The following is a 57,671-nucleotide window of genomic DNA, read 5'->3' on the forward strand; positions in this document are numbered from 1 at the left end:
CTATCCATATTCCCTTTGGAATGCGAACGGTAAGCATGCCCGAATGACATACTGATGTGAGGGCCCTTTTTTAGGGAGTTTTGCAAAAGGATTTCTTCCATTAATAATTCACAAAGAGATTCTACCTCTCGCTTGCTTCTGTCAATCAGAAGAACGGCAAACTCATCGCCTCCCACTCTCGCTACAACAGCGATTTCCGAAAAAATCCGTTTTAATAGATTTGCCGCCGCTTTAATCAATTCATCTCCTTTCTTATGTCCATACGTATCATTCATAAATTTCAGTTCATCTAAATCACACAATATCATGGCAACCGGAGTGTCAAAATCCAGATTGGATTTTGCAGCTATATTATCGAAAAACTGTCGATTATGAATGTTCGTTAAAGGGTCATGGGACATTTGATACTCAATATCCTGTATGAATTTCACTCTTTCATCGATATTGCGAATGATTCCTTGAACGGCTACCAATTGCTCTTCTTCATATATAGGTGTAGCATATTCCTCGAACCACAAAAAATCACCCTCGTTAGTTCTCCAGCGTTGAATGACCGGCTTAGTATAATCTATCCCACCATATATCTTTTCATTTAGGAGTTCAAAATCATCAGGATGAATCCTTTCGAAAGGGGAGGAAGGGTCATTGCATGCTTCTTCCAAGACGCCTTGACCTAAAAGTGTATTGATGGATGGACTTAGATACGTGAACTTTGAACTTGGATTCGATTCGTAGCAGTAGATAATATCCTTAGAACTTTCCACTATATTAAACACTTTTTTTTTGCACTTCTAAGCCTTTTTTAAGATAATCCTTTTCCCTTTTCTTACGAGTGAAGATCGTACGTTTAAATATATCCAATGACCATTTATTGAATTTCATTATACAGCCCCCATTCTTTTGAAGTCGTTTCCTTAAAACCCTATCCTTAGATTTGAGGGCGGACTTACACTCATTACTTTTAACATAATTATCCTTTCTATATTATAATTCCAAAAACATCTAAAAGGAAAAACTTTAAATGTTTTCCTTATCTCCTTAAGAAAAGGGGACGCATAACTGAAAAAAGCCGATCCCAATTGGATCGGCTTTTCATGCTTCAAGACTATTTCGTTATCTCGATTTTACCATTATTCGTTTCCAATTTAACTAGATTTTCACCTTTGCCAATGACAGTATTGCCTTCATACTTACCAAGGATATCCACTCTCCCATTGTCAACATGAACATCGAATGTTGTATTCGTCGGTTCATTCTCCGTTTTGATCATGATTTTACCATTATTACTTTCGAGTTCGATCTCCCTATCCAAGTCTTTCGTGACTAATGTGATTTTACCGTTATTCGATGAACCAACCAGTTTTCCCTCCACATTATTAAGCTCTACTTTTCCATTAGCAGATTTAACTTCAACTTTTTCGGTTATTATATCATTTAATTCTACCCGGCCATTTTGAGATTTCACATTTAGATTTTCACTTTTCAATCCTGTTATTTGCAATTTTCCATTATCGGATTCGGCGACAAAGGATTTATAAGATTCATCAGGTACATACACCTTTAAATGTAAGGATTGAATATGAAAACCAAAGCTAAACGTACGTCGATCCTTTAATTGTACCGAAAGCTTCTTCCCTTCCACATCTGCAGTAAAATCCAACTTGGAAACATCCATCCCTTTTGAAACCAACTCTATCCTGGTCTCCTTATCCTTCGTTGGCACGATCTCTACAGCTGCATTGTCAGCGTCGATCCGAATGTCCGTCACGATTTCCAAAATCGTTTTTTCCTCTGTAGTCGTTTCCTTATTCGTCATTTGGGAAAACGTAAACAGACTTCCTATTACCCCGATCAATAACAATACAAGTGCAATGATCGATAATTTTTTTACATTAATCATTTTTCAAACCGCCTTTCACAAGGGAAGCGTTAAATTTTAAATAGCGAATGAATCCTTTAGTTAAAGCACTCGTAGCGACAAACATTCCCATGGCAATGAAAATGCCAATCCCGCATAGTCCCAATGCGAAGGAAAGATCGAATAATTGAAAGTTACCTAACACAAGGTTAAACAGAGCGCCAAGCGGAGCAAGAATGAACGCTATCGCCGAAACCCACCCTGCAATGACAACTCCGATCAAGGCTATAAATGGTCCCAAAACGATCACTAAATTAAAGAACCCCAAACCAATGACTGCCCAAACTGCCCGCATAACATTACCTGCAGAAGTCGTTTGTTCGACCTGACCAAGATGATAGGTTGCCATCAGTTCCTTGGAAATCTGTTTAGGATTCCCAAGGGATTTGGAGATTTCCTGCTCTGACTTCCCTTCTTCCATTCCAATTTCGAAATACTCTTCGTAATCTTGAAGGATATCTTCCCGTTCATCTAAGGAAAGTCTGGTTAAAGAGGCATTCAATTGTTTTAAAAATTGTTCTTTATTCATTGGTTCACACCTTCCTTGATTAATTGGTTGACCCCATTGGAAAATTCATTCCATTCCATCAGCAGTTCTTGAAGGTATCTCCGTCCTTTTTCGGTTAATGTATAATATTTGCGCGGTGGCCCTTCTGTTGATTCTTGCAAATATGTCGTAAAATACTCTTCCTTCGTCAATCGTCTTAAAAGTGGATATACCGACCCTTCCGATATTTCAATTTGATCCGAAATCTTCTGTACAAGTTCATACCCATAGCGATCCTGCTTATCCAGTAACACCAGAACACACAGTTCCAGGACACCTTTCTTAAATTGTACATTCATAGCACCTTCACTCCTTCCAAAAGTTTTTCAGTATAGTTCAATAAACAGTACTAAACACCGAACAATACATCTTATGTAAATAATTTACCACATGGTACTGTTCATTGCAAGGTACTATAAATATTTTTATGTCTTACACGCATTCCAATAAGGGTAGATTGAAAATTAGCATTATATTCAAAGCTGCAAGAGAATACGATGTATAATAGTAAAATGTGGAAGGAGGAGTTACTTTGGCCAACAAAGCAATAACAAAGAAGCAATTCAATTTTCTTGAACATGAATTTAATTACCTTGAAAAGGAAGGAGTCATCTCCCGGCAAGAGAAAGTGAGGATGTTAAGTTCCTATGATGTAAAAGGCAATTTGAACTTCATCACGATTCTATTATCCATTGGGGCACTTCTTTTAGGTTTAGGCGTATTGACCTTCGTAGCCAGCAACTGGATCTATTTAAGTAAAGCGGTTAAATTCCTGCTTATCATTGCATGCCTAATCGGAGTGAACTTTGCTGGCGTGAAGGTGCAGGCACGCTTTCCCAAAACGTCACGAAGTCTGCATTATGCAGGTATCCTGATCTTTGGTGCAGGGATATTTCTAGTCGAGCAGATGTTTAACATTAGCATCAATTTCAACAATTCCTTTTTATTATGGGCGATTGGAACGGTATTCATTGGATACTATTTGAAGGATGTTTTCATCCTCCTTTTTACATCTTTCCTGCTTTTCATTTATTTGAACGGAAGTATATTCGTTGATGAAACATCTTATCCGCTTGCCATTCTTGTATTTCTACCGGCTTTATACATTCTGTTAAAGAAATTCGATTACCCTAATTATCTGACCTTTTTCATTAACGCTTTAGCCATCAATACAATTGCCTTATTTCTTATGGAATTCGTGCCGAAACTAGGGTTTGAAAATTCGAATACGATTGTCCTTTCCATCTTGTTTGTACTGGGTATCGTGCTTGCCTATATTCCGGTAAGAGCCAAATTACAAAACATCACACACATACAAGGGCATATCTTACATGGTATAACCGCACTCTTCCTTACCTTTGATTTTTCAATCTGGTTTCCTATAGCTTATTTCGTTTTTCTGCTTTATCTGATTCTGAAAGGCAGTTTGACCAGCATCGTGATAATATGTGTACTGATTTTCAGATATTACATCTACTCCTTTGACTTCCTGCCAAAATCGCTTACATTCATCATCGGTGGAATCATGCTCATCGGTTTTGGCTTCTTCTTTGAAAACCAACGAAAAAAAGGAGGGGAACTCAATGAGTAATCCATCATTCCGGCCACTCATCGTATTTTCCATTCCAGTCTTGATTTTGTTAATCTTGGCGTTTCCCCCGGTCTGGACAACAATGACAGGAGATGTAATCAAGATCAAGACAGCCCCGGTCGACCCGACTGATTTGTTTAGAGGAAGCTATGTAGCTTTGAAATACGAAATTGAATCAGTAAAGCCGTCGCAAGTCGATGACTCGATTAAAACCGAGTTCAATACAAGGAATATGGGTGATTATAAAAAGGTATATGTACGTTTAAAACAAAACGCTGATGGACTATACGCTGTTGATTACGTAACGAAAGAAAAGCCCGGCGAAGGCGTGTACCTAAAAGGGGAATTGGAAGTCCCTTATGACCTGCAAAATGCTAAAACCATTCAGATCAGATACGGTCTGGACAATTATTTCGCATCCGAAGAAAAGGCAAAGGAAATGGAGAAGGAAGCATTGGCCAATCCTTCAGTGGCTGTCGTAAAAGTTCGTAATGGCCATGTTGTTTTAACCGATATCATCATTGAATGAATGGCCCCCGGATATGACTAGCAAAAAGAGCATCGGTTTTTCGATGCTCTTTTGTTTTCTGGACTATTATCATGTGAAATTCAGATTGTTACTTAATGACCCGTTTTGCCCCTATATATTTTTCTTTCCAATATTTATCACTCATTTTGACCACCTTGACCCCTTTGGTGGTGGTCCCGACAAATGTGCCATTTCCATAATAGATTCCTACAAAAGAGACCTGCCCTTTCTTACCTGTCGCATAGAAGACCAAATCGCCCGCTTTCAAATCTTTTTGCTTCACGGCCTTTCCGGTTTTATACTGGTCCGCACTCGTTCTTGGAATCTTCATTTCTGTGGCGGCATTTTTATATACATATTGGGTAAGACCGCTAGCATCAAACCCTTTAGGGGTCGTCCCCCCATATTTATATTTGCTTCCCACCTGCTTCTTTGCCAAAGCGGCAACTTCATCACCATAATTGATAGAGGCTGAAGCATTAGCCGGACTGAATATGAATGCCGTCAATAGTGCCCCGACTAAAACTATGGCTGCAAACCATTTTGAAACTGGTAAACGATAACTCATCCTTTTTCCTCCCCAAACTGAAAATGAACCACAATTTTAAATGTATGTTGCATTTCGGTTTTTAGACCAAATCATTTTCGGCGATCATCATCCCTGCAAAAAAAATAACCAGATAACGCCGTTGTCTAGCTAATACGGTGTTATCTGGTATACTCTACTTTTCAGTAGCTGAAAGAATAGTGTCCATTACTTAGGTTCCTCGTATTGTCGGGCATTTTCACTGTCACTTAAACCTTTAGTTGTATGATCGACCACACCGCCGATCCCAAAGAATGTAAGCGCTATGAAGTTAATGATGCCTAAAGCGCCATTCAATGCATCATCAGTAATGGTAAAGCCTATAGGAGTAATGAAATTGTTTATGAACGCGGCAACCATCTGCGCTAATATTAAAAGCCCAGGAAGGAGTACAGTGAATATAAACGTAGGGTTCTTAAGACGCACTTTCCAGTTGATCATTGCTTTTCCCCCTCTCTAACATATTAAGTCCGCTTCATTGAAGATTGTCGCGGACCTGCTATATTTTATGCGGCTTGTCCATTTTACGTTCGGAAATTCCATTAAATAATCTATCACTCTAGTATCCCATAAACATAAAAAAGCCCATCCGAGGATGGACCTTCTCTTAAACTTCAAAGTAGTTTTTAAAAACACTAGAGAGCGCCTTAAAAGCAAGAGAAAATAAAAAGAAAGAACGTCCGATCCGTGATCGAGCGTTCTTAAAACCTGAATATATTAAATGCTAGATTTTTCACACTCCATTTTTTCCTGCAAAAACACTCTGATCCGTTCAGCAGCTTCTGTCAATCTCTCGGCCGGCTGGACCAAGGCCATCCGGACATACCCTTCACCCTGCTTCCCAAAAGCATCGCCTGGAACGACCGTTACCTCTGCTTTTTCAATCAATGCATAGGCAAAATCCCGTGATTTCCAGCCAGCAGGAATTTGGGCCCAAATAAACATCGTAGCTGATGTTTTCGGTACATGCCATCCTCCTTCCGCAAGACCTGAAATCAAGGCATCACGTCGGGACTGGTATTCCTTAACCTGTTCGGATAGCAGCGAAAGATTGGAAGTTAGCGCCATTTCGGCAGCTTTTTGAACGGGATAAAAAACCCCATAATCGATGTGTGATTTCAGCGTTCCCAGGATGTTCAGCGCCTCTCGATTGCCCACTGCATACCCAATGCGGCAGCCGGCCATATTAAAAGTTTTGGAAAGTGAGTTAAATTCAATCCCCACTTCCTTGGCACCAGGAACGGACATAAAACTAATTTGCGGATGATCATCAAAAATCAATTCCGAATAAGCAAAATCGTGAACCACCATGATCTCATTCTTTTTCGCAAACGATATAACGTCCGAAAAGAAAGTCTCATCAGCAAGGGCCGTGACAGGATTTCCAGGATAACTGATGATCATCATTTTCGTCTTTTTCAGTATTTCATCCGGAATTTCGTTGAGCTGCGGCAGGAATCCATTTTCGGCAGTAAGCGGCATCGGATGAATGATTCCGCCGGCAAGTTCTACACTCGCTTCATAAATTGGATATCCCGGATCTGGCACGAGCACATAATCTCCAGGGTTTATCATCGCCGTTGCCAAGTGTGCAAGGCCATCCTGTGACCCCATCAGTTGGAGGACTTCCCTTTCTGCATCCAGCTCCACTCCATAACGCATCCGATAAAAATAACGGACTGCCTCATGGAATTCAGGCGTACCTTTTAACGTATACCCGTAGGAATTGCGATCCTGCGCATACTTCACAAGCGTATCCACCACAAAATCAGGCGGTGGTAGATCCGGACTTCCTACACTCAAATCGATAACATCCAGCCCTCGTTTCATTGCATCCTGCTTGCGGGCCGCCAACTCTGAAAATATCCCTGTTGTGAATCTTCCGACTTTTTCAGATGGAGTCATATTCATTCTGCGATTCCCCTCCATTAATGATTTTCTATCTATCATTATAGCAATCTTTCTCGAGTATTTTAAGAATTCATCAGTATCTGTTCGAGAGCCTCATCAAGATGATCGAATTTAAATGCATACCCCGCCTTTTCCAATCTCTCAGGTATGACCCACCGGCTTTTTAATATCAATTCCGTTTCGGTCCCCATAAAGAAAGCCCCCATTTCAAGCATGGGTGTTGGACAGGGAAGTCCTATCCTAATATTCATGAGCTTTTTCAAATGAGCCATCAATTCACGATTTGTAACTGAATGCGGCAATGAACAGTTGAACACCCCGCTCAGCTCCTGATTCTTTCTTAGAAAAAGGACAATGTTAAATAAATCTTCTATATGTATCCAACTGAATTTCTGATTTCCTGATCCTTGATGGCCTCCCAGTCCGAATTTAACCAAATTCCTATATGGGGTCATCACTCCCCCATCTCCCAATACAATGGCGATCCGTAAAGCGATTTGCCTCGTCTTCGGTAATCGGAAATCGAAAAATGAGCGCTCCCACGCTTTTGCGACATCTACGGAAAAGCCTGAACCGATTACACCATCCTCCTCCGTCATTGGTTTATCCTCAGCATGCCTGTATATCGTTGCCGTACTTGAGTTTATCCATAGTGAAGGGGGATTTTCACATTGTTCAATCGCCTTACCTAGCACTTCAGTCGTATCGGTTCGTGAATCCAATATTTCTTTCTTATTCTTGGCATTGTAGCGGCAATTGACCGTTTTTCCTGCTAGGTTGATTAACATATCCGAATTATCGATCATTTCCCTTATTCCTTCTTTATCTTCCCAGCCAATATGCGGGGATTGTCTGGAGATGATCCTTACCTCATACCCTATATTCCTGAAATGCTTTTCAAAGAATTGACCGACAAAACCAGTCCCGCCAGCTAAAACCACTTTCTTCAGCATATAACCAACCCACTTTCGTTTATTAGTTAATAGTATGAATAATAACGAGCGTCTTCTATGTGAAGTAATTCACATAGATTATACCATGTTATTACATTAAATGGTAGCAACACCTGCCGCTGTGCAATAAATGGTGAACTTGTCCAAGCAAAAGGAAAAATTACACATAAATTAGTAATGTGGAAATTTATAAAACAAAGGGGATGATTTCAGTGTCAAACAAAAAGCTAAGAAGAGCTGTTAATTCTGGAACTGGTAATTCCGGAACTGGCAATAGCAGCCTTAGGTCTGCCTTGAGAAGAGTCTTACAAAATTTATTAAACAATAATAGAGGTACTTCAATTAAGGAACCTACTTCCATCAAGCAACCCACTTCTGTCAAAGAATTTGAAAATTAGAAGGTTGCTTTTTTGAGATTAACATGGAATCCCTTTGGACTTATCTAAAGGGATTCCGTGTTATGTATTTACATGTACCAGCTATATATGTCTAGTGAATAACTGTTATATCTAATAGAGATAAAGGAGAAGTTATGATGTATTTTTTTCGAGACTGGAAACCTAAAAAGGATATAAAGAAATTAACGGATATCACCGTAAAAAATTTTCAGGTTTCTTCCGATAAAGTGAATGAAATTCTGCAAAAGTCACACAAGGTACTTGTGATTTGTAATGATAAAGGTAAAGTAGTGGGATTCATTTGTTATAATCTTTATTTATATAAAGTGGCTCATATTAATTATGTAGTCATTGACAAAAAATATAGAGGAAAGGGAATTCTGCAAGCCCTTTTACCCGAATTAGTAGAATATGTGAGAAATAAAGGAATCCTTGTAGTGTCCGGTTTCGTGAACAAAAATAACCATGAGGCATTGCAAAAGTTTAGAGCCCTTGGTTTTAAACCGATTTTTATTTATCATGATGACATTCTAATTCAATCACTGATTTAAGAAGGGTCTCTTGAAGCTTATAGCGTAAATAAGAAGAAAGATCGATCAAATACATTCTGTTTCACCCTATATTAACTGGAATTTAATTCCTGATACCAATACAAAAAAGCGGGAATATGATTATAGGGATATATGAATTCTCTGTTCCTCCATGCAATGAACAACTAGGGAAGGAAAGCCTGTAAATTCTACACGGATTCATAGGCATTTTTCCTGTAGTCTCTTCAACCTTTCTTACAATCTTACTCCTCTCTCCGATGCTTCTTTTTCATGAAATATTCCATGTATTCAAGGCACTTCTATTAAAAAAACAGTATGCAACGTTTGTCATTCCTAGGCTTGATCGTAGAGTTCCCATTAAAAAGGTCAACCAGTAAACACTAGTGAACCTATCATATTTTTATCTTTTTGAATAAAACTGGAGCGGTACTATATATATTGGAAGGAATCGCAATGATTTATTACCCCAGACATAATATTTTTCTATATTTTCAAAATAAACCCATTACTGTATAGTGATTGTATACCTTCTAAAAGGGGAGATATAATGAAATCGATAGAACTAATCATCTTAAATCTGGAAGAGGTTAGAAGAAGAAACATTAAACTATGGACTTCAATACCTAAAGGCACACTCCATTGGAAACCGGACGACAAGGCAATGAGCTGTTTAGAAATGGTTAGACATGTCCTTGATAGTGAGCATTACTATCATTTATCCATTAAAAGTCAAGGCAGCTTACCAGTTTATGAATCACCATATGAAAAACAGCCACTTAGCTCCGTGGAAGCGGAATTAAATTTTGCTGAACCATACAGGCGTGATTTTTTGGAAACAATCATGTCCTTTAGCGAAGACGACTTATCCACTATTAAAATTGATCGCTCTGATGTAGGGTATATCAGGGATTTAGGAGACATGTTGCTAAGAATCGCTTATCATGAGTCTGTACATACTGGTCAATTATTGGACTATTTAAGAACTGCTGGAGTCCCTAGAATAAGCGTTTGGGATTAATTAAATCATTTTCAAAGGTGTTTCATCATGCTGAAGCACCACACTGTAGGCAACTCGATGAAAATCGTGTTTGTCTGAAGTTTTTTTTGCTTGTACGATTTGGATGTTGATTTCCGCTTCAGGCACTGGCTTTCCATGGGCGGTCGGGGAGCCTCCTCGGCTTAAGCCTGGGGGTCTCCCCTAGACACGCTTTTCCCGCAGGAGTCTCACACCCGGTCCAATTAACTTTGTTATAGCATTTAGTTAGAAACCATACTCGGGAGTTGAAGGTTGGTTTAAGAACATCATTTGATGAAAGATATGTTTTCCGCCTACAAACTGCGGTGACCGGTCTGCATGATTGGGCCTGCAGTTTTTTTTGCTTGTACGATTTGGATGTTGATTTCCGCTTCAGGCACTCGCTTTCCACGGGCGGTCGGCCCTCGGCTTGCGCCTGCGGGGTCTCCCCTAGACACGCTTTTCCCGCAGGAGTCTCACACCCGCTCCAATCAACTTTGTTATAGCATTTAGTTAGAAACCATGCCTAGGAGTTGAAGGTATTGGTTTGAGAACATCATTTGGTGAAAGATATGTTTTCCGCCTACAAACTGCGGGGACCGGTCTGCATGATTGGGCCTGCAGTTTTTTTGCTTGTACGATTTGGATGTTGATTTCCGCTTCAGGCACTGGCTTTCCATGGGCGGTCGGGGAGCCTCCTCGGCTTAAGCCTGCGGGTCCCCTAGACACGCTTTTCCCGCAGGAGTCTCACACCCGCTCCAATTAACCTAGTTTTTAATTTTAGATAGAACCCTTTCGCCTACAGTTATTGTTTTAAATAGAATTATTTAAACTTGTGGTGATGAGGATGCTTGCTAAACATGATTCTAGAGATCAACTTGATGTGTTTACTTTAAATCAACTGTTGCCGCAGATGCAGCTTATAAATCCCCTGATGCTCCACCATAATCAAACAATCCAATTATCTTCAAGAAAATGTTTCATGCAAGAAAATTGTGGAAAAGTAATGATATAGGAGGGCTAAGAAATGTTATCAAAAAAACCGGCGGCCAGAATGGTCAGCGCCTTTATTCTGACCGGTTCTCTTTTAGGGGCAGGTGCATCGTTTTCAACAGAACCTGTTGAGGCTGCATCCACAATGGATTCCGCTTCTGCCATAGCTAAGGATCACGCTCTTACCACCTTACATGAAATCTACAACAAAGCTTTTTCAGGAGAAATGCCTTATACTGCCATGGGTTTGAAAATTAATGAAAACACCCAAAAAGAAGTATATGAGACATTTGGTTCTCCCCCAGAACCAGGTAACACAGATGAAACTTTTGACTATTACCATGCAGAAATGGGGCATCCAGGTTTTGCATTTGCCTATAACGCTGACAAGACCATCTCACAAATCCGATATTTCGGGACAAATGTGGAACGGGACCATAATCTAGGAAGCATCACACCTAAAGTATTAGGAAATCAACTCGGCAGTGCTGACGAAATACGCCATATTTCCAGTACGAATGAAATCAACTACATTTACAAGACAGGGAATTATGAACTGCAATTCATTGTCGGTGAAAATCAAACTGTAGATCATATCAATCTACTCGAAGCTAAATAAAATGTACGATAAAATGGTTGTCGAAGGTTGCAGAGAATGAAAATTATCTCTGCAACCTTTTTTGTTTCAAGCCCCTCCCCTTCTTTCCCTTTCAACTTCAAAGCCGTGTACTGCCAAAATCAGATAATGGAAGCAAAACGGTCATTTCATTTACATAAACCATACTCACCCCAAACGGATTCTTAATATATTTACAATAAAATTAGCTTGTTCAATATTATTTCAATATATGGAGGGTGTCAGTAAAATGATTAATAAGTTCAGGGCTTTCACAGTATCGGTTCTAAGCCTGGCCATCCTTTTTCAGGGTCTTCCGGCCGCGGTTGCAGCAAAAGATGCAGAAGACAATCAGACAAATCCAGGAGGCAGATGGATGAAGGGGGAATATCATGCCCATACCACTCAGTCCGATGATGCCGAGGGATCACAGAGCCTTGAAAGCTTGCTGAATAACGCATTTGATAAGTATGGCATGGATTGGATGGGAATTTCCGATCACTTGAGGATGTCTTCAAGGGATGATGAAGGTAATTTGATTCCAGGAGGGCCGATACCGTTGTCTCAGGGAATCATTCAATATCAAGCCCCAAAAATAAAACAACTGCAAAAAGAGGGCAAATTTAAAAATAAAGTCATCTTTTCAGGCTTCGAATGGGACATGCCCACATACGAGCATGTCGGCATAGGCATTTTGGGAGATCAGCCGGGCTCGCCTAAAAGTCTGAAAGCTGCCAATCAGTTCGAATATCTGTTCACCAACCAGGATGAAAAGATGTTTGATCCTAAGGATGTAGCCATTTGGAAGTCACAGGATCAAAGAGCCAATAAAACATCCGAGGATGCCCGAACGGCATTGGCATGGCTCGAAAAAAATTATAAGAATACAAGTTATGCCATATTGAACCATCCATCAAGAAAGAGGGTGTACAGCATATCTGATTTTCGCGACTTCAACAATATCGCCCCGGATGTCATGTTCGGATTTGAAGGTATGCCAGGTAACCAGTTGGAGCCGGATAGAGGCGGTTTAAATCTGACAACACCGGAAAACCGGACCTATGGCGGTTCCGATTACATGCTTGCTAAGGTAGGAGGTTCATGGGATGCGCTACTTGGGGAAGGTCGTAAGTTCTGGAATTTTTCCAATTCGGACTCCCATTTTGAAATCAGTGAAAACCGCCTATACTCAAGCGGTTACTGGCCAGGAGAATATTCCAAGAATTATACATGGGTAAATGGCTCATCAATAAAATCTGTCCTTGATGGCATGCGATCCGGAAAATCCTTCTCCGTTTTTGGTGATTTGATCGATGCCCTTGAATTCCAAGCTAAAAACGGAAACAATACGGTGGATATGGGCGGGGACCTTAAAGTGAAGAAAGGACAGATGGTCAAGATCACCGTCCGATTTAAGAGCCCCCAAAAGAACAATAACGGGGACCCCGTCAAGGTAGATCACGTGGATTTAATTTCCGGTGAAGTAACCGGGAAAGCAGAGCCTGGAACACCTGCTTATAATAAAGCCACCAATGATACGACAAAAGTGGTTAAACGCTTTACAAGTAAAGACTGGAAAACCGATCGCGATGGTTTTCATGCCATCACTTACAAAGTCAAAGCAAATAAGGATCAATATTTCCGTTTACGCGGCACGAATCTAGGGGAAAATGTCTCTGGAGAAACGATGGACGGTGAACCGCTGATCGATAAAAAGACTGAAATCGAGGATAACGAAACGCGTTTTTCAGAAATAAACAAACGTAACTATAAAGACCTTTGGTTCTATTCAAACCCTATATTCGTCAGCGTAGAGGATAAATAATCATGGTAAAACTAAGTTAAGAATACTGCAATAGTTCTGGACGGCCTCAAAGAGCCCCTCTCCCACTTAGCGGAAGAGGGCTTTTTGACCCCTTAGAATCTTAATGTACACTTCCCTTCCCTTTCGTTTTATTTCACTTCCAAGCATGAAAAACCGTATAATTCACCAAGTTTCATTAACAATAATGATATAAGTTATTTTCATTGACTTTTTTCCTTTTCTTGTATAGTATCACAGAGTATCAATCCCTATCAGATTACTAGGAGGTTTACCCAAATGAAAAAAATGGTTGCACTTTTATTGCTATTGTTAGCTTTCACGGTTGTACTTACCGCTTGTGGTACCGATACAAAAAATGAGGCAAACGATACCGGCAATAAATCTTCTTCACAAGAAAGTCTATATGATAAAGTCAAAAAAGATGGCGTATTAACTGTTGGAACAGAAGGTACATATCCTCCTTTCACATTCCACGATGATTCAGATAAACTTACGGGGTTTGATGTTGAAATTGCTAAAGAAGTGGCAAAACGCCTTGGAGTGAAAGCTGAATTCAAGGAAACACAATGGGACGGCATGTTTGCAGGCTTGGATGCTAAACGTTTTGATATGATCGCAAACCAAGTGGGCATCGATGAAGACCGTCAAAAGAAATATGATTTCTCTGACCCATATATTCAATCAGGGGCCGTATTGCTTGTACACAAAGATAATTCGGATATTAAATCCTTCGATGATTTGAAAGGCAAGACCTCTGCACAATCTTTAACGAGTAACTACAATGATCTAGCCAAATCACATGGTGCTGAAGTTACAGGTATTGAAGGATTTTCACAATCCGTACAGCTTATTGGTTCTAAACGTGTAGACGCGACGATCAATGACAAATTATCTTACCTTGATTATAAAAAGCAACACCCGGATGCACCTATCAAAGTCGCTGATGAGGAAGAAAGCGGAGTCCCAAGCGGTTTAATGTTCAGAAAAGACAGCGGCAAATTAGTGGAAGAAGTAAACAAAGCACTTAAAGCAATGAAAGACGACGGCACGTACGCAAAAATCTCGGATAAATGGTTTGGTGAAGATGTTTCTCCTAAGTAATATTTCCGCCGACCCCGAGCGTATGAACCAGCTTGTTTCCATCGCTCAAACCTCCCTCTATCCGATGATAGAGGGAGCTATTCAATATACGATTCCACTAACACTAATTTCATTTGTTCTCGGCCTTATTCTTGCTGTACTCACAGCATTGGCTAGATTATCTTCCATGAGGATTCTTCAAATAATTGCGCGAGTATATGTGTCAATCATCCGCGGGACACCTTTACTTGTGCAATTATTTATCATTTTCTATGGACTTCCAAATTTAGGTGTAACCATCGATCCTTTCATATCGGCTATTATCGGATTCTCACTAAGTGTTGGAGCATACGCATCGGAAATTATAAGAGCGGCCATTTTATCGATACCAAAAGGGCAATGGGAAGCAGGCTATTCGATCGGGATGTCTTATACCCAAGCGTTAAAGCGCATCATTTTGCCGCAGGCATCACGGGTATCCATTCCCCCATTATCCAATACGTTCATTAGCCTTTTGAAAGATACATCGCTTGCATCACTCATTCTTGTAACGGAATTATTCCGTAAAGCTCAAGAAATCGCTGCAAAAAACTATGAATTTCTACTACTTTACATGGAAGCGGCTGCTTTATATTGGATTTTGTGTACCATTTTATCTTTCATACAAGGAAGTTTAGAAGACAGACTTAATCGTTATGTAGCAAAATAAGAACCGCAGTAGTTAAAGGAGATTTTAAAATGATCAACATTAAGAATCTTCATAAATCGTTTGGTGACCTTGAAGTATTAAAGGGCATCGATTTGGAAGTGGAGCAAGGTAAAGTCATTGTATTGATCGGTCCCTCCGGTTCAGGTAAAACAACCTTTCTTCGGTGTTTGAATCTCCTTGAGGTGCCCACGAACGGGACGATTGAAATCGATGAAACGGTAATGGACTTCAAGAAACCAGTTAGAAAAAATTCGATTACATCTTTTCGCAGTTTGACAGGGATGGTTTTCCAAAGCTATAACCTTTTCCCTCACAAAACAGCATTGGAAAATGTAATGGAAGGCCCCATCATTGTAAAAAACATAGCCAAACATCAAGCGAAAGAAACGGCTGCTGCCCTGCTTACAAAGGTGGGCTTAGGTGAAAAAATCGATTTTTATCCGTTTCAATTGTCCGGCGGTCAGCAGCAACGGGTCGGAATTGCAAGGGCCCTGGCCATGGAGCCTAAGGTCATGCTATTCGATGAACCCACTTCCGCTTTGGATCCCGAACTAGTCGGAGACGTCCTGCAGGTCATGAAAGACCTGGCGAAAGATGAAGGCATGACAATGATCGTGGTAACCCATGAAATGCGTTTCGCCCGCGAAGTCGCCGATGAAGTCATTTTCATGGATGAAGGAAAAATAATGGAGCGGGGAACACCCGAGCAGATTTTCACAAACCCTAAAGAAGCGCGTACACGAAAATTCCTCAATATGATTCAATAAAAAAACGGTGCTATTCAAGCACCGCTCGCAACTACCCCCCATTTTTAGAAATGGGGGGTTTTGCCCATCATTATATCAATGCGATGCTTGGACCTGTTTAGTCTGTGCCCGTGCATGGTATAGCTGAAAAAGAATCAAAGCAAAAACGGAAAGGATGGCACCCGATATAAATGGTAAATCAATCGAAATCGAAAATAACCAACCGCCGATCGGAGGACCCGCAATCCTGCCGAACGAGTCGAAGGAAGATAGCAATCCCGTGACACTGCCATGGCCCGACATGGAACTTTTGGTAAGCAGTGCCGAAATTGCAGGCCGGATGAACCCATTACCCACTCCGAAAATCGTCAGGAAGACCGCCGATGTCCAGAACCCGGAAGAAAACAGGATGAGAATGAAACCAACTGCCGAGACGATGATTCCCATTCGAATGACCGCGCCTTCCCCATATTTCTTTGTCATCCTGCCCACTAATCCACCTTGAACGATCGCACTCCCAAACCCCATGATCATAAAGATATAGCCTAATTGTACAAGACTTATATCAGCCTTTTTGGCTGCAAAATAGGCGAAAGTCGTTTCTAGTCCTGCCATTGAAAGGGTGACGATCATTTGCAAAAAGAACATGGTTTTAAGAGGCCCTCTAAAGGCTTTCCACATGGACTCTTTATTTTTTGACTGTTGGGCCCTCTTCTCTACTGTATGTGATTCCTTCAGTATCGCAATCACTAAGAATAAAGTAATCAAAGAGGATATTCCAGCAATGTAAAACGGCAAGTTCAAACTTGATTTGGAGAATACCCCGCCAATCGCCGGTCCAAAGATGAATCCAAGCCCTGTGGCGGCCCCGATGATTCCCATCCCTTTTCCCCGATCTTCCGGCGTCGTGATGTCAGCCACATACGCCATTGCGGTTGGCATATTTGCCGAAGACAAAATCCCGCCAATGATTCTGGCTACAAATAATACCCATAAGGAATCTGCCGAAGCCTGGATGAAAAACGATAGGGCCAGTCCAGCAATCCCAATAATCATGACAGGCTTACGTCCTATCCGGTCAGATATACGCCCCCATATCGGAGCAAAAAATAATTGCATCAGTGAATAAACAGCCATTAAAAGGCCAAGCTCTGTAGGACTGCCACCAACCTTTTCAGCAAGGAACGGAATGACGGGAATGATGATCCCAAATCCGACCATGACTAAAAACATCACTAAAAAAAGTACGGGTAACACCTTTTTTGTTTCCATTATATTTTTCTCCTTTTATTCTTCCACATTCGCTACGTACATTGGAACGAGTTCCTAAAATCCCATTACTTAGCATAATCTACCTGGCAATACTTTAAACAGTTTATCATACAACCTTTACCAAATCAGTATGAAGCACGACCTTCTTTCGGAAACTCCCTTAAATAAATAAGAACCAGGCATCAATATCCTGAACTCTACAGTCATTTCTCATGTAATGACACTTCGTTAATTTCACTGTGTTTCATGAAATCAATGGCATGAGTTCGTTAAAAATCTTTTCCTCCCCTTATTTTTTCTTAAGGGGTACTCTATACTGTAGGGTATGCTTGATGTTTTGGAGGTAGAAGAATGTCTAATGATCAGTGGATTTTAATTATTGACGATGAAGAAGATTTGGCACGTCTCATGGAGACAGTTTTACATAAAGAAGGTATCCCCAATATTATTACGGCGGGGACAATTGCGGATGGGTGGGCAAAGTTTCAGAAGTTCGATCCATCACTAGTCTTGCTGGATATCATGCTGCCAGATGGTGAAGGCTATGACTTATGCAAGCAAATTCGTGAAGTGTCGAATGTGCCCATTTTATTTTTGTCGGCAAAGGATGAGGAAATTGATAAGCTTTTAGGGTTGGCGATTGGAGGGGATGATTATATTACCAAACCATTCAGTCCGAAAGAAGTTGCCTATCGAGTAAAGGCGCAGCTTAGGCGGGCGGGCTATACAGAGGAAAAAACCTCACCTAAAAAATTGCAAATTGGTCCATTTGAGCTTAGTTCAAATGAAAATGAAGTGAAAAAGGATGGCGAAACCCTTGAGCTCACAGCTAAAGAAATCGGTCTGATGAGCTGTTTTATGCATCATCCGAATCAGATCTTGAGCAAGGAAACTTTGTTTAAAAATGTGTGGGGCGATGATTTCTTTGGCTCTGATAATACATTGATGGTCCATATTCGCCGTTTACGCGAAAAAATCGAAGCAGATCCTTCAAAGCCATCTTTTCTAATAACCGTTAAAGGGCTTGGTTATAAATTACAGACCAAGGGTGAAACAAGATGAAGTGGAAATTGACACAGCGCTTTTTAGGATCCGTTGTGACAATTGTTGTAATCGTAGGAATCGTAAATACAATTTTACTTTTATGCTTACTCTTTGTTCATTTCGACACGGAAGAGGAATCTGCGGAGAACTTTAGCCGATCTTTTTCACAATATGTAGAACTAATAGATGACAAACCAAAGGTAAATGAAGAAGGACTGGATAAACTGCGGAACACGAACGCCTGGATACAATTTTTGAATGATAAGGGTGAACAAGTAGCAGCCTATTACACACCTCAAAAATTGCAAACCGTATATTCTCCTGTTGAAATCGTCCAAATGTATAAGTATAAAGAAATTGATGCAGAGACGACTGTTTTTGCCGGCGAAGCTCATGATTTCAGCTATTTTGTAGGGGTTAAAGATCGAGGAATAGGCCGATATGTACTGTCCTATAATTATGTTCACATTTTAAAGTACTTCAACATCATACTTTTACTGTTTTTAACGGTGGATATTATTATTGCCCTAGTCATTGGACTATTATTTGGTAAAAGATTAACGAAACCACTTAACACTTTAATAGAAGGAATTCAGCAGCTTCGTGAAAGACGTTTTAAAAAGATGAGTATACCAAAAGGCGTCTATGAAGATGTATTTCACAATATGAATGAACTATCGGTAAAGTTAGATCAGTATGAAAAAGAACGTGATCAACTCGACCAAATGCGTGAGGAATGGATTAGCAATGTTTCTCATGATATGAAGACACCACTTGCATCCATCCATGGTTATACAGAATTGATGAAAGACAATGCCACTGAATTAACACCACAAGAATTGTATGAGTTTACATCCATTATTAATAGACAGTCCGTATATATGAAAAATCTGTTGGATGACCTCAATTTAACGATGCGTTTACGCAACCAACGACTTCCTTTGCAATTTGAAGATGTTGATATCGTTGGGTTTATAAGAGAAATGACAATAGAGCTCTTAAATGATTCACAATTTGGTGATCGACAGGTCGAATTTGAGGCAAATGTGGATAAAGCAATACATAAAGTTGATAAAAATTTACTGAAACGGGCAATTTTTAACTTTATCTACAATGCGCTCGTACATAATGATGAAAATGTCGTCGTGAAAATACAAATTGATGATATTCATCTACAATCAGAACATCATACCCAAATTACCATTGCCGATAATGGCCGCGGTATTCCCTCCAGAGATTTGGATCAGGTTTTTGAACGCTACTATCGAGGTACGAATACTGCCAGTACACATGGTAACGGCTTAGGAATGGCCATTGCAAGGGACATTATTCTGGCTCATAAAGGTAAACTGGATTTGACCAGCATTTTAAATAAGGGAACAACCATCACGATACTTTTATAATTTTTTTCTTACAGAGAAAGGGCTGTCCTAATCTACAGACAGCCCTTCTTTCCTATTTATTTTGGTTGTGCCGTTTTTGGAATATCCTCAAATTTCACTTCATCATATGACGAAACTTCATCACCATTTTTCACGTACATCTTTAAGTAAGCATCTTTTCGAAGATTTTTTTGTGCAGTGAATTCAAGCGGTATCGTTTCACCATCTGCATTTTTGGCGTCAAGTTCATAAGAATAGTAAGTCATCACTGTACCATCATCCAGTTTGGTTTCATGCTGCACCCCATCCTCTGTAATTTGCAAATAATAATTATCGGCATTCATGCGATTAAAGTCCATTTTAGTAAGCGCGAATACTCCTGCCGCTCCAAGTATGAACAATATGCCAACTACCATAAAAAATTTCTTCATTTCGATCATCCTTCTGTTTTATTATTTTGTGTGATAATACGATTATAAGAAGCTACCGTTAAGATATAATACAGACCGTAAATAATCGTATAAGCAATCATCCAGATCAACACAGGTTTTGCCAGATTCATCATCAATAACCCCGAGAAGGCTTTTAAAGCGACCGCACTGTGCAATAGCCCGACTGCCAGCGGGACGAAAAAGATAACAAACACTTGGGATGCAATGGATTTCTGCATTTCTTTTGCGTTAACGCCCATTTTATGAAGCATATTGTATTGTGATTTATCTTCCTCAGCCTCCGTTAGAACTTTAAAGTAAATGATACTGCCTGTTGCCGCTAAAAAAACCAGACCAAGAAAACTGCCGATAAAGAGCAATGATCCTATACTTTCAATGCTTGCTTGAAAATCTTGAGGCGTACTAGAAAATAGAGCTTCTTCAGGTATTTGTTTTGATATTTTTTCAGATAAATCCACGGAGGCTTGATCAACACCGACAGCACGATAGTTCAGGGCTTCCCCTTCTTTTTGCAATGATTTAAATTGATCATTCGATACAACCACTGCAATGCCTGCTGTTTTGGCATTTAAAACCGTTTGTGTTTTAAAGCTTTGGAATGTTATCGCCGTGTTGTTTTCTGTCCTTATCGTCTTGTCCTTGTATTCAGGTGAGAATCTTTTGTCATATCCAATATCTAAAATGACTGCTTTGCCATGATTCACATGCAGTGCTTCCTTACTTTGTACATCTGCCAATTTGTTATATGTTCTTTCATCGATTACCGTGTAAATCCTTTTATCCGAGTTATCGAATGCTGATTCCTCGCTAAGTTCTTTCGTATTAAATGTGATAGATAGCGCTTCAACATTTTCATCATACTTTGTATCTGGCAAAATGGCGGTGACTTGATGATCGCTTTTAGCATCCGTTTGCTGATACATGAAGGTATTCGGATCAACGGTCATAACTTGGTCATTCGCGTTATAATAAAGACCATAAACCGCACCGCCAGCCGTTACCGTTGTAGCACTTAACACCGCAATTACGGTCAATGTCCTTGCATTCCCCCGAATGCGATAAAGCAATTGCGAGACCGTCATCAGATGCAGGCCTTTCCATAGCCATTTTTCATTTTTCTTGATCACGGCTAACACAAAGCCTGTCACGCTATGAAACAATAAAAATGTACCGGCAATAACAGTTGTCAAAATAATGAGTGCCGTCATCAAAAAGCCAATCTTTTCCCACACTTTAGAAGTAAAAAGATCTTGCATCGCCAACCAATATCCGATGACAATCAGGAAAATCCCCAGAAAGGCTACAATCATAGATGGCTTCGGAGCCGCTTCCCCCTTTTTCGATGCATGGAAAAGATCAATTAGTTTAAATTGGTAAATTAAACGATAGCCCTGGAATGATGTCACCAAGAAAATAATAAGAAATACGATAGAGGTGTTCAAAGCTGCAGATCCCGAAAATGTAAAAGGTGCGATGACATCATAGCCCATTAAATAGATCAAGATCGTCATGAACCCTTTTGAACAAAGAAATCCAAGTAAAATCCCTACAACTAATGAAACCAAGCCTAGCAATAGATTTTCAAAGAAGAGCATAAAGCCAATCTGGCGATTACGTACGCCAAGCAATGCATATAATGCCACTTCTTTTTTACGTTTTTTCATGAAAAATGAATTGGAATAGGCAATAAAAATGGCAACGAAAAAAACCAGGATGACGGCCGCACCACTCATTAATGAACCTAATTTCTGTGATGAAGCCGTTTGTTCTGCAACTGCATCACTATATTTCAATGTTACAAATGTGAAGTAGATGATAATGCTAAATACCATGGATGCGATATATAAAAAATATTGGGAAAGGTTCCGGGCAATATTTTTTCTCGCCAGACTAAATAACGTCATCTACCTCACCTCCAATTGTTGCAAGGACATCCATGATTTCTTGGAAGAAAGCTGTACGTGATTGGCCACGACGATAAATTTCTGTTGAAAGCGTACCGTCCTTGATGAAAATGATCCGCCGGCAGAAGCTTGCGGCATATGCATCATGTGTCACCAACATGATGGTGGAATTATTATTTTCATTTAGTTCACTTAAGCTTTCCAGCAGACCTGTTGCCGATTTTGAATCAAGTGCACCTGTTGGCTCATCTGCCAGGATCAATTCAGGCTCTGTTACAAGCGCTCTTGCTGCAGCTGTTCTTTGCTTTTGCCCACCGGAGATTTGGTATGGATATTTAGCTAATAAATCTTCAATCCCAAACACTTTAGCAATACGATTCACCAATGTAGTAATTTCTTTCGCTGGAATTTTCGCAATCGCCAGTGGCAATAATATATTTTCCTTCACAGTCAATGAGTCTAGCAAATTGTAGTCCTGGAAGATGAAACCAAGATTTTCACGTCTGAAATCCGTTAAGTCCGCCCCTTTCATATCGTGAATGCTCGTATCATTCATATAAATTTTCCCCTCAGTCGGCGAGTCGATAGTTGCCAACATATTAAGCAATGTCGATTTCCCCGCTCCAGAAGGTCCCATGATTCCTACAAACTCCCCTGCATGAATGTCAAAAGATATATTTTCCAACGCTGTATAGGCAGCGCTTGATTTACCATATGTTTTTTTTATATTTTCCACTTTTAATAATGGTTCCATTTGTTTCACCTCTTCAGTATTGTTGATACATTTACTTTACATGCTCACTCTTACAGCATCTTTGTGCGAACCTTACAGCAAGCTTAAATCCATAAAAAAACACCTCCCATTTAAATGGAAAGGCGTTTTTTTATTTTTAAAAAAGTAAAAGTATTTAACTTTGCTTCAGAAGCCTGCGGTCGATTACAAAATTACCAAATGGAATGAATGAAACGATGAAAATCATCGCCATTTTTAAAAAGGACCATTTTGATATGATGCTCACATAAAGTAATAAAAGCCCAAACACGACAAACAAGAAACCATGGATGCTGCCTAAAATGAGTGTTGCTTCCCCAATATCCAATATGTACTTAATGGGCATACCAATGGCAAGCAATAAAACATATGAGATTCCCTCAATTATTGTAATAAACCGAAACCATCCAATAGCTGTCGAAAACATTCGCTCATCCCCTTTTTCATTGTACAAGTATGGCACACAAATCCAGCTTCCTGTCTCCAATCCAAAATCTGTTACTCTATCATATTATATTACGGTGGCACCCACTAATAAATAGTACCAGGTTTTCCTAAAAGTAGAACAACAAAAAAAAGCCCAATCAAAGGATTGGGCCCTTAACAAAGTAAGGTGGAATTTTACTTAAAGATGTTCAATTCCGAAACCAATTCGCTCCCTCATCCATGTGCACGAAGGGAATATCCGTATCAATTACACCGTTTATTCGTTCGAGCTCAACATCTTCCCCTTCAAGCCATTTCGCAAAATCTATGGAAGTCGGCTCCTGGTTCCCTCCCAAGGCAATCCAAGCTTTCATCTCTTTAGGTAAATAAGCGGATGTATGAATCGTTCCCGCCCAGCTGCTATATAAATCCGAGAAGACGCCTTGATTGGTATCATTAAACAACCGATAAGCATCGTAGGCAGATGCAAGTTTCCCTTCATGATCTTGGATGATCTCCAATCGGCGTTTCGAATCGATAAGATGGTTACGATTTTCATTTTTCATGATTTCAAAATGATTGGTACAGGCATTTGACGTTCGCACCTCTATATTTCTTGGGGAGGTTTCCACAATATAAGTACTTCCGCTTTTATCATAGACGACGTAAGTGAAAGAATGACGATGCGGGATTTCCTTCAACATCGCCACCGCTTCCTGAACGTCCGCACAAGATTCAACAATCAGTCTGCCAATCATGCAACAGATGAAACCATCACCAGGGTTCTTGCGATTCATGAAGTTATAGCCTATTACCAACCCTTTTTCGTTCATTCCATCCATCCGGCCAGTCCCTCGCTGACTAGGACCGATGCTTGAATACCCTTGATCGGTTGGCTGGAATAAGACATAGCGTCCTTCATAAGTCTTCGGGTGGTAATCATAATTACGAATGAGATAATCATTGCCTGTCATGATCGAACAGCCCGACCGGACATAATCCAATCGGTATCCACCGAACTCTTGCAGCACGCGGTCCATTGGCCATTTCAGTGCTTCTTGCAACCCCAGTAATTCTTCCCAAACCCCAGGGGCGAATCGTGTAATGGCTCTCTTGACCTCTTCTTCTTCAACCGTAAACCGCGGCTGCCTGATCTTCCACTGATCTTCACGGTTTTTTACCGTTAGTGAATCTTTTAATTCCTCCCCTTGCATGTATCCAAACTCATAATGTGTACCCCGAAATTGTATGACATCACTATATATTTGCTTCACGGCTTTTCCCTCATTTACAGTAGTTGCTATTCAAATTAAGGATACTTGAAGTATTGTTGAAAATAAAGAAGATAAGCCTTAAATCATGTCATTAGTTGAGATAAGAAGAACCAGATAGGGCTGCTGCAATTACGGCATATCAATTCTAGAATAATGATATCATGGTTAAGTTAAGATGGTTTGACTATAATTTGATTTACCTTAAAAATGAAAATGGTCCCTCTCAATTAAAAGAAGGACCTTTTCTATCAGAATTTCATGTGGAATTAATTTTATTAAGCCTCAAAATTTATTGTCTTTAGAATTAATCTGAAATAAATTTTCAAAGATTCCTCATTGTACTTCTTTATATCAACTACATCAAAGCCAACAAATTCTTGATTATAATTGTCCGCGAAACAAAAGTCAATTCCTTTAAAGCTAAACATATTTTACATCTTTTCCCACAAGCGGAATGAAAATTTCTTTCCATTTTTCTTATAAAATTTCGTACTTCCAGCTTTTTTAGACAACTTTGATATTACTGGGCCAAAGAACTCTATCCCTATTATCCTACCAACTTCATCAATATCTAACTCTAAATCATTTACTTCTAATTCAATAGTAGACACTATCTTATCCTTTACTGATGAAGGTAAAGGATATAAATATGCTAACTTTGCTTCTTTATCATATGTAATCCTAGATTTCATTTTTTCCCTACTTCCACCTTGATTTAGGTCTTGCTGTTTTAAGTAGTGGTAATAAGCTACCTTTTGTTACTACATTAAATACTAGTACTCGAGAAATTCCTCTTTCTTGCATATGTTCAGCTAGATGATGCTTTAAGTGGCATTATTATTATTGGTTGACGATATTATTTATTATTTGCAGGTGCAGGTATTATCAGATTAATTGTTCTAGTATAGGCTTTAGTTAAGAGTGGATTACTTTTTGCTGTTAGTATTCTATTGACGGTTATCAATTACTAACATGCAAATTTTTATAACGTTTTAGAAAAATAAATCCGAAGTCTTACTGTCTTTCGAGGATAAATCCCCAGCTGATTAATGGAATTATATAGACTTGAGCAAATTAGAAGGAAAACATAGTTTCTATAATTAACTACAATTAAAAGTATTATTAGGAAGGTTAATTGGTAATATACTCCCAACCTCTCCTTAAAAATAAGCATTTCAAATTATTATATTTTGTGTAAAATAATGTTATAATTAATTGTAAATAAATTGGAAATACATAAGGATATTAGGAGGCTTTCAATTGAGATTTCTATTTAATAAGAATTTAATAACTATGAGCGTTTTTTTAACTTTTTCTATACTACTTATAGGATGTTCTAATACGAGTAGTAAAGCCAGTAACGAGGTAACGATTACTAAAGAAATGGATCAAGTCATCTCAAATACTATAATGGAACACAATAAAGATGCTCTATCTCAAACAGATAAGCAATTTGAAGCACATAAAATATATGGTGCAGATGAAAAAAACGGTTTGATTAGCATCTACTTATTTGCATTATATGAAGGATACAATAAGTCAACTGGGACTGAAATACAGTCTGGACATTCATATCCTGCACTTATTAAATTAGCAAAAGAAGACAATGAATATATAGTAAAAGAATATAAAGAACCAACAGACGGGTCTGAATACAAAGAGTCGGTTAAGAATATGTTTCCTAGCAAATATTCAAAAAAGGCACTGAAAGATACAGGAGATGCTAGTGATTTAAAAGCAGAACTGCAGAAGAAGGTTGAAAAATGGGTAAAGGAAACGAGAAACTAAATATGCTTTTCTTTATGGCCACTATCTTTTAGATAGTGGCCATTTCCTCCTTTTTAATTACCTTTTTTTACAAATTAATACAAAATAACCCTTTTTTTCATTTTAATTAAGTTATAATAGACTCTGTATTGAATTAAGGGGGAGAATTATTAAAAAAATTTTTATTTTAGGTTTTTTCTTTATATCATTAGCTTTTGGAAGTTTATTTTATGTAAACGGGGTTTCAGCTGCCGAAAAATCAAGAGATGATTATACTTTTGGAGAAATTGAGAACACTGTAATGGAATACTTAAAATCACAAGGTTATTCATTTATAATTGGATCAGAAGAATTTACTAAATATGTGAATGAACAAATGGATAGTGATGCGGATACTTTTTTAGCATCTAGAGATGATTACGAATTAATCACTGCTTATTTTGCCGAATATCTTCATAGATTATCTGTAGAAGAAGTAGAACAAGAAAACAATTCTTCGCTTTATTTTTCAGAACATCAAAACAGTACTTCACTAACCGGTTTAGAACAAGCAACCATTGAAAGTATGAATTCGATTGATAATACTACTTTAGGAGAAATGAAGAAAGAAATTGATGTGGAAGAGGCAACAGCAGAATTAAAAAGTAAAACAGGAATGACAACTCTCGCAACTAGCACAATAAATATAGCTGATGCCAGAGCGTATGCGAAAAAATATTATAAGAACTATAACCCTTCCTATCCTAAATATAGTAATGATTGTACAAACTTTGTCTCTCAAATTTTAAATGCAGGTGGAAAAAGAATGGTTGTTTCTAATAGTACTTCCAAATTGGTTTCTGATAATAAATACTGGTATATAAAGAGCTTACCTAAAGGTGGAAAAGGTAGAAGTGCCTCTTGGACAGTGGTAACAGATATGTATTCTCATCTAACAAGATCTCAAAAAGGATACAGTAGTACAAGTAAAAGTTCAATTATTAGTAATGCTAAAGCTGGAGATGTAATTCAATTTAAAAAATCTGGTGCTGATCGCTATTCACGTGGAATGTGGGTTTATTCAAAGTCTTCTGATAACCTTAAACTTTCTGGACACACAAGTGATTATTTAGAAAGAAGTTTTAATGCTATTACGGGTTATAAAACTTATAGAATAGTAAAAATGTAATAAAATCCAATAATAAAAGCTCTTTATGGGCTTTTATTATTGGTAACTATTTCCACAAAAACAATCGCACCTACACTTTGCTAAGAGGTTTCCAGTGAATGCATTTGATATTAAACTTCCACAAAAGGAGAGTGGATTATGAAAAAAGTAATAAGTATTGTGGCACTTATAGTTTCTATACTCGATTGTTTTATTAACACATCGTGATAAATTAGAATATGATTCAATATTTCATTTAGCAAGTTCCTTATTTTTTTTATCTTTAATTTTTTTATTTTTTTAAAAAACTAAAGAGAAGATTAATATTTTTACTTTAATTGCGCTTTTAAATGTATCGGCAACTTTTATAACTGTTGATTTTTTAATAGGCGTAATACTTTTTTTAGCGCTTATAATGATTTTATGTTTTTGTATTTATTCTTTTATAAGTAAATAGGTAAAGATACTGAGTTGGCGTTATATAAGTTTCAGAAGTCAAAAATCAAGTTTTCCAGTATTATATCCTTCTAAATAAAGTGCAGCATGTAGAATCCATGTAAGATTGCCTTTTGCCCCTTTTTGTACGTCTCGATTGCAGACTTAGTCATTTACCATCCACAACAAGCTTTTTTTGAATTGCTCATTAAGTTTTATTCGCAAAGCTTTGATAAGGGCTGATTTAGTTTTAGGGCCTGGAATGCCATCAACAATTTGATTAAATCCATTACGGTTATTCAATGTCTTTTGAATGGAAACGACAATGCTAACTCCTTTGTTCTTGGATGGTACCTTAGTAACCTCGGAAGCTACCATTTTTAGGGGGCATAGCTTCAGAACCTGGCTTAAATTTCAAGGTAACAGTAGGTTTTTAACCTGCTTGTAACTGTGAATAACATAGTCCACCTGTCCACCTGTCATCTCCAAGTGAGGATAATCTTTAAAACCTGACCAATCTCCACCCCAATTAAAATCCGAGTTCTTTCCCAATTGTAGCTATACTTCTCCATTTTGTATTTACTGTCCATAATGCTGTTTTTCCATCTTCGGTTAAATGAAAAAAAAACAACAGCTAGTCCAAAGTTATGAAAAGAATGTCCCGGCATAGTATCTATCACTTCTGGCTTAGCTAGATTGCTATAATCCTCTCCTTTGTAACTATAAAAACGACCCTGACCGTATAGTGCAGATTGTTCTTCCATGGAACGATAACCAGCACTTATTTGGACGTAAATGCCTTCCTTATATGCTCGTTTAATCATTTCTAATGCTGATGCCTTCAAAATTGAATTAAACGAATTGATTGTATTTTTGAACCATTCATCCTGAAAACCGACTGGTTGAAAAAAAAGCAGTGTACCAAGTGCACCGCCTATCATGGCTATATCAATCCGAATGTAATCCACCAATATTGTCTTACTTTATACGGATGATAGCTGATTCAGTAGAATTATCTTATACAACATTCCTCTATTTCAACTAAGCCTTAAGCAAAAGAAAAAATACACCCAGTAATCTCCTATTATATTCGATATTCACATCATAAGTTGAAAATAAGATAAGCCTTTAAAATTTTTGAAACAACTCACCACCCCGTACCTCCTTCATAATCTGTAACTAGGCACATTTATGAGGGGGACGAATCATGGAGATGGAATTAACGGCACTCCATTGGATTTATGTTGTATTTATTGCATTGATAATCGGGTTTATGGTAAAACGTCGTGATACTACCCTCATCTGCATAATTGGTATTTTCCTTTTGGCTTTAGTGGCTACAGGCAGTTTAGCCTCTTCCATAAGCGGGATATTCAACAGCTTCATTTTCGCAATCACGGAATTAATGTCCACGATATTAATCATTTCCATCATCGTTGCCATGAGTACGGTTTTAACGAAGTCGGGCATTAATGATGTCATGATTGCACCGTTTGCGAAGTTCATTAAGAACCCTACACTTGCTTTTTGGGTAATTGGAATCGTCATGATGGTGATATCCTGGTTTTTCTGGCCATCACCTGCTGTTGCCTTACTTGGTGCAGTCCTGCTCCCCGTTGCATTAAGGGCTGGTTTACCAGCCCTTGGCGTGGCAATGGCGATGAACCTTTTTGGTCATGGAATCGCATTATCAGGGGATTTCATCATTCAGGCTGCTCCTAAACTTACGGGGGATGCCGCTTCCATACCAGTCGGTGATGTCATCGCTGCGAGCATTCCCCTTGTCATTACAATGGGGGTTGTCACCACCCTCTCCGCCTTTATCCTTTTAAAGCGGGATATGAAGCTTGGAAGAATCAAGGCGGCGGATAATGAGGGACTTGTCCCAGATCAAACAATGAGTGAAGGTCTGCTCACACTGGGACAAAAGAAGTTTTTTGCCGTTTTCATTCCGATTGCCTTTCTGTTGGATGTTGTGGCATTGTCGATTTTGAAGTTGCAAGGCGGAGATGCAACCGCGTTGGTTGGCGGTACAGCGGTTTTCATTTTGCTGATTTTATCCCTTGTCGCACATAAACAGCAAGGGCTTGAAAAATCAACGGCCTATTTGATTCAGGGTTTTCAATTTGGCTTCAAAGTATTCGGACCCGTCATTCCGATCGCCGCATTCTTCTATTTAGGTGATTCTGGATTCAATCAGATCATCGGTGACTACTTACCGAAAACATCCCTCGGCATCGTCAATGACCTCGGTGCCGCATTGGCGGCCTCCGTTCCTTTAACGAAAGAAATAGCCGCCGTCACATTAACGGGCATCGGTGCCATCACCGGCTTGGATGGATCGGGCTTCTCAGGCATTTCTTTAGCGGGATCTGTCGCTAAACTTTTTGGCACGGCAATCGGAGGCGGAACCGCCACCTTGACTGCACTCGGGCAAATAACCGCGATTTGGGTTGGCGGAGGTACCCTGATTCCATGGGCACTGATCCCGGCAGCTGCCATATGTAATGTCAGTCCCTTTGAACTTGCCCGCCGGAATCTGCTTCCGGTAACCATTGGTTTAGCAGTTACTACAATAGTTGCGATGTTTCTCATTTAATCGATTTATACGGACTCTGAAACACGGAACGGCATCTCCATTTCCGTTTCCATATTTAAAAGAAGGTTTGATTGGTTTTTACTTTTTTATAAGGATGGACCCTCATTGATTGAAGAAATTAGCGACATTCCTGCCGAATAACTGGAGCCGGGACCCCACAGACGCTTCCGTCGAGGAGGCTTAGCAGACTTGTCGGCCGTATGGGAGTGGATTTCTGAAAACAACTGGAACTTTTTAAATTTGTCTACAGTATGAAAGGACTGAAATAAATCAGTCCTTTTTTAGATGAAGATTGGGTTTCATGGGTATCCAAGCGGATGCTTACATTAGAGCAAATTTTGGTGCAAGGGGCAGTCCGCTACCTTAAATCAGAACTTCACAACGACTATTGAGTACATACTCTTGAATGATTTTTAACACGATATCCTGGTTTTGCTTTATATAGAAATGATCACCCTTTAATATATGCAATCCTTCAATATGTTCAATGTATTCATTCCAGCTTTCGATACTTTCCTTCGTCACGGTATCATTCGATCCCAATAGCAAAACGGCCTTGTTTCCCACCTTTTTCTCGCGTTTTTTTTCATGGTGATAGTTGGCTAATACATTCAAGTCGGAATGGATTATCGGAAGGAATATATTCATGAAATCTTCCGTTTCCAGGAGTTCCTTGTTTGTTCCCCCGATTTTTTCAAGCGATTGTTTTAAATGTTTTGTATTAGAGCAATCGATTTGATCTACTTTATATTTTGGAGACGACTTACTTGAAATGAATAAATGTTCAATTTTATTATCATCTCTCTCTTCTAATTTTGCCGCAATTTCATAGGCTACGATCGCACCCATGCTATGTCCAAACAAAGAGATGTTTTCCAATGAATTCATTTGATGTTTCGTTTCCATTTCCTTCAATAATATATCCGTCAAATCCGTCATATTTTCACATAATGGTTCACTATATTTACTGCCATGTCCAGGGTATTCCAGCGGGATTACCTCTATCACATCATCATCAAATTTCCATTCTCTATAAAAAGATGCACTTCCCCCAGCATAAGGGAAACAAAAAAGTGTTTTCTTCAGTCCTTCCATCCCCCTTCTCTTATGATCAATTATTTCAACATGTACTTCATAAAGCTTTCAACATACCTTGAATCGATTTCCGGCATTTTCATTGATAGTAGTTCCATTTCCTTCTTGGTTTTTGATTGCAGGATTTCCGACTCTTTTAATTTTGTTGATTCATCTATTAACTGGGACAAAGCACTTAATGAATGAATCTCGTTAGATTGTGTTTTTTCTTTTAAAGATTGTAACCACTCTTCCAAATCCATATTGGAGTAAGGTATTTCATTCTTTTCGAAGAACGAGGTCACGAATTCACTTGAAACTCTCTGATCATTGAACATATGATAGATCCCAAGCTTCTGATTCTCTTTCAATCTTGATATTTTGTAAATAAACTCACTTACAAAATCGACTGGCATCAATTCAAAATGAATTTCCTCTTTAAATGGCAATATCCTTTGTTCAATAAATGATTCAAAAACCTTGTACAACATATCCTTCTCGTTCCAAACCCCGTTTGAATTAGATGAAATCCTGCCTAATCGGAAAATATCGATTGTCAGTCCGAGTTCCCTTGCTTGAAGAAGCAATTTCTCGGCAACCCATTTGGACTGGCTGTATCCGATCATTAAATCGGGGGAATAAACCAATTCGTCTTCCTCGTCCCATTTCCTTTCTCCGGTCAAGACAGAAAGCGTTGATGCATAATAAATGTTTTTCCGATTGTATGATGAAGCAAACTTAATGACTTCCACTACACCATCCACATTCGATATTTTTGATTTGCTATACGGCTCGAAGAAATTCGTTTCAGCACCGACATGATACACATGAGAAACATCATTGCTTAATTTCTCATATGTCACATCATCCAGACCGAATTGATGTTTACTAAGATCCCCTTCTATTACAACGATTCGACTTACGAATTCATCCTGCCAAAGACCATATTTCATTAAAGTATCTTTCAATCTATTTCTTGAAGGAAATCTAACCAAACAATAGATTTTGACATCTTCCAATTCCAGTAATAATTTGTTTAATAGATGTGCTCCCAAAAAACCTGTTCCACCTGTAATCATCATATTTTTTTCAATTTGAACTGATTTAGCGGATATCTCCCTTATTTTCTCCATCAATTCTCGATCGAGCATGGAATCCTTCTCCATCACTGCTTCCATGCTGCCAGATGAATCGACTTCAAGTGCCTCAACAAATTTATTCACTGTATTATTTTCCAATAAGATTTGTAAAGTGGCGTCAGGAAGTACAGTTTCCTTCATTACATAGACCAGTTTGGTAGCTAAAATGGAATGGCCTCCATGTTCAAAGAAGTTGTCGTCCAATCCTAGACTTTGATTTCCCAATACATTTCTCCAAATCTCCAATACTTCTTTTTTCTTATCAGTTTCTTGATGGGCTAAGGAATCTTTATTTTGCACGATCTCCATTTCCAATAATTTCTCTTTATCGACTTTGCCGTTGGCATTAAGCGGGAAATCATCCACTCTGACAAAAAAGTGGGGAATCATATATTTCGGCAATTCATTGTTCAGATAATCTTTAATATCCTTTTCAGCGTTTTCCGCTTTTTCATCTTCATGTTTGTAATAAGCGATCACATAATTATCATCATTGATGTTTTTAACAGCAACTGCTGAACTTTCAACCTTCATGTATTTATCAAGCTTGTCTTGAATTTCATTCAGTTCAATTCTAAAACCGCGAATTTTCACTTGACTGTCTTTTCGACCTTTATACAGGATCTCACCATCTTGTAACCGGATGCCATGATCACCTGTTTTATACCACTTCATCTGATTCAAATCATCCATGATCAAAGCTTGTTCCGTTAATTGCGGCTGATTTAAATAGCCTCTCATGACCCCTTGACCGCAAATGTAGATTTCGCCTATTTCCCCATCTGCTACCTCGACTAGTCCTTCAGATAGAATCTTGATTTCTACATTGCTCAATGGTTTTCCAATGGGAATAACATCTGCATCTTTGTCTTCGACCTCATGACAAATGGCAAAAGTCGTGCATTCAGTTGGTCCATACCCATTAATCAAGGAGAAGTGACCGATTGTTTGCTTCAATCTTCTCACATGGGAAACCGAGATTTTATCTCCGCCAACCACAATTTTCTTTAATCCTTCAAAAATCTTAGGATCCTCATCTACCATTGCATTGAAAAGACCTGTCGTAAAAAAAGCTACATCCACCTTTCCAATGGATATCGCTTCTTTCCAATCATCAAAAGAAGTGAACTCATTCGGCATCAAGAATAAAGTCGCTCCATTCAATAAAGCTCCCCATATCTCAAAGGTTGCGGCGTCAAAACATGGGTTGGAAAATTGAGCCACTCTATTATTTTCGTTTATTTCAAGTATTTCAGAGTTCAATACTAAATTGACTACACTTTTATGCTCTATCATTACACCTTTTGGCTTTCCGGTCGTACCTGATGTATAGATAACATAGGCGAGACCATTCTCCGAGGAACGGTTAACGGGAATATGCCCGTCCCTGCTTAGTTCATTCATCTCAAATGGAATTGGTTCAATATCCAATTCCATTAGCTTCCCTCCTTGACCATTAAACGATAAGAAGAACTTCATATCCGTATCTGCAAGCATATATTCCAATCTTTTTAATGGGTACTTTTCGTCGATTGGAACATAGCAACAGCCTGACTTTATTATGGCAAGCATCCCTATGATCAGTTCCATGGACCGTTTGCTCGGAATACCGATCATTGTTTCTTCTTGAATCCCCAGATCTATGATCCTTTTGGCAAGATTATCTGAAAGTATGTCTAATTCTTTATAAGTAATTTGACGTTCATTTTCGCAAAGTGCCGCTTTTGATTGATTATCTTCCACGATTTTTTTAAAAGCTTCAGTTATTGACATCAATTTATTCATCGTCATCGATTTACTTATCATCGGGCCCCAACTTTCAAGTGATTTATTAATTTTCCAATAGATGGCAGTGTTTCATTTTCTGTTAGTTTTAAGAATATTTCCTGCATGGAATCCATAAAACGTAAAATTTCATTTTCGGAGAATTTACTGTCTTTATAAATGATCTTATAATGCAGCTTGGATTGCACTACAGCCGCAGAGAACGTAAGATCAAAATTGGTCGATTCACTTCCGACTGAATTTTCGATCATGATTCGCGAATCCTCTGCCAGTTCTGTGCTCGGATAATTTTCGAATACAAATATATGTTGGAACAATTCCTTATCCCACGGAATTTCAGCGTATCGCTTTATATCCGTAAGTGAACTGAACTCATACTCTCTCATTTGTAATTGCTTGTTTTGAATCGCAGTAAGATAGGATTGCAAATCATCATCCCAATCGATTTTCAACGAGAATGGCAGAGTATTGATCAATAAGCCTACAGCTGTTTCAATATGCGGAATGCTGAGGTTCCTTCCTGAGCTCGTCACCCCATAGCATACTGAGTCGCTCTCACTGAGGCACGATAGAACGATGTTCCAAACTCCTTGAACAACGGTATTAATCGTCTTTCTATGCCGCTTGGATAATTCTATTAATTTTTCGGTAAGCTCTTCAGGTAGGCTATATTCAATAACTTTATCCGATGTAAAAGCTTCCTTATCCGTTTTCTTACCTACTAGGGCTTTTACTTGTTCGAAATCCCTCAATTCTTTATTCCAAAAAGCTGCTTCATCCTGTTTATTAATATTCCTGACATGATTCATGACTTGTTTATAGGCAATCTTATGTTCATCACTGTCTTTTACCATATTGGATGGGTTTCGATAATTATCCAAAAAATGATTAATGACGATTTGCAAGCTCCAGCCATCCATTAAAGCATGATGATGTGTCCATATGAATTTATAGCGATGATTCGATAGCTGGATCAAGGTGATGTTCATGAGCGGACCATTCTCTAAATCCATTTGTCTGTTTTTGCTATGCTCTAAAAGATTTTTTATCTTGGATGCCGATTCGTCTTCACTAAACATCGTTAGATCCACATGATTAAACACATAATAAATGTCATTAAGGATGATTTGGTAACGGTCGCCCAATTGATTGCGCCTGAAAACGGATCTAAGAACGTCGTATTTTCTACAGGTTTCATTCCAGGCTTCTTCCAATTCGTCCAAGTCCAGATCACCTATTAAATCAATGGATAGCTGTGAAATATATTCAGGACTTTGAGTTACTTCACTATGGAATAACATCCCTTCTTGAAGTGATGTCACTGGGTAAATTTCTTCAATGTTATTAAACTTATTAATGAAATGGGTGATCGTACTTCCATCGACTATCTTCTCAGCTTGAAAATCCGTTTCGACAATGGAGTCATTCAAATCTGCGCTTCCACTTAAAATATTGTTTAAGTGTACTTCAACTTCTTTACATATCATTTGGTAGTTTTCATTATTGCTATCGCCAATAATATTCAGCATGAGTCTATTGTTTACGATGCTGGCGACAAAATTGAGCTTATATGGAAATGTATAGTTCAAATCGATATTACTGCTATTGGTTTGTTCCATATCACCAGTGTTATTAAATTGACCTAGATAGTTGTAACTCACAAGGCTGTCTGGATAGTTATGATTCCGAGCGGAAATATACTTTAGGATTCCAAAGTCAAACCCTTTGTTTGGCACACTTCTTACTCTGTTTTTTGTATTTCTCAAGGTTGAGCCCAAAGACGGCATTCCTTTAATCCTTACTGGATAAATGGAGGTGAACCACCCTACTGTCCTTGATAAATCAATATCATCTTCAATATCCTCTCTGCCATGACCTTCTAATTCGAGCCAAAATTCATCAATTCCTATTTTATTGGAAACTGCATGGGCAATAACGGATAATAAAACCTCATCAATCGTCGTTTTATGTTTTCTTAAAGTGTTTTTAATGAGGTTTTGTGTTTGGTCCTCATCCATTTGTATTTTGTACATGTTTTCAAAATCACATGTTTCTCCTAAGCTATCCGTCAGCGGGGAAACTGGTATATTCATTTCTTTTTCCCAATATTGAACGACATCTTCCGGTAGGTCAGTGTTCTGATATTCGTTCAGTTTCTCGGACCATTGTTTATAAGAAGTCGTTTTTAAAGGCAGTGATGGTTCTTGTCCATTCTTTATCTGTTGATAGCATCTTTCGAAATGATCAAGAAGTATCCTCCACGAAACACCATCAACCACAAGGTGATGAATCACCCAAAAAATCCTTACGTCCTTTTGATCCCTGAATAGAAGGAACTTCATCATGGGGCCATTGTGTATATTTAAACTTTGTTGGGCGTTTTCTTCCAGCTCCTTAATTACTTTCAGAGTATTTTCATCTGTAAAACTGGAAACTTGATACTCATGAAAACCGCATGCCGTATCAGCATTTGAAATATTGCCAATATATGAATCACCATGTTTTTCAAATAATGTCCTTAATATGTCGTGGTGATCAATTAATTTCATGATGATTTGTTTATATTGTTCGGTCGCCAATGCATGATCCTTCATCAAAACGACTGACTGATTCCAATGATGGATATTGTCATGATTTTCATTAAAAAACCAAGATTGAATAGGCGTCAACGGTACATAACCTGATATTTTTTCTTGGACCACTTGTTTTTGTTCCAGCTCATTTACAACATTCCCTAGCTCACGGACCGTTTGGTATTCAAATAAATCTTTAGGCGTTATAAATAGATCTTTTTCTTTTGCAGCCGAGCATATTTGAATGCTGATGATTGAATCACCGCCACATTCAAAGAAGTTATCTTCCGGTCCTATAGCAGGATCGTTTAATACATCTCTCCATATTGTCAGAAGCTCTGTTTCAGTTTTGGACAGCTCTTGCACATCCAGCACTTTTTTCTTCCTCTCATCCAACTGTTCCGTCCATTTCGGCAGGGATTTCCGATCAACTTTTCCATTCGGCGTCAAAGGGAATTTATCCAGTTGCATAAAATGAGCAGGAATCATGAAAGCAGGCAGTGTTTCTTTCAGTCTTCTTCTGATTGAATCCACCGATACCTCATCATTCACCGTATAATAAGCAATTAGCCTCTTATTCTCAAATCCATCTTCCATTGCCGTTACATAACTATCTTTGATTTCTGCTAGTTTTCGTAATGAAACATTAACCTCCGATAGTTCAACACGGTATCCTCTTATTTTCACTTGGTCGTCCGCTCTGCCTATATAAACTAATTCCCCAGCTTTGTTATGCTTAACTAAATCCCCGGTTCTGTATATTTTTTCAGCAGGGTTGAATGGATTGGGTATGAATCTTTCATTTGTCAGGCTCTCATTATTCAGATATCCCCTCGCTAACCCAAATCCTCCGACATAAAGTTCACCAACCGCTCCTGCCGGCACTAGTTTCCGGTTTTCATCCAACACAAGTGCAACCGTGTTAGTCAGTGGCTTCCCAATTGAAACAACGAATTCATCTGTAGCATCCTCATTCGGGGGAAACATTTTAAAACTTGTACACACCGAATATTCAGTAGGCCCGTAGCCATTGAAAAACGATATATGCTTAAACTTTGAAACGAGCTCGACTGGACATTCAGAACCTGCAGATCCCAACACTTTAATCGTGCTCAATTCATTGATTGGCAGTTCCTTCAACACAGCAGGCGGTAAAATGATATGAGAAATTCCTTCACGCTTAATTTGTTCAACAAGTTTACTCATGTCAAATTGATTTTCTTTATCTACGCTTATATGCAGCTCGGCACCGAACAATAGTGTGCTGAAAATCTCTATGACGGAAGAATCAAAATTAAACGTAGCGAATTGCAGCACTTTAGCTGATGTATTTAAACACATCATTTTATTTTGGTTATAAACCAAGTTAATGATTCCTCTATGTTCCAACATGACTCCTTTTGGCCTGCCTGTCGTTCCAGAGGTATAAATGACATATGCTAAGTCTCGCTGATCCGCAATGTGAAGATTCTCTGTCATTAACAAATCCGATTCATTTTCAATATCTTCAAAATATATTATTTTGGATGGGTCAATCAAATCATTCTTTCCGAGTTCTTTGTGACTCAAGCAATAGGAAATGGACGAATCTTCAACCATGTAGCTTAATCGTTCATTAGGATAATGAGGATCCAATGGAACATACGCAGCACCTGCTTTAATTACTGCCAACATCCCTGTCACCATATCAATTGATCGATTCACATAAATTCCGATTCTTTCTTCTTTAGAAATCCCTTTGCTTAGTAAATAGTGTGAAAGCCGATTGCTCTTATCATTCAATTCGCGATATGTAATGGTTTTGGAACCATCAACAATGGCTATCTTATCAGGAAATCGCTCAACAACTTTATGGAAGGCTTGTGGGAGTGTGTCATTGATCCCCTCAAAGCGAATGGTTTCTCCCTGCCATTCTTCCAATAATAATTTCTCCTGCTGCTTACTCACGACGGATACCTTGTCAATGGATTGTTCAGGCTGATAAGTAATCTTCCTGATCCACTCCAGGAAATTTTCAGCTAATGATTGAATGGTTTGTTCATTGAAGATCCCTGAATTATACTCAAATGCGAATAATAGCTTATCTTCATATTCTTCTGCAGCTAAACTCAAATCGAATTTTGCTGCCTTTGATTTTATTACTTCAGGCGTTATCTTTATGTATTCACTTTCCAATGCAGCTTTGGCATTATTTTGTAAAATGAAGACGGTTTGAAATAAAGAAGTGCTTGCTAAATTTCTTTCAGGGTTAATGACTTCAACAATTTTCTCCAATGTCATTTGCTGATGATCATAGATATCGATGATATGGCCTGTATTTCTTTGAAGTATCTCTTCAAATGTTTCCTCATGTCCCAGCTTTAATCTAAAGGGCAGTGTATTGACAAAATAACCTATCGATTTTTCTGTCCCTTCAATCATTCTATTCGCCAAAGGACTTCCAACGATGATATCGTTCTGACCTGTATATTTTGCTAGGAAAGACTGGTACATCGTTAGCAGTGTCATGAATAATGTCGAGTTTTTTTCCAGGGACATCCGCTTTAAACCCTGGAGCTCTTCCCTCGTTAGTTCCACTATAAAACTACTGCCGTCGTTACGATTTTCTTTTGAACGTATCTTATCTAAAGGAAGCTCCAATTTAGGTAATTCCCCAGCTAAGTTTGTTTCCCAAAATAGCGATTCTTCTTTCATGTTATTTTCCAACCAGATTTTCTGCTCTAATGCAAAATCCTTATATTGTTTAAAGTCTTTTCCAAGGATAAGTTCCTTTTCATTCACTTCACTGTCATAAAACGATAACCATTCATCTAAAAATATACTCACTGACCATCCGTCAAAAACGAAATGGTGGAGATTCACAAATAAAACAAAATCCTTTTCACTCAATTTAACAAGTTTCACTGTCAGGAGAGGACCTTTTTCAATTTCAAAGATTTCCGATTGGACATCGTCTTCAATTTGTAGCATACGAGTCTTTTGCTGTTCGGGCTTTAACGCAGAGAGATCGATTTCATCTATTTTAATGTATAAATCTTCCCTGATTTCCTGATAGCCTTTACCAGCGTTTTCACGGACGGTGGTCCTCAAAATCTCATGTCTAGTAACGACATGATTTAAGGCTTTTTCCAGCATTGAAGTATCCACTGTTCCCGTAATTTTATATTTCTGAGGGATATTATAATTGGCTGTCTTACCGTTGAGTTTTTCGTTGAACCATAAAGCCTCTTGGTTACTGGATAAAACATGATTTTCTTGTTGCGCTTCTATGTGCTCCATGTCATGATCTGAAATTTCATTAATGATGAACTCCGTCAACGAATCGATTGTTGAATTTTGAAAAATATTTTTCAAAGTTAGAATTTGATTATATTCTTTGTTTAATTTCGTCAATAACTTCATGGCTAAAATCGAGTGTCCGCCCATTTCAAAAAAATCGGCATCTTTATCGATTTGACTTGTTGATAAGACTTCCAAAAATGTCTTTTCCACGAAAGATGAAACGACCTGCGTTTCATTTCCCGGAGGTGTACTCATTTCCGGAAAGATCTTATGATTTAGCATTTTCAATGTAGGATTTTCAAACAAATCAGCTAATTTCATATTCGCATCAAGTCTTTTATTTATTTTAGACACCATTTTCATGGCTGTTATCGAATGCCCGCCCAATTGAAAGAAATCACCATTAATATCGCTGTTCAAGAAAAATTCTTGCCAAATTTCTTTAAGTCCTTGATTAACGGATGTGGATGTGACCGAACGGGCATCCGTTGCTTGATCGTCTTTACTCACATTATTTTTTAGTTTTGAAAAATCAATATCCACATATATTTCATCAATTTGCTGAGCTTTAGTAATTTGATGGGCAACCTGCATGAAGGCTGATTGGATATCATATACTAGCGAACGCTGTAAGAAGCAGGTATTAAAATACAATTTGCATGTTATCGTTTCTTTATTATCCTGGGCTTGTAACGATAATGGAAAGCTATGTGACTCTTTTCCGCCCTCGACCTCCCAGTTAATGCTAAAGCCTTCATCTTTCGCTTCCGGGTAATTTTCATAAACAAATAAAGTTTGGAAAATCGGATCTTCCTTCTTTAATTTCGTATGCTTTTTGATATCCACTAAAGAAATTTGGGAGTAATCCAGCATATTGTTCAATGTTTCCTGGAATCGTTTCAGTAAATCGGTAACGCTGTCTGTATCGTTTATTTCAGCTATCATAGGAATCGTATTAATGAGCATCCCAACGATTTCTTCCGATTTGAATAAGTTATTCGACCTGCCAGAGCTAATGATTCCAAAGACGATTCGATTTTGATTGGACATTTCCTTTAGGACGATTGACCAAATTAACTGCAGCAATACATTAAGCGTTACATGGTTTTTAGCGGCAAACTCTCTTAAAAGCTTACTTTGTGTTTTATCCAGCTCCCAGAAGAGATCATTGTCCTGGTGGTTTTCCTTCACATGTTTCATGACGGGAAATGTGATCGTCGGCTGCTCAATATCCTTTGCAAGCTCTTTCCAAAAACGATTTAAATCTTCCGCATCTGTTTTATTCATATACCGGATAAAATCTCCATATTGCTTTGGCTTTTCAATAAGTCCTTTGGAGTCTTTTCCTACAATTCGGCTGTAAATAACAAAGAGTTCATCGATGACTATGCTGGTACTCCAGCCATCCAAAATTATATGGTGATGAGTCCAAATCAAGATAAACTGATTTTCTTCAATTTTCACTACCTGGAGTTTCATCAAATTGGAGTTATTCACTTCCATCTCCTGGGATGCGGAAGTCACTCTTTGAATTTCATTTAATTGTTCATGTTCACTCAACTCTGTCATATCGATCATTTCCGGTTGATAATCCATTGTATTGAAGACAACCTGAACATTATTTTCAATATTTTTAGAGATGACCTTCATTCTTAATGCCTCATGTCGTTCTACAACCTGACTCCACGCCTCGAACAATGCATTCACTTCAAGAGCGCCCGTTATCCTGATTCGCATTTGAGAAATGTAAAGGTTCTCTGCTGTATTGTTCATTTCCAGTTCATAAAGGATTCCTTCTTGAAGCGGAGTTAATGAGTAGATATTCTGAATAGATTTCTCCAATTTTGCGCCTCCCGATTCCATTATCTTCGTGTCATCCATACTCAGACCACAATCATTCTATTAAACCAGTAATCACTTTATTTGTTAGAATTCAATATATGAAACAAATCTTCCTCAGTGACCATCGCATCCGGGAAATCACTTTCTATTAAAGAACCTTGGTCAAATTCAGTTCCCTTGATTTCAATGACAACATCACCAATAGCTTCCATTATTAGATTCATCTTTTCTTCGGCTAATTTTGAAATTATTTTTATGATTAGTTTTCCATCCTGGATAAATGACAGGAAATGCAGTTTTGGTTTATTTTCAAACTCACCAAAGTCCCTGCTATTGGATGATTCAAATTGAGAATCCAATCTTCCTAAGTAATTAAAAGTAACGTAGATATCCGGCTCCTGAATGACCCCAGGTCGTAAATACTTGATGACGCCATAATCAAAACCTTTATTTGGGATTTCCCTTATAGCATTCTTCGTGTTTTTTAAAGTATCTTCAAACGTCCCATCTGAATGCAGTAATATTGGATACATCGCAGTAAACCAGCCAACGGTCCTAGTAACATCGATTGTTTCATCCAACATTTCCCTGCCATGCCCTTCTACTTCCAACCAGAAGTTCTTCACTTCAAAAGATTGTTTCAAACCCTTTGCGATTAATGACAACAATACTTCCTCCACAGTCGCTTTTGATTGCTTTGATAATTCCTGGATCAAGAATTCAGTTTCTTCCTCACTGAATGATTTCTCCATCGTTCTTTCTTCTTTAGCTATAAGGTCTTCCGCTATCTTAAAATCCGTTATTTCACTTTTTGTTTTTTGTTCCCAATAACGGAGTGTTTCAAGGTCCATCAACGATTCATTGTATTTCCTCAAGAAGTTTGACCAGTCTTTGAATGATGACGTTTTATGAGCAAGCCTTCCCGTTTGATTGTTTAATACCTGATCATGGAGAGTATTGAAATCCTCAAGTAAAATCCTCCAGGAAACGGCATCAATCAATAAATGATGGATTACCCAAAAGAAGCGATACTTGTTCGGTTGTTCTTTGAAAACAAGCATTTTCATGATCGGTCCATTACTTATGTCCAATGAACCTTGAGTCTTACTTTCCCATTCATCTCTCACCCTTATTCGCGTTTCCTCATCCAAATGATGTATATCCTTATAGACTAACTCCCATGTTTTGTGTTCGGAGTCTATAATCCCGATATATTTATTGTCACGTTTTTCAAATAGGGTTAACAATCCATCATGATGTTCCACGATATGAGATAGAATTTTTTCAATGTCCTCCATTTGAGCACAGGAATCTTTACTAAAAACAATGGACTGGTTCCAATGATTGATGGAAGCAGTGTGCTCCGCAAAGAACCATTCCTGGATGGGGGTCAGTTCCACATTCCCTCTAGTGGCTATAGGTTGAATCATGACCTTATTTTCAGTTTTCGCTATCGCTGCCAGCTCTGCTACCGTTTGATTTTCAAAAATTGATTTTGGACTGATGATTATACTTTCCTGCCTTGCTAGTGAACATATTTGAATGCTCTGAATGGAATCGCCGCCAAGTTCAAAAAAGTTATCTCGGATACTTATGTCATCCAACCCTAAGACACTTTTGAATATTTGAAGAAGCACTTTCTCATTGAACGTCTCAGGTTCTTCCAATGTATTGCTTCTGGTTACGGGTACCGGAAGAAGTGCTGAATCAATTTTCCCATTTGCATTTAACGGAAATTTGACCATTTGCATAAAGAATGAAGGAATCATGTAACTTGGTAATCTCTCTTTTAAAAATGCTTTTAAGTGATCGTAATCAACTTGTTGCTTGGATGTGAAATAAGCGATTATTTGTTTATTTAAGTTGGGCTGATCCTGAACCTTAATGAATGAGTCACTTACTTGCGGATAAGCATTGAGGTTGACCAAAATCTCATCCACTTCGACACGGAAACCTCTGATTTTCACTTGATTATCTTTACGCCCCAGAAAAATCAACTCACCATCGCTCGTGAATTTTGCAAGGTCACCGCTGCGATACAAGCGCTTTCCAGCTTTAAAAGGATGTTGAATGAACTTTTCTTTTGTTAAAGCATCATTATTCACATATCCAACAGCTAACCCTTCACCACCAATATATATTTCCCCTGCAGCGCCGATTGGTACGAGTCTTTGCTCAGGATTTAATAAATAGACGTCAGTATTCAGGATGGGTTTGCCTATCGAAACTTTATTATTGGTAGTCTCATTGTTTTCATACGCTTTAAACATTTCAATCGTGGTCCATACTGAATATTCCGTTGGACCGTAGGCATTATAAAAATTTATATTTTGATAGCGATCCAGCAAGGTTATTGGACATTCAGACCCGGCTGAACCGACGAATTTCACATGGGATCCCTCTATATTGAGCTCTTGTAATACTGCGGGCGGCAATACTAGATGCGTTAACTTTTCACTTTTGATTTGATTTTCCAATGCGAGTAAATCAAACATTTCCTCCTTATTATTCCCGATATGCAGCTCTGCACCATTTAATAAGCTTCCAAAAATCTCATATATAGAAGCGTCAAAATTAAAAGTGGCAAATTGTAATACCTTTGAGGTCTCATCAAGTTGTAAGTACTTGTTTTGACTTATTATTAAATTCACTACTCCTCTATGGGATAACATGACACCTTTAGGTTTTCCTGTCGTCCCCGAAGTATAGATTATGTAAGCCAGATCGGAAGGTACAATAGATTCGTTACAGCACTCGGTAGCCATGTAATGTACGGATTCAAGATCAATCACCTTAGCTATTTTTTTAATGGCAGGAGCCTCAACTTGATTCGTAATGCATACATCCATTTTCGAATCATTGACGATATAGTCCAATCTTTCAGCCGGCAGCATAGGATCCAGCGGAACGTATGCATACCCGGCTTTAATGACTCCCAACATGCCGATTACCATATCAATCGACCTGTTTACATGCAGGCCTACCTTATTAGAACCGTTTTCGGTATGTTTTCTAACCAATTTCGCTATCACATTCGATCTTTGATCTAATTCCGAATAAGTAATGGCCTGACCATTATCAGCAACGGCTAATTTGTTTGAATGCTTCTTGACGATTCTTTTGAATATGGAGGTGATCGTCTCATTTTGATGTGCATCCGAAACCTCACCTTGCCACCCAAATAACAAATGATTCATTTGATTGTCATCTAAATACTCCAAATGACAGATAGGTATATCCGCATTTCTGCAAATTTGGAATAACCATTTTTCGAAACTCAGCATGAGTCTTTCAATTGTTTCCCGTCTGAAAAGTTCATCGGAATACTCGAATTCCAGGATTAAGTCATGTGAACCCTTCACCTTTATAGTCAGGTCATAATTTGAATAAGGAATTTCGAATTTGTCTTGTTCAAGAGTGAAGAATGCGTTGCTAAAGTTCCCATCAAAGCTTTCTTCCATTGCCAAAGCTGTTTGGAACAATGGGGAATGACTGAGATCCCTGTCTGGATTAATGATTTCAACGATTTTTTCAAATGGAAAAGCCTGATGTTCCAATACATCCAAAATCACTTTACGATTCCGGTTCAATATTTCATGAAATGATTCTGATGGATCAACGGTCAGCTTCAATGGCAGCGTATTGACAAAGCATCCAACTGTCCGGGCAAATTCTTCTTGGCCACGGTTTGCCACGGTACTCCCGACAATGATTTGATTCTTCCCGGTATACCGACTTAAAAACACTTGATAGGCGGTCATCATAAAAGCATATAAAGTCGTACCATTCTCCTTTAAAACCCTGTCAATCCATGCACGAAGTTCATTCGTTATGGCCATTTCCAGTCTTTCGCCTGAGTAAGAAGGTGATTTTGGACGTTGAAAGTCAAATGGAAGTTCTAATGCTTCTTCCTCTTGATCTAAATAACTTTCCCAAAACCTCCTTTGGCTTGGCGTACTTTCCTTGACCCACTCCTTATGCCAGACAGCATAATCTAAATATTGCATGTCCAGAGGGGGAATATCCCCAACCCTGCCTGTTTGAATTCTTTCATAAATCTCCAATAACTCTTCGAAAAAGGTGACAAACGATACTCCATCAAAAATGATATGGTGAAAATTGCATACCAAATAATGTTTTTCTTCATCAACTCGAAATAGTTTCATATTAAATAAATGATCATTTTCCAGGTCGAAGCATCTTTCCATTTCTTCAGTAAGATGGGAGGTGACCATTATATCGCTGACTTCGGGATCTAATCCCCGGCAGTCTTCATAGGCAATCATGTTTCGGCTTTTTTTTGATAAGAATTGAAGGATTTGATGTTCTTCTCCTTTGAAATTAGTTCGCAAAGTTTCATGGCGTTCAATCATGAAATCTAATGCCTGTTGCAGGTCATCAATGTCCACAACGCCATTTAAAATGAATTTAAATGGCATATTATAGAGCATTTTCCTTTCATCCAGGCTGTCGAACAGATACATTCTATCTTGATTATGAGAAAGCATTCCTTCACTTTTCCCACGTTTATAAGGCTTATTTACCTCGTCTTCCCTCATGTCGAGGAGCATGTCCAGAAAACTTGCCAGTTTTTCTATATTCCATTGACTTGAAATGATTTCCGGTGTTAATTGAATACCAAACTCCTGTTTTATCGAAGACAAAAACTCATCTTTTTTTTCATTTGTGCTTAGTGATTCATTCATGTCCTCTACTAGTGATAGTTTAAAAGGTTCAATAACAATTGAAATCAAGTTTAATAGCCTATCTTCCGTTTCACTGATCATCCTGTTCATAGAAAAACACCTCAATTCTTTTCCATTCAACTTAACTTATGCATATCGTTCAATTGTTTGATGAGTACTGATAGTTCCTTGATGGTGGATTGTTCGAACATCACTTTGATTGGTAATCTCACTCCCAGGTTATTCTTCACCATTTGAATAAATTGCATCGCTAAAAGGGAATTCCCTCCTAAGTCAAAGAAGTTGGAATCTGTATCTATTGTCTCTTGTTCTAAAATTTCTTTCCAAAATCCAATAAGTTTTTCCTCAATTAACCTTTCCTTCACCGCAATTGTTGTCTCCATATATTTCCCCTCATTTCACTTTTGATTTTTCCAGCATTTCACTTAAGATTTGATTAAATATAGAAAGTACGGATGACCTTAACTTTGGATTGACCGCTGCCTCATTAAATTTAATTTGAACACTTGAACCAGGGGTGATGATGATGACGATTGGATAATGGGTCGTTTCCCGTCCTTCTTTCAAACTAACATTGATTTCATCATTATTAGCTAGTTTCATCGGATAGTTTTCAAAAGCATATAATGATTCAAATAGTTGGTTTTCCAAATTAGCCCACTCATAAATCTCTGATAAAGGTGTATTCTCATAGGCACTTAATTCCAAAAATTCATTTTGAACCTCATCCAGTATTTCCATGTAGGTCTTTTCGTGGCTGATATGCTTGATGAACGGCACAGTGTTGATAAATGGACCAACCATTGCCTCAATATTTTGGATAGGAATATTCCTGCCGGATGTCACTACGCCGCAGCATACATTTTCCGTACCTTTTATTTCTTTCAAAGTGGCTAGCCAAATGGTTAGAAAGAAAGTATTCATGGTAATCTTGTATTCCTGACAGAATCGTTGAATGGAATCACTTAATTCTTCATCAAATACTTTCAAGTAGCTATTCTCAATGTACCCCTCGCCTTCTTGCACTCCCATTAAACTGGATCCGGAATTCCGGGCACCTTCCAATTTCCCTGCCCAATAGTCCCGCAGTTCCTTATTACTTGTATAATCTTTCATATATTCAACATACTTTTTAAATGAAGGACTCACGGATGATGATGATATTATTGAATGATAAGCAGCAAAAATATCATTAATCACCATCGAGTAACTCCAGCCATCCATAATAATATGATGGAATGTCCATATTAATTGGTATTGATTTTCCGCAAGCTTAACGATCATGAAGCGATTCAGCTTATTATTCTCGATATCTATGATCTTATATTGATCAGCTAACAACTTTTCCAACTTCTCTTGATGATCGATCATTTCTTCATATTCAATCTCGGTATCCATGGAACTCATTAACAGTTGGTAGAATACCCCTTTTCTGCTTGAATACAATTTGGTTTTTAAAATGTCATGTTTCCCTGCAGTTGTCACAATGGCATTGGTTAATTTTTCGACGTCCAGAAAACCTTTAATATCAAAAATGAGCTGCACTTTATACTGGCTGCTTTCACTATCAAACAAGCTATGGTACAACATCCCTTTTTGCAAAGCCGTCAATTCATAAATATCAACAATTCTTGTTTCTTTGTGCAAGAGTTGGTTAAGTTCCTCTTCAGGCATATCCACCAATGGAAAGTCTTCCGGACGGTACATCTGTTTTCCCCTTGTTTCTTCTTCCAATGTCCGTAACAATTCCTGCATATTATGTTGAATATATTGCTCAAAATCTTCTCTTACGAAATGTCTGTTATAGTTTATTTTTATGGTTTGCTCCTCATTCACTACAAGCAATTCGATATCGACTTCATGTTCGGTATAGGAATTATGTTGAATATCTTGTTCACTAAAAAAGGTGACCTCTTTTGCAGCCCATTCATTGTTTTGGTGAAATCTACCTAAATTATTGAAACTGATGATCGGCCTATTTTGTTTCATATGTGTCTCGCCGCATAATTCGGTTATGATCCCATACTCAATCCCTTTATTAGGCAGGGTCCTTAATTTTTTCTTTGTACCTTGAATCGTGTTCGAAATCGATTCTTTATTTTCTATATAAACCGGGCACATGGTCGTAAACCAGCCTACTGTCCTGGACAGATCGACACCTGCAAATAACTCTTCGCGACCATGTCCCTCCAAAGTAAAATGAATATCTTTTTTATTAAAATATTTCCCGATTAGCGCTGCGAAAATGGATAAGTATATTTCATCGATAGATGCTTTATACGTTTTTGTCATATCATTATAGATTTTGTTTGTAATCTCTTTATTCAGTTTCATTTCAAATGATTTTCCATCGTAAACATTTCCTGTTTTGACCAGGGCGTTTTCGTATACCGTTTCATGTTCATTCAGCCAGTACTCTTTAATGCCTAAAGGAATGCAATTTTTATATTCATTGAGGTTATTCGCCCATTCCTTATATGATGTCGTTTTATTATCCAGTTTTAGTTCCTGATTGTTTATATCTTGAATATATAGCCGGTCAAAATCTTCGATCAAGATTCTCCAGGAAACCCCATCAACAAGTAAATGATGAATGATCCAAATGATTACATGCTCGTTTTGCCCAGTATTGATGCATACTATTTTCATTAGTGGTCCGTTTGAAATGTTGATGCCCTGTTGTGCACCGATTCCGAGTCTAGCTATTTCCCGTTCCTGTTTGTCCTTATTCAGGTTTGATAGATTTACGTAATTCAAAGTCCAATTTTCAGACGGGCCGATTTGCTTTTCCACCTGCGAAAATGATTCTTCTCTATTGAACCTTGATCTGAGCCCATCATGATGTCTGACGATATGGGCCATGATTCTTTGCAGCCGTTTCTCATTCAATTGCGGGTAGCCCTTTAACGTTACAGATTGATTCCAATGATTAAAATTATTTATTTGTTGAGTGAAAAACCAACTTTGAATAGGTGTAAATGGTGCCTTTCCAAAAACATCAGACTGATTTATCGTTACATCGCCCGTCAATTCCACAACCTTTGCCAGCTCTTCGATACTTTGTTTTTCAAAGATGTTTTTTGATGTGATGAGAAGATTTTCTTTCTTGGCAAGTGAACAAATTTGAATGCTTAGGATGGAATCTCCCCCACATTCGAAAAAGTTATCAAAGATGGTTATTTCCTGATTATTCAGCACCTCTTTCCATATCTTTAACAATTTTTGTTCCGTTCCATTCATGACACTTTTGCTGTTAGTTCCTTCCGGGTTCGTTTTTGTATCCGGCAAGCTCTTCGCATCCACCTTGCCGTTAACGGTTAGCGGAAAGGACTCCATTTTAATGAAATAAGAAGGAATCATATAATGGGGAAGATGATTCTTCATATAATCCCGGATATAATTTTCTTCAAGGTCATTGTCGGAGATATAATAGGCCATGATGAATTTCTTCGATTTAGATTCATCTTTTATCGCTATAAAGCAATCCTTTATACCAGGGCATTTATTTAGAACTGCACTGACCTCCCCAAGTTCGATACGATATCCGCGTATTTTCACTTGGTCATCAGCCCTGCCTGCAAAGAGTAGATTTCCATCTTCGGCATACTTAACCAAATCTCCAGTTTTATATAGTTTCCTTGAGGGATTGAACGGATTTTGAATGAAACTTTCATCGTTTTTCCCCGGATTATTTTTATATCCCCTTGCAATGCCTTTCCCGCCGATATACAGCTCGCCTATTTGACCTTTAGGAACAGGCTTCATCCTGGAATTGAACACGTATGCTTCTGCATTTAAGATTGGCTTTCCAATCGGAATCACTGTATCATCACTTGGAAGTACCTTATATGCTGTCGCAACGACCGTGCCCTCCGTTGGACCATAATTATTATATAAATCAAAGCTCAAACGCTCGGGTATCGTTTTTAAACGATCTCCCCCTGTCAAAATAGCTCTGATTGATTCTGGAAATTTCATATCGTTAATAAATAATTGCTCGAGCAGCCCCGTTGAAAAAAACGCGAGTGTTACCTTCTCCTTTTCCATCTTCTCCGAAAGGATCTCTACATCCAATAAATCATAGTAATCCAGTATCAGGAGTTTATTCCCATTCGTCAAATAAGGGAATATCTCCCAAACGGAAGCGTCAAAAGATGTATTCGAAACCAGTACTGCTGCATCCTTTCCATCTACTGAATAATAATTGATATGCCAATTACAGAGGTTGGCCAACCCTCCATGTTCAATCATGACCCCTTTAGGTTTTCCCGTTGTTCCTGAAGTGTAGATGATATAGGCCAGATCACTTTCCGATATCTTTCTTGAATGGAATTCTGAGCACTCCATTTCCCGTTCTTTTAGTATGTCTTCGATACATAATAGTTTTCCTTCTTCACCGGGATACTTTGGAAGTCCTTCTTCATTACTTAAGCAATATGTGATTTGAGAATCCTCAATCATATGTTTCAGCCGTGACTCTGGCTGTGACGGGTCCAAAGGCACATATGCCGCCCCAACTTTCATAATGGCTAAAATGGCCGTAACCATATTGATCGATCGATCCATAAAAATCCCAATTCTATCCTCTACACCTACATGATTTAGGAATAAGCGTTGTGCCACCTGATTTGCCCGGGCATTTAACTCGCTATACGTCACCTGATCATCACCATGAACAATGGCAACATCATTGAAATTTGTACTCACTTTATTCTCAAACCTGGTTATTACATCTTCAAAACGATGATCTTCCACTTCTTGAGTTACATTGCCTGTCCCCATTTCGATTAATGATCGCAACTGTGCAGGCTCTAAGTAGGTAATGTCCTTTATCCGCTTGCTTGCCTTGGTTGTAATCTCTAACAGCCAATGCTGAAAATTACTAGCCATTCTTTGAATCGTCGTTTTATTGAATAATGAGTTGTTGAATTCAAATGAAATGACTAATTCATCCTCATCCATTTCTTCTGCCTGAACAACCAAATCAAATTTAGCTTTAAAGGTATTGATTTTTCTCGGTTTTAACTTGAAATTCCTATATGCCAGCTTTTCTTTTTGGTTATTTTGCAGGACGAATACTGTATCGAACAATGGCGTATTTTCCATGGTTCTTTCTGCCGATAAATATTTCAAAATCTCCTTAGTAGGTAAATTTTGATGGTCAAAAACACCTGCAATTTTTTTTATGTTTTTTCGCAAAATCCCTTCAAATGAATCTTCCTGGGATACATGTAATTTAAAGGGCAAGGTGTTAACGAAATATCCTATCAATTGTTCAGTATCCACATGGTTTCTCTTCGCCAAAGGGCTGCCGACGACAACTTGCTCTTCATCAAAGTAAACCGATAAAAAGGTTTGATAGGCGGTAAGTAAACTCATGAACAAAGTCGATTTCGTTTTTTTATGAAGGCTTTCCAGGTTTTCTTTAATTTCTTTAGGTAACAAAAAGCTGATAATATCGGACTCGCTTTTACCTTCTCCGTTTTTTTGATGATCATATTGTAAAAAAGACTTTTGCCGTAATGCCGCTATTTCATTGATCCAGAACTCATTATCCTTACCTGTTACATAATTTGGTGAGTTTTTTTGCCATAAAGCATAATCTCCATATTGGATTGCTTGGTTATCTCTATCATTTCGGTCGCCATTCTCGATTTCCTCATAAATGGAAAACCAATCATTGATCATTATTGGAATCGACCAACCATCAAAAATAATATGGTGGATGTTACATAATAATTGATATTCACTTTCATTCTTCTTCACTAACGTAATTGATAGGAGGGGACCATTTTCTAAATCAAATTGCCGTTCCGCTTCTTCCTTCACGAAGTGATTCACTTTTTCTTCCTGCATGTCTAAAGGAAGATCCGAAACATCGAAATAATTAATAACATGATGAATCGACTCATCGAAAACCAAGATGCCCATTCCAGCTTCTTCCCTAATGACACTTTTTAAAATTTGATGTTTATTGCTTAGCTTATTTAACGATAATCCCAGGTTTCCTTCATTCACTTCACCTGCTATTTCATACGAAAAAACGATGTTATATAATGATTTGTCCACATTGGTTTGATGAATGAACCACAAATTTTCTTGCTCATATGTTAAAGGGTATGTATTTCTGGCATTGATATGGATAGGTGTATAATCTTGCTTTACCTCTTCTTTTTGACGAGCTTCTATGACTTCGGATAATTTCATAATCGTATCGTTTTCCAATAAAACGGAAGGAGCAATTTCAATCTGAAATTGATTTTTAATATTGACAATCAATCTCATTATCGATAATGAGTTCATTCCACTTTCAAGTAGCGACTGATTATTTTTTATAACCCCATTGCCTATGATGCTAACAACCAATTCCCTTACTTTTTCACTTATAGTTTCATCTGCTGGACTCTTGATATTCGGTGTAGCTTCACAGTCTTTTATTATGAATTTTGGTAATAATGATTTATCCAGTTTTCCATTTACAGTTAGGGGGATGTTGTCCACCTTGATAAAAAAGCTTGGTATCATATACGCTGGCAATGAGCTTTTTACACTTTCCCTCAAATAATCAGCAGCTAATTCTTCATCAGAAACATAGTATAAAAATAAATGCATATCATCGTTAAACGCTTTATCCATCGTAACAACTGCATTCTTGATGTTTTGCAATTCATTATACGCGCTCTCAATTTCCCCTAATTCAATCCTGAAACCTCTTAGCTGCACTTGCTCATCATTCCTGGAGATATATTGCAGATCACCATCATCCAACAGTTTCACTACATCCCCTGACTTATAGTAGCGGACATTATCAATATCCGTAAATTTCACCTCATTCATCATCGGATTTTTATAGTAGCCAAGCGATACACCTTTTCCTGAAACGTATAACTCGCCCTCTTCATCTCCAGTTACTTCTTGTCCATTTTGATTCATCACTTTGAATCCAAGATGAGGCAGGACTTTTCCGATATTGGTCATTCCTTTTTCCACATCACTATTGGCGATTTCTTTGTATGTTACATGAACGGTAGTTTCCGTTATTCCATACATATTTATTAGCTTTGGCAGCCTGCCATTTACGGGAGAAAACCACTGCGTCAATTTCTTGAAGTTTAATGCTTCCCCTCCAAAAATAATGTATTTTAAACTTAATTCATTTTGACGATTTAGGAGCTCACCACTCACTTCGAAGAAAGCGCTTGGCGTACAATTAAAAACGGTTGTTTGTGTATTTATCAATAATTCAACAAAGGATATTGGATTTCTGCTTTCTTCAAATGAAACCACTACAACTTCTCCGCCATATATCCAAGCCCCCCACATCTCCCAGACGGAGAAATCAAATGCGTAGGAATGGAAAAATGTCCATTTATCTTTATTAGTAAATTCGAACAAATCGTCGCAGCTATAAAACAAGTTCATGACATTTTCATGTGAAACGCAAACTCCTTTAGGTTTTCCTGTAGAGCCCGATGTGAAAATGATATAGGCTGGATCCTCTGGGTCAATTAAAGTATGTAGATTCTCACCTGTCATTTCTTTTGAATTCTCTATCACTTCATCAACGGATACATAATTACAATCAATGTCGCTAATCCGGCTTTTATCCCCAATTAATAACTTCAATTCTGAATTCTTTATTATATGCTTTACTCTTTCATCAGGACTTTTAGGGTCGATAGGTACATAAGTAACACCCGATTTAAGCAGGGCTATGATCAAAAATAAAACATGCTCGGATTTTTCAATATAGATTCCGACATTGTCTCCTTTATTTATCCCTTTGTCCTTTATGTACATTGCCATTTTATTCGCCAAGATATTCGTTTCGTTATATGTAAATTGCATATCCTTATTTCTTACTGCAATATTGTCTCCATATTGCCTAACACTTTCTTCAAATAAATTCGCTAAAGAATTCATATTCATCATTTTCCCCCATTATTTTAAATATGTGCCTGATGCAACTGTCAACATATGAAAAACCAAAGAAACCAAAGCGATTACAATCGTTATGATCCATGCGTTTCTTCTCTTAATGAGCGCCAATTTTTCGAGACTATAGCTGAATAGAATTAAACTGACAATGTAAAACAACTCAAACTCGGCCATGAATGTGTGAAGAATGGAATTTTTATCATGCACCAGTACGGATAAACTAGTGAATGTCGTTTCCTTGCTCTTTACCAATAATGCGATGATTGCATTAACACCAGATCCAATCACGATGCATATCCCTGCATTTATGACAGCTTGGCAAATCCCTTTTATATTTACCGGCCTTTCTTTTAAAACTAAAAATAATAGGCACACAATTAATATTTGAATGATGAATGTAACCAATAATCCAAGTGCTCCCATTACAATTGTGTTAATGGCAAAACTCGTTGCCCCGATCTCTGAAATGGACATGCCATTTAATACGTTCATCCCTTTTTGATCTGCAGAATATAACAAAAGCGTCGTTTCGACACCTGCTATTAAACTGAGTATCAATAACGAAATGATTAACTTGTGAACTCTTTCCTCTTTTTTAAAAAGATATTGTACTAATCTGTTATTGTTTTTTAATTCAGCATTCGCTTCCATTTTCAATTCCATTGGTATTCCCCCTCAATTATTTTCGTAGAATTTATCGGAAAGGTAACACTCCTTATTTCATCATTCACGAGTACAACCGTTGATTTATATTGGGTAAAATTTTTATAGAAAAGTGAGATGCTATCTTGATCCATATCAACCTTGGAAATTTCATAGATTTCAAGTGGAGAGGTCAATCCTGTTTTTAGTATCTTTGATAGACTTTCTTTTGCACTAAAGAAAACTTCTTTACTTAAAACACCATCGCTTTCCTTAATCATTTTTTTCTCGGATTCCGTTAAGTAGGTTTCCAAAAATTCAGAATCGGATTTCGTTTTAGTCTCAATATCGATTCCCATTGGATGCAGTTGATCAAAAAGCAATATTCCGAATGTTTTATCCGTATGTGTGATGGATATACCTATGTTCATTAATAAGAACAAGCTTGTAATAATGACCGGCTGTCCAAAGACTCCTTTCAACAGGGATACATTCTTTATTTCATCCAAACCAATACCTAAAAACTCCATAATTGCTTTTTTTCCAAAGTACAAACTTTTCTTTGCTTCGATGGATCTTTTGGGACCATTTTGCAAATTTAGATAATTCCATTCTTTTTCGTTGAAAATATCATCAATATAGTTCAAATTGACTGAATCCGCTTCATAAAACTTGATATAAGATTTATAAATTTTTTTCTTATTCATAAAATATTCAATCAATTATAATTTCCCTCCCCTCTTTTTTCTAGAAATCCTGCATTTTTTCTCCATTTTTTCCCTCTAAAATTTCTTTTTTAAAACAATTATTTCATTTTCCGGGTTAAATATTACCTATTATCATTATCGATAACACTTTATCACAACAATTTTGCCGAGTCCATTAAAAATTTGTAAATTATCTACATTACATAATAACTTTACCAATTTTTATTATTTTTCTTATTTAGTAGTATTTTCATAGGACTTATCGTGTGTATTTAGAATAAAAAAAGCAACTTGAAATTTTCAAATTAAAAAAGCCATATTTTATTTTTCACTATAATTTGTGAAAAATAAAATATGGCTTTAATACTGTTCAATCATTTTGGTTGTTTAATAAAAATGTGCATGGCCTTTTTTAATATCTCATTCTCTTCCTGTAGATCTTTAATTATTTTATCCTTTTCCTCTTTCAGACTGAGCCCTGAAAAACCATTACTGGAGTCCGCCGAGCCAACTTCATTTGTTTCTTTATAGATATTGATCCAATTTCTTAATGTAGGTATGGATATATTAAGTTCTTCGGCCAATTCTCTAGGCTTTCTGCCTTCTTCCAATACTAATCGAGCAGCATAAATTTTAAAATCTTTATCATGGTGCTTCCCCATAATAAGACACTCCTTTTTTAAATTTATTTAGTGCCGATTTTCTGTACTTCCTTTATCAAACGAAAATGTTTTTTTAATATAAAGACTTTCATAAATTTAATTTCAATCTATTAATCAAAATGGAATTGATCGCTATTGCGATCACTAAAATCATTAGCGCTCCGATCAGGGGTTGGACACTGAACCAAACCAAGCCAAAATGAATCGCTGTTACCAAGATTAATAATGGCAATCCATAAAGCAGGCTTATTAATACGTTGGGGTTGGATTTAATTGCAGCAGATGGGTTCTCCCATTCTATACTAGGATTTTTCATATCATATAATGGTGTTAGAAGATTATAGCAAACCACTAGACAAGAAGTGATTAATAACATGACTGCATTTTCCATTTCCCAATAGCCAAATAGGGCAAATATCAAAAAGCTGATCACTACGGCTATAATACTGATTATTGATGAAAATATCACTTTAGAAAAATAAACATATTTTTCATCAAACGGGACGCTTTTCAGTAAATAATGATATTTACCTTCTCTTGAATATGGGGTTCCGCTTATATTATTTATACAACACAAGAAGAGGACCGAATAGGAAAAATATTTATCAAAGACTCCCTCTTTCGTTATATTCAAATAATTCGGGAACACTTCATTCTGAATCAGCAATAACATGACAAGTGAAAAGATCGGAGGCAAAAGAAGACCTAAAGCGATTTGCATCTTAAAATATGCTTCTGACTTAATGATCCATATCTCTCTTTGTAAATAGTTACTCCATTGATTTTTTGATATATTAACCTTTGAGTTTTTCACATTCGTTTTGTTGTTTCCCAATATCCCGTTTTTAAAGTAATGAACAGAAATGTTCTCTATAATCA

The 57,671-nt window shown here is 37.9% G+C and carries 42 protein-coding genes and 1 pseudogene (2 of these 43 cut by a window edge); 14 read left to right on the plus strand and 29 right to left on the minus strand.

Going from position 1 to position 57,671, the window contains the following annotated elements:
• From ACZ9AO_RS10490 to ACZ9AO_RS10505, 4 genes are all read right to left on the minus strand, one after another.
• Nucleotides 1-764, minus strand: partial view of a sensor domain-containing diguanylate cyclase gene (locus tag ACZ9AO_RS10490; RefSeq protein ID WP_476109017.1) — the 5' portion only. The gene continues 82 nt to the left of window position 1, outside the view; only the first 764 of its 846 coding nucleotides appear in the window; it begins with the start codon at nt 762-764; the stop codon falls past the left edge of the window.
• A gap of 341 nt (nt 765-1,105) precedes the next feature.
• The gene (locus tag ACZ9AO_RS10495; protein WP_476109018.1) at nt 1,106-1,900 is read right to left on the minus strand and encodes a DUF4097 family beta strand repeat-containing protein; all 795 of its coding nucleotides are present in this window, start codon (nt 1,898-1,900) and stop codon (nt 1,106-1,108) included.
• Complete coding sequence (locus ACZ9AO_RS10500; RefSeq protein WP_476109019.1) at nt 1,893-2,447, minus strand: DUF1700 domain-containing protein; 555 nt, start codon at nt 2,445-2,447, stop codon at nt 1,893-1,895. Before ACZ9AO_RS10500 ends, ACZ9AO_RS10495 begins: the two co-directional genes overlap by 8 nt.
• Nucleotides 2,444-2,764 (minus strand): PadR family transcriptional regulator, encoded by a 321-nt coding sequence (locus ACZ9AO_RS10505; RefSeq protein WP_034305446.1) that lies wholly within the window; start codon nt 2,762-2,764, stop codon nt 2,444-2,446. The genes ACZ9AO_RS10500 and ACZ9AO_RS10505 overlap by 4 nt, the downstream gene beginning before the upstream one ends.
• A 233-nt stretch (nt 2,765-2,997) precedes the next feature.
• On the opposite strand from ACZ9AO_RS10505, the gene ACZ9AO_RS10510 reads away from it, so the two are divergent.
• Together ACZ9AO_RS10510 and ACZ9AO_RS10515 are read left to right on the plus strand one after the other, a co-directional pair.
• Nucleotides 2,998-4,056 carry a DUF2157 domain-containing protein gene (locus tag ACZ9AO_RS10510; RefSeq protein WP_476109020.1) on the plus strand — a complete coding sequence of 353 codons (1,059 nt, stop codon included), beginning with the start codon at nt 2,998-3,000 and terminating at the stop codon, nt 4,054-4,056.
• Nucleotides 4,049-4,585 (plus strand): GDYXXLXY domain-containing protein, encoded by a 537-nt coding sequence (locus ACZ9AO_RS10515; protein WP_048687231.1) that lies wholly within the window; start codon nt 4,049-4,051, stop codon nt 4,583-4,585. The genes ACZ9AO_RS10510 and ACZ9AO_RS10515 overlap by 8 nt, the downstream gene beginning before the upstream one ends.
• Nucleotides 4,586-4,673: 88 nt before the next feature.
• Here the strand turns inward: ACZ9AO_RS10515 and ACZ9AO_RS10520 are convergent, their stop codons facing one another.
• The 5 genes from ACZ9AO_RS10520 to ACZ9AO_RS10540 all read right to left on the minus strand — a co-directional run bounded on the left by ACZ9AO_RS10520 (nt 4,674) and on the right by ACZ9AO_RS10540 (nt 8,396).
• A complete protein-coding gene (locus ACZ9AO_RS10520) occupies nt 4,674-5,153 on the minus strand; it encodes a C40 family peptidase (RefSeq protein ID WP_053533768.1) in 480 nt (159 codons plus the stop codon).
• 186 nt (nt 5,154-5,339) lie between these two features.
• Nucleotides 5,340-5,612 carry a phage holin gene (locus ACZ9AO_RS10525; protein WP_053533767.1) on the minus strand — a complete coding sequence of 91 codons (273 nt, stop codon included), beginning with the start codon at nt 5,610-5,612 and terminating at the stop codon, nt 5,340-5,342.
• Between the two features lie 276 nt (nt 5,613-5,888).
• The gene (locus ACZ9AO_RS10530) at nt 5,889-7,082 is read right to left on the minus strand and encodes an LL-diaminopimelate aminotransferase (protein WP_476109021.1); all 1,194 of its coding nucleotides are present in this window, start codon (nt 7,080-7,082) and stop codon (nt 5,889-5,891) included.
• A gap of 62 nt (nt 7,083-7,144) precedes the next feature.
• Nucleotides 7,145-8,035 (minus strand): TIGR01777 family oxidoreductase, encoded by an 891-nt coding sequence (locus ACZ9AO_RS10535; RefSeq protein WP_476109022.1) that lies wholly within the window; start codon nt 8,033-8,035, stop codon nt 7,145-7,147.
• A gap of 187 nt (nt 8,036-8,222) precedes the next feature.
• Complete coding sequence (locus ACZ9AO_RS10540) at nt 8,223-8,396, minus strand: hypothetical protein (protein ID WP_251541364.1); 174 nt, start codon at nt 8,394-8,396, stop codon at nt 8,223-8,225.
• A gap of 174 nt (nt 8,397-8,570) precedes the next feature.
• Between ACZ9AO_RS10540 and ACZ9AO_RS10545 the strand changes: the two genes are divergently transcribed.
• Nucleotides 8,571-8,984: an N-acetyltransferase family protein gene (locus ACZ9AO_RS10545; protein ID WP_476109023.1), complete on the plus strand. Its 414-nt coding sequence runs from the start codon at nt 8,571-8,573 to the stop codon at nt 8,982-8,984.
• A 547-nt stretch (nt 8,985-9,531) separates the two neighbouring features.
• Nucleotides 9,532-10,002: a DinB family protein gene (locus tag ACZ9AO_RS10550; RefSeq protein WP_063595118.1), complete on the plus strand. Its 471-nt coding sequence runs from the start codon at nt 9,532-9,534 to the stop codon at nt 10,000-10,002.
• Between the two features lie 311 nt (nt 10,003-10,313).
• Here ACZ9AO_RS10550 and ACZ9AO_RS10555 read toward each other — a convergent pair whose 3' ends face one another.
• Complete coding sequence (locus tag ACZ9AO_RS10555; RefSeq protein WP_476109024.1) at nt 10,314-10,457, minus strand: hypothetical protein; 144 nt, start codon at nt 10,455-10,457, stop codon at nt 10,314-10,316.
• Nucleotides 10,458-11,026: 569 nt separating this feature from the next.
• Between ACZ9AO_RS10555 and ACZ9AO_RS10560 the strand changes: the two genes are divergently transcribed.
• The 5 genes from ACZ9AO_RS10560 (at nt 11,027) to ACZ9AO_RS10580 (ending at nt 15,989) form a co-directional block, all read left to right on the plus strand.
• Nucleotides 11,027-11,611, plus strand: coding sequence for a YjgB family protein (locus ACZ9AO_RS10560; RefSeq protein ID WP_106027994.1), 585 nt, complete (start codon nt 11,027-11,029; stop codon nt 11,609-11,611).
• 247 nt (nt 11,612-11,858) lie between these two features.
• Nucleotides 11,859-13,433 carry a PHP domain-containing protein gene (locus ACZ9AO_RS10565; protein WP_251541372.1) on the plus strand — a complete coding sequence of 525 codons (1,575 nt, stop codon included), beginning with the start codon at nt 11,859-11,861 and terminating at the stop codon, nt 13,431-13,433.
• 276 nt (nt 13,434-13,709) lie between these two features.
• The gene (locus ACZ9AO_RS10570; protein WP_251541374.1) at nt 13,710-14,534 is read left to right on the plus strand and encodes an amino acid ABC transporter substrate-binding protein; all 825 of its coding nucleotides are present in this window, start codon (nt 13,710-13,712) and stop codon (nt 14,532-14,534) included.
• Nucleotides 14,518-15,222, plus strand: a complete 705-nt coding sequence (locus ACZ9AO_RS10575) for an amino acid ABC transporter permease (RefSeq protein WP_251541573.1) — start codon at nt 14,518-14,520, stop codon at nt 15,220-15,222. Before ACZ9AO_RS10570 ends, ACZ9AO_RS10575 begins: the two co-directional genes overlap by 17 nt.
• Nucleotides 15,223-15,251: 29 nt before the next feature.
• Nucleotides 15,252-15,989 (plus strand): amino acid ABC transporter ATP-binding protein, encoded by a 738-nt coding sequence (locus ACZ9AO_RS10580; protein ID WP_251541381.1) that lies wholly within the window; start codon nt 15,252-15,254, stop codon nt 15,987-15,989.
• 75 nt (nt 15,990-16,064) lie between these two features.
• On the opposite strand, the gene ACZ9AO_RS10585 is transcribed toward ACZ9AO_RS10580, so the two are convergent.
• Nucleotides 16,065-17,240 (minus strand): MFS transporter, encoded by a 1,176-nt coding sequence (locus tag ACZ9AO_RS10585; protein WP_251541384.1) that lies wholly within the window; start codon nt 17,238-17,240, stop codon nt 16,065-16,067.
• Between the two features lie 351 nt (nt 17,241-17,591).
• Here ACZ9AO_RS10585 and ACZ9AO_RS10590 point away from each other — a divergent pair, with 351 nt between their 5' ends.
• A complete protein-coding gene (locus ACZ9AO_RS10590; RefSeq protein ID WP_476109025.1) occupies nt 17,592-18,302 on the plus strand; it encodes a response regulator transcription factor in 711 nt (236 codons plus the stop codon).
• The gene (locus ACZ9AO_RS10595; protein WP_476109026.1) at nt 18,299-19,687 is read left to right on the plus strand and encodes a sensor histidine kinase; all 1,389 of its coding nucleotides are present in this window, start codon (nt 18,299-18,301) and stop codon (nt 19,685-19,687) included. The genes ACZ9AO_RS10590 and ACZ9AO_RS10595 overlap by 4 nt, the downstream gene beginning before the upstream one ends.
• A 56-nt stretch (nt 19,688-19,743) precedes the next feature.
• Here the strand turns inward: ACZ9AO_RS10595 and ACZ9AO_RS10600 are convergent, their stop codons facing one another.
• The 6 genes from ACZ9AO_RS10600 to ACZ9AO_RS10625 all read right to left on the minus strand — a co-directional run bounded on the left by ACZ9AO_RS10600 (nt 19,744) and on the right by ACZ9AO_RS10625 (nt 25,186).
• Nucleotides 19,744-20,097: a YxeA family protein gene (locus tag ACZ9AO_RS10600; protein ID WP_476109027.1), complete on the minus strand. Its 354-nt coding sequence runs from the start codon at nt 20,095-20,097 to the stop codon at nt 19,744-19,746.
• A gap of 5 nt (nt 20,098-20,102) precedes the next feature.
• Complete coding sequence (locus tag ACZ9AO_RS10605; RefSeq protein ID WP_476109028.1) at nt 20,103-22,022, minus strand: FtsX-like permease family protein; 1,920 nt, start codon at nt 22,020-22,022, stop codon at nt 20,103-20,105.
• Nucleotides 22,009-22,776, minus strand: a complete 768-nt coding sequence (locus ACZ9AO_RS10610; protein ID WP_476109029.1) for an ABC transporter ATP-binding protein — start codon at nt 22,774-22,776, stop codon at nt 22,009-22,011. The genes ACZ9AO_RS10605 and ACZ9AO_RS10610 overlap by 14 nt, the downstream gene beginning before the upstream one ends.
• 154 nt (nt 22,777-22,930) lie before the next feature.
• Nucleotides 22,931-23,221, minus strand: coding sequence for a DUF3817 domain-containing protein (locus tag ACZ9AO_RS10615; RefSeq protein ID WP_034305497.1), 291 nt, complete (start codon nt 23,219-23,221; stop codon nt 22,931-22,933).
• Nucleotides 23,222-23,429: 208 nt separating this feature from the next.
• The gene (locus ACZ9AO_RS10620; RefSeq protein WP_251541403.1) at nt 23,430-24,494 is read right to left on the minus strand and encodes a C45 family autoproteolytic acyltransferase/hydolase; all 1,065 of its coding nucleotides are present in this window, start codon (nt 24,492-24,494) and stop codon (nt 23,430-23,432) included.
• A 431-nt stretch (nt 24,495-24,925) separates the two neighbouring features.
• Complete coding sequence (locus ACZ9AO_RS10625; RefSeq protein ID WP_251541406.1) at nt 24,926-25,186, minus strand: DUF2283 domain-containing protein; 261 nt, start codon at nt 25,184-25,186, stop codon at nt 24,926-24,928.
• A gap of 568 nt (nt 25,187-25,754) precedes the next feature.
• Between ACZ9AO_RS10625 and ACZ9AO_RS10630 the strand changes: the two genes are divergently transcribed.
• Nucleotides 25,755-26,282, plus strand: a complete 528-nt coding sequence (locus tag ACZ9AO_RS10630) for a hypothetical protein (protein ID WP_251541408.1) — start codon at nt 25,755-25,757, stop codon at nt 26,280-26,282.
• Nucleotides 26,283-26,562: 280 nt separating this feature from the next.
• Nucleotides 26,563-27,429: an amidase domain-containing protein gene (locus ACZ9AO_RS10635; protein ID WP_476109030.1), complete on the plus strand. Its 867-nt coding sequence runs from the start codon at nt 26,563-26,565 to the stop codon at nt 27,427-27,429.
• An 828-nt stretch (nt 27,430-28,257) separates the two neighbouring features.
• Here ACZ9AO_RS10635 and ACZ9AO_RS10640 read toward each other — a convergent pair.
• Together ACZ9AO_RS10640 and ACZ9AO_RS10645 are read right to left on the minus strand one after the other, a co-directional pair.
• Nucleotides 28,258-28,395: a M15 family metallopeptidase gene (locus ACZ9AO_RS10640; RefSeq protein ID WP_285856563.1), complete on the minus strand. Its 138-nt coding sequence runs from the start codon at nt 28,393-28,395 to the stop codon at nt 28,258-28,260.
• 68 nt (nt 28,396-28,463) lie between these two features.
• Nucleotides 28,464-28,784 (minus strand): annotated as a pseudogene (locus ACZ9AO_RS10645) (D-alanyl-D-alanine carboxypeptidase family protein); the annotation flags it as partial.
• Between the two features lie 266 nt (nt 28,785-29,050).
• Here ACZ9AO_RS10645 and ACZ9AO_RS10650 point away from each other — a divergent pair.
• A complete protein-coding gene (locus ACZ9AO_RS10650) occupies nt 29,051-30,442 on the plus strand; it encodes a hypothetical protein (RefSeq protein ID WP_476109031.1) in 1,392 nt (463 codons plus the stop codon).
• Between the two features lie 363 nt (nt 30,443-30,805).
• Here ACZ9AO_RS10650 and ACZ9AO_RS10655 read toward each other — a convergent pair whose 3' ends face one another.
• The 10 genes from ACZ9AO_RS10655 to ACZ9AO_RS10700 all read right to left on the minus strand — a co-directional run.
• The gene (locus tag ACZ9AO_RS10655) at nt 30,806-31,537 is read right to left on the minus strand and encodes a thioesterase II family protein (RefSeq protein WP_251541419.1); all 732 of its coding nucleotides are present in this window, start codon (nt 31,535-31,537) and stop codon (nt 30,806-30,808) included.
• 20 nt (nt 31,538-31,557) lie between these two features.
• Nucleotides 31,558-34,461 carry a non-ribosomal peptide synthetase gene (locus ACZ9AO_RS10660; protein WP_476109032.1) on the minus strand — a complete coding sequence of 968 codons (2,904 nt, stop codon included), beginning with the start codon at nt 34,459-34,461 and terminating at the stop codon, nt 31,558-31,560.
• Nucleotides 34,458-42,137, minus strand: coding sequence for an amino acid adenylation domain-containing protein (locus ACZ9AO_RS10665; RefSeq protein WP_476109033.1), 7,680 nt, complete (start codon nt 42,135-42,137; stop codon nt 34,458-34,460). Before ACZ9AO_RS10665 ends, ACZ9AO_RS10660 begins: the two co-directional genes overlap by 4 nt.
• A gap of 77 nt (nt 42,138-42,214) precedes the next feature.
• Nucleotides 42,215-46,933: an amino acid adenylation domain-containing protein gene (locus ACZ9AO_RS10670; protein ID WP_476109034.1), complete on the minus strand. Its 4,719-nt coding sequence runs from the start codon at nt 46,931-46,933 to the stop codon at nt 42,215-42,217.
• 26 nt (nt 46,934-46,959) lie between these two features.
• Nucleotides 46,960-47,226: a phosphopantetheine-binding protein gene (locus tag ACZ9AO_RS10675; protein WP_476109035.1), complete on the minus strand. Its 267-nt coding sequence runs from the start codon at nt 47,224-47,226 to the stop codon at nt 46,960-46,962.
• 10 nt (nt 47,227-47,236) lie between these two features.
• Nucleotides 47,237-54,772 carry an amino acid adenylation domain-containing protein gene (locus ACZ9AO_RS10680; protein ID WP_476109036.1) on the minus strand — a complete coding sequence of 2,512 codons (7,536 nt, stop codon included), beginning with the start codon at nt 54,770-54,772 and terminating at the stop codon, nt 47,237-47,239.
• 12 nt (nt 54,773-54,784) lie between these two features.
• Complete coding sequence (locus ACZ9AO_RS10685) at nt 54,785-55,444, minus strand: hypothetical protein (protein WP_476109037.1); 660 nt, start codon at nt 55,442-55,444, stop codon at nt 54,785-54,787.
• Nucleotides 55,435-56,145, minus strand: coding sequence for a 4'-phosphopantetheinyl transferase family protein (locus ACZ9AO_RS10690; RefSeq protein WP_476109038.1), 711 nt, complete (start codon nt 56,143-56,145; stop codon nt 55,435-55,437). The genes ACZ9AO_RS10685 and ACZ9AO_RS10690 overlap by 10 nt, the downstream gene beginning before the upstream one ends.
• A 359-nt stretch (nt 56,146-56,504) precedes the next feature.
• Nucleotides 56,505-56,792, minus strand: coding sequence for a transposase (locus ACZ9AO_RS10695; protein WP_053533732.1), 288 nt, complete (start codon nt 56,790-56,792; stop codon nt 56,505-56,507).
• 88 nt (nt 56,793-56,880) lie between these two features.
• Nucleotides 56,881-57,671, minus strand: the 3' portion of a protein-coding gene (locus ACZ9AO_RS10700; RefSeq protein ID WP_476109039.1) for a hypothetical protein. Its footprint extends 802 nt past the window's final position; 791 of the gene's 1,593 nt are visible here — the last part of the coding sequence; the start codon falls outside the window, past its right edge — the gene reads right to left on this strand; its stop codon occupies nt 56,881-56,883.

This window comes from Peribacillus sp. TE19612 (assembly GCF_056279465.1).

What these genes read in the sequence shown, in the direction of transcription:
- ACZ9AO_RS10585 (WP_251541384.1), bottom strand. Translation starts at nt 17,240, where the DNA reads ATGGAAACAAAAAAGGTGTTACCCGTACTTTTTTTAGTGATGTTTTTA.
- ACZ9AO_RS10575 (WP_251541573.1), top strand. Translation starts at nt 14,518, where the DNA reads ATGTTTCTCCTAAGTAATATTTCCGCCGACCCCGAGCGTATGAACCAG.
- ACZ9AO_RS10625 (WP_251541406.1), bottom strand. Translation starts at nt 25,186, where the DNA reads ATGAAATCTAGGATTACATATGATAAAGAAGCAAAGTTAGCATATTTA.
- ACZ9AO_RS10595 (WP_476109026.1), top strand. Translation starts at nt 18,299, where the DNA reads ATGAAGTGGAAATTGACACAGCGCTTTTTAGGATCCGTTGTGACAATT.
- ACZ9AO_RS10695 (WP_053533732.1), bottom strand. Translation starts at nt 56,792, where the DNA reads ATGGGGAAGCACCATGATAAAGATTTTAAAATTTATGCTGCTCGATTA.
- ACZ9AO_RS10500 (WP_476109019.1), bottom strand. Translation starts at nt 2,447, where the DNA reads ATGAATAAAGAACAATTTTTAAAACAATTGAATGCCTCTTTAACCAGA.
- ACZ9AO_RS10590 (WP_476109025.1), top strand. Translation starts at nt 17,592, where the DNA reads ATGTCTAATGATCAGTGGATTTTAATTATTGACGATGAAGAAGATTTG.
- ACZ9AO_RS10495 (WP_476109018.1), bottom strand. Translation starts at nt 1,900, where the DNA reads ATGATTAATGTAAAAAAATTATCGATCATTGCACTTGTATTGTTATTG.
- ACZ9AO_RS10535 (WP_476109022.1), bottom strand. Translation starts at nt 8,035, where the DNA reads ATGCTGAAGAAAGTGGTTTTAGCTGGCGGGACTGGTTTTGTCGGTCAA.
- ACZ9AO_RS10660 (WP_476109032.1), bottom strand. Translation starts at nt 34,461, where the DNA reads ATGATAAGTAAATCGATGACGATGAATAAATTGATGTCAATAACTGAA.
- ACZ9AO_RS10545 (WP_476109023.1), top strand. Translation starts at nt 8,571, where the DNA reads ATGTATTTTTTTCGAGACTGGAAACCTAAAAAGGATATAAAGAAATTA.
- ACZ9AO_RS10675 (WP_476109035.1), bottom strand. Translation starts at nt 47,226, where the DNA reads ATGGAGACAACAATTGCGGTGAAGGAAAGGTTAATTGAGGAAAAACTT.
- ACZ9AO_RS10525 (WP_053533767.1), bottom strand. Translation starts at nt 5,612, where the DNA reads ATGATCAACTGGAAAGTGCGTCTTAAGAACCCTACGTTTATATTCACT.
- ACZ9AO_RS10600 (WP_476109027.1), bottom strand. Translation starts at nt 20,097, where the DNA reads ATGAAGAAATTTTTTATGGTAGTTGGCATATTGTTCATACTTGGAGCG.
- ACZ9AO_RS10635 (WP_476109030.1), top strand. Translation starts at nt 26,563, where the DNA reads ATGGAATACTTAAAATCACAAGGTTATTCATTTATAATTGGATCAGAA.
- ACZ9AO_RS10565 (WP_251541372.1), top strand. Translation starts at nt 11,859, where the DNA reads ATGATTAATAAGTTCAGGGCTTTCACAGTATCGGTTCTAAGCCTGGCC.
- ACZ9AO_RS10685 (WP_476109037.1), bottom strand. Translation starts at nt 55,444, where the DNA reads ATGGAATTGAAAATGGAAGCGAATGCTGAATTAAAAAACAATAACAGA.
- ACZ9AO_RS10650 (WP_476109031.1), top strand. Translation starts at nt 29,051, where the DNA reads ATGGAGATGGAATTAACGGCACTCCATTGGATTTATGTTGTATTTATT.
- ACZ9AO_RS10670 (WP_476109034.1), bottom strand. Translation starts at nt 46,933, where the DNA reads ATGAACAGGATGATCAGTGAAACGGAAGATAGGCTATTAAACTTGATT.
- ACZ9AO_RS10505 (WP_034305446.1), bottom strand. Translation starts at nt 2,764, where the DNA reads ATGAATGTACAATTTAAGAAAGGTGTCCTGGAACTGTGTGTTCTGGTG.
- ACZ9AO_RS10515 (WP_048687231.1), top strand. Translation starts at nt 4,049, where the DNA reads ATGAGTAATCCATCATTCCGGCCACTCATCGTATTTTCCATTCCAGTC.
- ACZ9AO_RS10550 (WP_063595118.1), top strand. Translation starts at nt 9,532, where the DNA reads ATGAAATCGATAGAACTAATCATCTTAAATCTGGAAGAGGTTAGAAGA.
- ACZ9AO_RS10655 (WP_251541419.1), bottom strand. Translation starts at nt 31,537, where the DNA reads ATGGAAGGACTGAAGAAAACACTTTTTTGTTTCCCTTATGCTGGGGGA.
- ACZ9AO_RS10520 (WP_053533768.1), bottom strand. Translation starts at nt 5,153, where the DNA reads ATGAGTTATCGTTTACCAGTTTCAAAATGGTTTGCAGCCATAGTTTTA.
- ACZ9AO_RS10680 (WP_476109036.1), bottom strand. Translation starts at nt 54,772, where the DNA reads ATGAATATGAATTCTTTAGCGAATTTATTTGAAGAAAGTGTTAGGCAA.
- ACZ9AO_RS10570 (WP_251541374.1), top strand. Translation starts at nt 13,710, where the DNA reads ATGAAAAAAATGGTTGCACTTTTATTGCTATTGTTAGCTTTCACGGTT.
- ACZ9AO_RS10560 (WP_106027994.1), top strand. Translation starts at nt 11,027, where the DNA reads ATGTTATCAAAAAAACCGGCGGCCAGAATGGTCAGCGCCTTTATTCTG.
- ACZ9AO_RS10610 (WP_476109029.1), bottom strand. Translation starts at nt 22,776, where the DNA reads ATGGAACCATTATTAAAAGTGGAAAATATAAAAAAAACATATGGTAAA.
- ACZ9AO_RS10580 (WP_251541381.1), top strand. Translation starts at nt 15,252, where the DNA reads ATGATCAACATTAAGAATCTTCATAAATCGTTTGGTGACCTTGAAGTA.
- ACZ9AO_RS10615 (WP_034305497.1), bottom strand. Translation starts at nt 23,221, where the DNA reads ATGTTTTCGACAGCTATTGGATGGTTTCGGTTTATTACAATAATTGAG.
- ACZ9AO_RS10605 (WP_476109028.1), bottom strand. Translation starts at nt 22,022, where the DNA reads ATGACGTTATTTAGTCTGGCGAGAAAAAATATTGCCCGGAACCTTTCC.
- ACZ9AO_RS10530 (WP_476109021.1), bottom strand. Translation starts at nt 7,082, where the DNA reads ATGAATATGACTCCATCTGAAAAAGTCGGAAGATTCACAACAGGGATA.
- ACZ9AO_RS10540 (WP_251541364.1), bottom strand. Translation starts at nt 8,396, where the DNA reads ATGGAAGTAGGTTCCTTAATTGAAGTACCTCTATTATTGTTTAATAAA.